49 protein-coding genes and 1 pseudogene (1 of these 50 only partly in view) are annotated in these 51,113 nt (G+C 42.7%); 42 read left to right on the plus strand and 8 right to left on the minus strand.

The genetic code is table 11. The features are described from left to right. The 4 genes from ACTWQL_RS14110 to ACTWQL_RS14125 form a co-directional block, all read left to right on the plus strand. Positions 1-865 carry the 3' portion of an exo-beta-N-acetylmuramidase NamZ family protein gene (locus ACTWQL_RS14110; protein ID WP_443143068.1) on the plus strand. The gene continues 284 nt to the left of window position 1, outside the view, so only the last 865 of its 1,149 coding nucleotides appear in the window; its start codon lies beyond the left edge, outside the window; its stop codon occupies positions 863-865. 15 nt (positions 866-880) lie between these two features. Beyond that, entirely contained in the window at positions 881-1,837 is a 957-nt protein-coding gene (locus tag ACTWQL_RS14115; protein ID WP_443143069.1) for a GNAT family N-acetyltransferase, read from the plus strand. Between the two features lie 375 nt (positions 1,838-2,212). Beyond that, a complete protein-coding gene (locus ACTWQL_RS14120) occupies positions 2,213-2,470 on the plus strand; it encodes a hypothetical protein (protein ID WP_443143070.1) in 258 nt (85 codons plus the stop codon). Positions 2,471-2,541: 71 nt separating this feature from the next. Next, on the plus strand, positions 2,542-3,768 hold the full coding sequence (locus ACTWQL_RS14125; protein ID WP_443143071.1) for an MFS transporter: 1,227 nt from the start codon (positions 2,542-2,544) through the stop codon (positions 3,766-3,768). Here ACTWQL_RS14125 and ACTWQL_RS14130 read toward each other — a convergent pair. Next, the gene (locus ACTWQL_RS14130) at positions 3,732-4,676 is read right to left on the minus strand and encodes an AEC family transporter (RefSeq protein ID WP_443143072.1); all 945 of its coding nucleotides are present in this window, start codon (positions 4,674-4,676) and stop codon (positions 3,732-3,734) included. The genes ACTWQL_RS14125 and ACTWQL_RS14130 overlap by 37 nt on opposite strands. A 378-nt stretch (positions 4,677-5,054) precedes the next feature. Here ACTWQL_RS14130 and fabI point away from each other — a divergent pair, with 378 nt between their 5' ends. Continuing rightward, positions 5,055-5,834 carry an enoyl-ACP reductase FabI gene (gene fabI, locus ACTWQL_RS14135; RefSeq protein ID WP_443143073.1) on the plus strand — a complete coding sequence of 260 codons (780 nt, stop codon included), beginning with the start codon at positions 5,055-5,057 and terminating at the stop codon, positions 5,832-5,834. Between the two features lie 331 nt (positions 5,835-6,165). Here the strand turns inward: fabI and ACTWQL_RS14140 are convergent, their stop codons facing one another. Then, the gene (locus ACTWQL_RS14140; protein ID WP_443143074.1) at positions 6,166-7,725 is read right to left on the minus strand and encodes a SpoIID/LytB domain-containing protein; all 1,560 of its coding nucleotides are present in this window, start codon (positions 7,723-7,725) and stop codon (positions 6,166-6,168) included. A gap of 239 nt (positions 7,726-7,964) precedes the next feature. Here ACTWQL_RS14140 and murQ point away from each other — a divergent pair, with 239 nt between their 5' ends. From murQ to ACTWQL_RS14260, 24 genes are all read left to right on the plus strand, one after another. Further along, a complete protein-coding gene (gene murQ, locus ACTWQL_RS14145) occupies positions 7,965-8,879 on the plus strand; it encodes an N-acetylmuramic acid 6-phosphate etherase (RefSeq protein ID WP_443143075.1) in 915 nt (304 codons plus the stop codon). A gap of 39 nt (positions 8,880-8,918) precedes the next feature. Next, on the plus strand, positions 8,919-10,235 hold the full coding sequence (locus ACTWQL_RS14150) for a sugar ABC transporter substrate-binding protein (RefSeq protein ID WP_443143076.1): 1,317 nt from the start codon (positions 8,919-8,921) through the stop codon (positions 10,233-10,235). Between the two features lie 25 nt (positions 10,236-10,260). Next, positions 10,261-11,307, plus strand: a complete 1,047-nt coding sequence (locus ACTWQL_RS14155) for a carbohydrate ABC transporter permease (RefSeq protein ID WP_443143077.1) — start codon at positions 10,261-10,263, stop codon at positions 11,305-11,307. A 14-nt stretch (positions 11,308-11,321) separates the two neighbouring features. After that, positions 11,322-12,296, plus strand: a complete 975-nt coding sequence (locus ACTWQL_RS14160; protein WP_443143078.1) for a carbohydrate ABC transporter permease — start codon at positions 11,322-11,324, stop codon at positions 12,294-12,296. Continuing rightward, on the plus strand, positions 12,296-13,879 hold the full coding sequence (gene nagZ, locus ACTWQL_RS14165; protein WP_443143079.1) for a beta-N-acetylhexosaminidase: 1,584 nt from the start codon (positions 12,296-12,298) through the stop codon (positions 13,877-13,879). The genes ACTWQL_RS14160 and nagZ (ACTWQL_RS14165) overlap by 1 nt, the downstream gene beginning before the upstream one ends. Positions 13,880-14,019: 140 nt before the next feature. After that, on the plus strand, positions 14,020-14,886 hold the full coding sequence (locus ACTWQL_RS14170) for a MurR/RpiR family transcriptional regulator (RefSeq protein WP_443143080.1): 867 nt from the start codon (positions 14,020-14,022) through the stop codon (positions 14,884-14,886). Between the two features lie 8 nt (positions 14,887-14,894). Further along, entirely contained in the window at positions 14,895-16,073 is a 1,179-nt protein-coding gene (locus ACTWQL_RS14175) for an anhydro-N-acetylmuramic acid kinase (protein ID WP_443143081.1), read from the plus strand. Positions 16,074-16,097: 24 nt separating this feature from the next. Further along, a complete protein-coding gene (gene nagZ, locus ACTWQL_RS14180; RefSeq protein WP_443143082.1) occupies positions 16,098-17,816 on the plus strand; it encodes a beta-N-acetylhexosaminidase in 1,719 nt (572 codons plus the stop codon). Between the two features lie 10 nt (positions 17,817-17,826). Beyond that, positions 17,827-18,888, plus strand: coding sequence for a serine hydrolase domain-containing protein (locus tag ACTWQL_RS14185; RefSeq protein WP_443143083.1), 1,062 nt, complete (start codon positions 17,827-17,829; stop codon positions 18,886-18,888). A 12-nt stretch (positions 18,889-18,900) separates the two neighbouring features. Beyond that, positions 18,901-20,313 (plus strand): glycolate oxidase subunit GlcD, encoded by a 1,413-nt coding sequence (glcD, locus tag ACTWQL_RS14190; RefSeq protein WP_443143084.1) that lies wholly within the window; start codon positions 18,901-18,903, stop codon positions 20,311-20,313. Then, the gene (locus ACTWQL_RS14195; protein WP_443143085.1) at positions 20,310-21,602 is read left to right on the plus strand and encodes a (Fe-S)-binding protein; all 1,293 of its coding nucleotides are present in this window, start codon (positions 20,310-20,312) and stop codon (positions 21,600-21,602) included. The genes glcD and ACTWQL_RS14195 overlap by 4 nt, the downstream gene beginning before the upstream one ends. A gap of 574 nt (positions 21,603-22,176) precedes the next feature. Further along, a complete protein-coding gene (locus ACTWQL_RS14200; RefSeq protein ID WP_443143086.1) occupies positions 22,177-23,439 on the plus strand; it encodes a Y-family DNA polymerase in 1,263 nt (420 codons plus the stop codon). Between the two features lie 17 nt (positions 23,440-23,456). Next, positions 23,457-23,789, plus strand: coding sequence for a YolD-like family protein (locus tag ACTWQL_RS14205; protein WP_443143087.1), 333 nt, complete (start codon positions 23,457-23,459; stop codon positions 23,787-23,789). A gap of 72 nt (positions 23,790-23,861) precedes the next feature. Beyond that, entirely contained in the window at positions 23,862-24,407 is a 546-nt protein-coding gene (locus ACTWQL_RS14210; protein ID WP_443143123.1) for a hypothetical protein, read from the plus strand. 383 nt (positions 24,408-24,790) lie between these two features. Next, positions 24,791-25,660, plus strand: a complete 870-nt coding sequence (locus ACTWQL_RS14215) for a cupin domain-containing protein (protein ID WP_443143088.1) — start codon at positions 24,791-24,793, stop codon at positions 25,658-25,660. 180 nt (positions 25,661-25,840) lie between these two features. Next, complete coding sequence (locus tag ACTWQL_RS14220) at positions 25,841-26,047, plus strand: hypothetical protein (RefSeq protein ID WP_443143089.1); 207 nt, start codon at positions 25,841-25,843, stop codon at positions 26,045-26,047. A 74-nt stretch (positions 26,048-26,121) separates the two neighbouring features. After that, on the plus strand, positions 26,122-26,892 hold the full coding sequence (locus tag ACTWQL_RS14225; RefSeq protein ID WP_443143090.1) for a hypothetical protein: 771 nt from the start codon (positions 26,122-26,124) through the stop codon (positions 26,890-26,892). A gap of 20 nt (positions 26,893-26,912) precedes the next feature. After that, positions 26,913-27,494: a 2'-5' RNA ligase family protein gene (locus tag ACTWQL_RS14230; protein ID WP_443143091.1), complete on the plus strand. Its 582-nt coding sequence runs from the start codon at positions 26,913-26,915 to the stop codon at positions 27,492-27,494. Positions 27,495-27,689: 195 nt separating this feature from the next. After that, positions 27,690-28,403: an MBL fold metallo-hydrolase gene (locus ACTWQL_RS14235; protein WP_443143092.1), complete on the plus strand. Its 714-nt coding sequence runs from the start codon at positions 27,690-27,692 to the stop codon at positions 28,401-28,403. 107 nt (positions 28,404-28,510) lie between these two features. After that, positions 28,511-29,008, plus strand: coding sequence for an NUDIX hydrolase (locus ACTWQL_RS14240; RefSeq protein WP_443143093.1), 498 nt, complete (start codon positions 28,511-28,513; stop codon positions 29,006-29,008). A gap of 47 nt (positions 29,009-29,055) precedes the next feature. Next, on the plus strand, positions 29,056-30,042 hold the full coding sequence (locus ACTWQL_RS14245) for a glycerophosphodiester phosphodiesterase family protein (RefSeq protein ID WP_443143094.1): 987 nt from the start codon (positions 29,056-29,058) through the stop codon (positions 30,040-30,042). 120 nt (positions 30,043-30,162) lie between these two features. After that, positions 30,163-30,615, plus strand: coding sequence for a DUF3888 domain-containing protein (locus tag ACTWQL_RS14250; protein WP_443143095.1), 453 nt, complete (start codon positions 30,163-30,165; stop codon positions 30,613-30,615). 93 nt (positions 30,616-30,708) lie between these two features. Beyond that, positions 30,709-31,626, plus strand: a complete 918-nt coding sequence (locus ACTWQL_RS14255) for a VanW family protein (RefSeq protein WP_443143096.1) — start codon at positions 30,709-30,711, stop codon at positions 31,624-31,626. A gap of 156 nt (positions 31,627-31,782) precedes the next feature. After that, positions 31,783-32,565 (plus strand): GNAT family N-acetyltransferase, encoded by a 783-nt coding sequence (locus ACTWQL_RS14260; protein ID WP_443143097.1) that lies wholly within the window; start codon positions 31,783-31,785, stop codon positions 32,563-32,565. A gap of 35 nt (positions 32,566-32,600) precedes the next feature. Here ACTWQL_RS14260 and ACTWQL_RS14265 read toward each other — a convergent pair whose 3' ends face one another. Both ACTWQL_RS14265 and ACTWQL_RS14270 read right to left on the minus strand, forming a co-directional pair. Next, complete coding sequence (locus ACTWQL_RS14265) at positions 32,601-32,777, minus strand: hypothetical protein (RefSeq protein ID WP_443143098.1); 177 nt, start codon at positions 32,775-32,777, stop codon at positions 32,601-32,603. A gap of 19 nt (positions 32,778-32,796) precedes the next feature. Continuing rightward, positions 32,797-33,672, minus strand: a complete 876-nt coding sequence (locus ACTWQL_RS14270; RefSeq protein ID WP_443143099.1) for a dimethylarginine dimethylaminohydrolase family protein — start codon at positions 33,670-33,672, stop codon at positions 32,797-32,799. A gap of 223 nt (positions 33,673-33,895) precedes the next feature. On the opposite strand from ACTWQL_RS14270, the gene ACTWQL_RS14275 reads away from it, so the two are divergent. Genes ACTWQL_RS14275 through ACTWQL_RS14290 form a run of 4 tightly spaced genes read left to right on the plus strand, consistent with a single transcriptional unit; the run spans position 33,896 to position 37,703 of the window. Further along, positions 33,896-34,294 (plus strand): GntR family transcriptional regulator, encoded by a 399-nt coding sequence (locus ACTWQL_RS14275; RefSeq protein WP_443143100.1) that lies wholly within the window; start codon positions 33,896-33,898, stop codon positions 34,292-34,294. Further along, positions 34,278-35,177 (plus strand): ABC transporter ATP-binding protein, encoded by a 900-nt coding sequence (locus ACTWQL_RS14280; RefSeq protein WP_443143101.1) that lies wholly within the window; start codon positions 34,278-34,280, stop codon positions 35,175-35,177. The genes ACTWQL_RS14275 and ACTWQL_RS14280 overlap by 17 nt, the downstream gene beginning before the upstream one ends. Further along, positions 35,152-37,140 (plus strand): DUF6449 domain-containing protein, encoded by a 1,989-nt coding sequence (locus ACTWQL_RS14285; RefSeq protein WP_443143102.1) that lies wholly within the window; start codon positions 35,152-35,154, stop codon positions 37,138-37,140. The genes ACTWQL_RS14280 and ACTWQL_RS14285 overlap by 26 nt, the downstream gene beginning before the upstream one ends. A 17-nt stretch (positions 37,141-37,157) precedes the next feature. Beyond that, positions 37,158-37,703, plus strand: coding sequence for an RNA polymerase sigma factor (locus tag ACTWQL_RS14290; RefSeq protein WP_443143103.1), 546 nt, complete (start codon positions 37,158-37,160; stop codon positions 37,701-37,703). A 514-nt stretch (positions 37,704-38,217) separates the two neighbouring features. On the opposite strand, the gene ACTWQL_RS14295 is transcribed toward ACTWQL_RS14290, so the two are convergent. Further along, complete coding sequence (locus tag ACTWQL_RS14295) at positions 38,218-38,466, minus strand: hypothetical protein (RefSeq protein ID WP_443143104.1); 249 nt, start codon at positions 38,464-38,466, stop codon at positions 38,218-38,220. A gap of 374 nt (positions 38,467-38,840) precedes the next feature. On the opposite strand from ACTWQL_RS14295, the gene ACTWQL_RS14300 reads away from it, so the two are divergent. From ACTWQL_RS14300 to ACTWQL_RS14315, 4 genes are all read left to right on the plus strand, one after another. Then, complete coding sequence (locus ACTWQL_RS14300) at positions 38,841-38,996, plus strand: hypothetical protein (RefSeq protein WP_443143105.1); 156 nt, start codon at positions 38,841-38,843, stop codon at positions 38,994-38,996. Between the two features lie 97 nt (positions 38,997-39,093). Beyond that, on the plus strand, positions 39,094-39,756 hold the full coding sequence (locus ACTWQL_RS14305) for a TVP38/TMEM64 family protein (RefSeq protein WP_443143106.1): 663 nt from the start codon (positions 39,094-39,096) through the stop codon (positions 39,754-39,756). A 22-nt stretch (positions 39,757-39,778) separates the two neighbouring features. After that, on the plus strand, positions 39,779-40,456 hold the full coding sequence (locus tag ACTWQL_RS14310) for a haloacid dehalogenase type II (RefSeq protein WP_443143107.1): 678 nt from the start codon (positions 39,779-39,781) through the stop codon (positions 40,454-40,456). After that, positions 40,449-41,534, plus strand: a complete 1,086-nt coding sequence (locus tag ACTWQL_RS14315) for an NAD(P)/FAD-dependent oxidoreductase (protein ID WP_443143108.1) — start codon at positions 40,449-40,451, stop codon at positions 41,532-41,534. The genes ACTWQL_RS14310 and ACTWQL_RS14315 overlap by 8 nt, the downstream gene beginning before the upstream one ends. Before the next feature lie 300 nt (positions 41,535-41,834). On the opposite strand, the gene ACTWQL_RS14320 is transcribed toward ACTWQL_RS14315, so the two are convergent. Continuing rightward, positions 41,835-44,972, minus strand: a complete 3,138-nt coding sequence (locus tag ACTWQL_RS14320; RefSeq protein ID WP_443143109.1) for an efflux RND transporter permease subunit — start codon at positions 44,970-44,972, stop codon at positions 41,835-41,837. A 172-nt stretch (positions 44,973-45,144) separates the two neighbouring features. On the opposite strand from ACTWQL_RS14320, the gene ACTWQL_RS14325 reads away from it, so the two are divergent. Next, a complete protein-coding gene (locus ACTWQL_RS14325) occupies positions 45,145-45,708 on the plus strand; it encodes a PadR family transcriptional regulator (RefSeq protein ID WP_443143110.1) in 564 nt (187 codons plus the stop codon). A 132-nt stretch (positions 45,709-45,840) separates the two neighbouring features. Here ACTWQL_RS14325 and ACTWQL_RS14330 read toward each other — a convergent pair whose 3' ends face one another. Beyond that, positions 45,841-46,749: a hydroxymethylglutaryl-CoA lyase gene (locus tag ACTWQL_RS14330; protein ID WP_443143111.1), complete on the minus strand. Its 909-nt coding sequence runs from the start codon at positions 46,747-46,749 to the stop codon at positions 45,841-45,843. Between the two features lie 218 nt (positions 46,750-46,967). Between ACTWQL_RS14330 and ACTWQL_RS14335 the strand changes: the two genes are divergently transcribed. The 4 genes and pseudogenes from ACTWQL_RS14335 to ACTWQL_RS14350 all read left to right on the plus strand — a co-directional run bounded on the left by ACTWQL_RS14335 (position 46,968) and on the right by ACTWQL_RS14350 (position 50,930). After that, positions 46,968-48,146 carry an acetyl-CoA C-acetyltransferase gene (locus ACTWQL_RS14335; protein ID WP_443143112.1) on the plus strand — a complete coding sequence of 393 codons (1,179 nt, stop codon included), beginning with the start codon at positions 46,968-46,970 and terminating at the stop codon, positions 48,144-48,146. 17 nt (positions 48,147-48,163) lie between these two features. Continuing rightward, complete coding sequence (locus ACTWQL_RS14340) at positions 48,164-48,853, plus strand: CoA transferase subunit A (protein WP_443143113.1); 690 nt, start codon at positions 48,164-48,166, stop codon at positions 48,851-48,853. Positions 48,854-48,873: 20 nt separating this feature from the next. Continuing rightward, positions 48,874-49,545, plus strand: a complete 672-nt coding sequence (locus ACTWQL_RS14345) for a 3-oxoacid CoA-transferase subunit B (RefSeq protein ID WP_443143114.1) — start codon at positions 48,874-48,876, stop codon at positions 49,543-49,545. Between the two features lie 72 nt (positions 49,546-49,617). Beyond that, positions 49,618-50,930: pseudogene (locus ACTWQL_RS14350) on the plus strand (short-chain fatty acid transporter). On the opposite strand, the gene ACTWQL_RS14355 reads toward ACTWQL_RS14350, so the two are convergent. Beyond that, the coding region (locus ACTWQL_RS14355; protein WP_443143115.1) for a hypothetical protein at positions 50,907-51,113 on the minus strand (207 nt) is incomplete at its 5' end. The pseudogene ACTWQL_RS14350 and the gene ACTWQL_RS14355 overlap by 24 nt on opposite strands.

Raw genomic sequence — 51,113 nt, forward strand, 5'->3', positions numbered from 1 at the left:
GGAAACGATTGACTTGTTAGTGTTCGATATCCAGGATCTCGGCGTTCGCTTTTATACATATATTTATACTCTGGCAAATACGATGAAACTTGCAGGTCAACTCGGTAAAAAGTACATCGTCTGTGATCGTCCCAATCCGATTTCAGGAAACCGTATCGAAGGGAATCGATTGGATTTGCAATATGCCTCTTTCATCGGCAATTATCAACTGCCAATCAGGCATGGAATGACAGTTGGAGAATTAGCAAAATACTTCAATAGAGAATTCGACTTCAATACAGACCTTACAGTTATTCCGATGAAAAATTGGACACGCGATATGTGGTTTGAGGACACTGGTTTGCCATGGATTCCTCCATCACCGAATGCCCCTACCGTTGAGATGGCACAAGTCTACCCTGGCACATGCTTTTTCGAAGGAACCAATGTTTCAGAAGGCAGGGGGACGACAAAACCGTTTGAATGGGTTGGTGCACCATGGATCGACTCGTATAAATGGAAGCAGCAATTAGATGCTTATGATTTAGATGGCGTACTTTTCCGAGAAGTTGTGTTCCAGCCTACGACTTCCAAATATAATGGTGAGACCTGCCAGGGCCTCCACATCCATGTGGTTGACCGTATTTGCTTCAAGCCGATTGAAACAGCATGTGCCATGATCGAATCCTTGAAGTTCACTCATCCTGATTCATTTCAATGGATTCAACTCAAGGACTCCCGATACATGATCGATTTGATTCTCGGAACAGATGAATTTCGGATCAGCTTACAGGAAAAGAAACCAATTCAAGAGTGGATACAACTTCAAGAATCTTTACTTGATGAATTCATTGAGAAACGTGAGAAGGTTTTGTTGTACCGTTGAAAAGGAGCGGATCGTATGAACTTTGTAAGATGGGATGAAGAGGCATTGCCTTTGGAGGAATTATGTGAATTGTGGAATGAAGAAATGGGAAGGGATTTCCCAATCACGGAAAGATTATTCCGAAAAAACAGTCTTGATTGCCCTTATGTGTTTTCAGAAGGATCCTGGTATGTAATGGAAGAGGAAAAACTCATCGGCTTCATTATAACCAAGTATACGAAAGATAACGAAGATCATTTGCCGCCTAACATTGGTTGGATTCAGGCATTACTTGTAAAGGGTGAATCCCGTAACAACGGTATCGGCGATCAATTATTGAGAAAAGCTGAACAAGCATTGGCAGCCGTTGGTGTTGTTAAAATCATACTCGGAAGGGATGTCCATCATTACTTCCCTGGAATTCCGTCCACCGTCCCTAACATGCCCCAATGGTTTGAAAAACGAGGGTATGTTGAGGTGAATAAGGTGAAAGACTTTTATCGTGTTGCTCCTGAATATGTTGAAGAGATTGACCCAACAGAAATTACAATGACGGAATTAAAGAAGAGCGAGGAGATGCAATTCCTGACATTCATGGAAGAGTCGTTTCCTGGACGATGGGAACACGAGGCTCAGGAGTATTTTAGCAAGGGTGGAGATGGTTCTCATTTTATCGCAGCAAAGGATCGGGATGAAATAATAGGGTTTGTTCGTGTGAATGATTTGAATAGTCCTGTCATCGGTCCCAATATATACTGGTACCGGTTGTTTGAAGAAAAGCTCGGAGGTATCGGTCCATTAGGTATCAAAAAGTCACATCGTAAAAAAGGATATGGTAAAGCAATCGTCCAACAAGCGATCAACACAGCGGTTGAACGCGGCTGCCGACACCTCGTCATCGACTGGACCGAGTTGGATGAATTTTATCAGTCCTTCGGTTTCAAGCCCTGGAAGGAATATAAACAGTATGAAAAATTCATTAGAAAAAACTAGCTCTTCTTCTAAAGTACCTTCCGTTTGATGAAGGTGCTTTGTCTTTTGATGGATCGGTTACCCAAAAAAATTTCTAAGCGATTTTAAGAGCATAAAGTCGTTAAAACTCATTCGATAATGAGTTTAGTTTTTTCCTAAGCTTCTAACAAGAAGCAGTAGTATTCAACCGAAGACCATAATAGCTGCGGAGTCTTGCTTTGCTAGATTTCCCCCATTAGTATCGCGAATTGAGCTTAGAGAATTTTTCACTAAAATTATAGAGATGAAATATTTTACCGAATGAAAATAAACTTTATATTAAATCTTTATGATTTTGGGTATTTAAAAGAGATAGGTGAACGAAAGGTATAAAGTAGTTTTATAGAGGAGGACATCATGAACATTTCAAGCCCACTCAGTTTATCAGCAATAATTCTAATAGGAATAGATTGTATTTTGATTTTAATTGCCGTATTCAGCTACGCTTTATCCAGAGAAATGATTTTACTTGTCAGTCTTATTGCTCTTCTCTTAGCACTTTTTGGAAAAGTAAGAGGGGAGAATGGCTATATAGCTATGATTGGATTTTGGGGTACAGCATCATTTTGTATTCTTGTACTCTTATATGCTTTCATTCCATTCTTGTTGATCTGAACCTTTTGTATTTACTTTTCCCTTACGAATAGTAAACTGGAAATATTAAACGATTCGTTAAGGGGAAAGTCATGAATAAAAAACCAGTCATCATCATTGCTCTGATTACGGCAGTTTGTGTCCTGGGAGATGCAATGATGTTCATCGTTTTACCGCTTTATTGGAAAGAGTTCGGATTAACTTCCCTCTGGCAAGTCGGAATTCTTCTCTCAATCAATCGTTTCATCCGCCTTCCGATCAATCCGTTGGTCGGTTGGTGTTATTTACGGATGAATAAACGAACAGGCGTCCTTCTGGCTGTCATTTTAGCCATGCTAACAACCTTCTCTTATGGATGGCTGGTAAGCTTTTGGCTATTATTCATCATGAGGGCTTTGTGGGGTGTCGCCTGGGCATTCCTACGGTTAGGAGGTTATCTTACCGTAATCGATACCTCGACAGACCGAACAAGAGGACATCTTGTCGGCTTATACAATGGGCTATGGGGATTAGGTGGTTTAGTCGGAATGCTAGCAGGAGGCATACTTGCTGATTTAGTCAGTATTCAAACCGTCACTAATACATTCGGTTTCATGGCTTTAATCGCCATTCCTCTAGTACTGAAGTACGTTCCTGCAATTCCAGCCGAGTCAGAGAATACTCCTATGAAAAAAGACAAACAATCCAGTGAAGTTACGAGTGACAAGCAAATCTTCAAAAAGCCACAGGTTTTGACTATCCTTTGTTCAGGGTTACTCATTCCGTTGATCATTTTTGGGATATTCGCTTCAACGCTAAGTGCGATGATCGATTTCCGATTATCTGAATCATTCCTATTCCTTGGGGTGACAGTCGGGGCAGCTTCTTTTGCAGGAATCATTCAAGCGATCCGCTGGGGTTGGGATCCATTTTTAGCACCATACATCGGGAAAATTTCAGATTTGAAATGGGGAAGGAAACCATTATTGATTCTAGCTTTATTCGGTGGTGCTGTGTTTTTTGCGCTAATCCCATTTGGTGTTTCTGTTTACAGCTTGTTATTCCTTTTACTCGGATTCCAGATCATGTCAACCATGATGGTAACACTGAATGATTCGATCGCTTCTGATGTAGCATCGCAAACGTCCAAGGTCAGAGTGATCACGGCATATACCGTTGCAGTGGATTTCGGATCAGCAACGGGACCATTATTGAGTTTCCTGATCATTGGATGGATGGGAATTGATGTACTGTACTGGGGAACGAGTGGATTATTATGTTTAATAGGTCTGTTTTGGCTCAATCAGTTTAAAAATGAAAGCCACTTAATAAGGCCATAGAGAACACTAATCGTCATGATCGAAAGTACGGTAGATACGGAAGAACCGACTGATGCAAAGTATGGGTCTCCACCATATTTGCGTGCATACAACGCTATCGTTGGTGCGGAAGGTGTGGCAGCGACAAGAACAGCGACGAGTAAGAGAATTTGATTGACGGGAAGAAAGATGAATGGCACAAGACAAAGTGGAATGACCAACAGTCTTGTAATGACTGCCGACCATAAGTATGTGTTACAAAGGTAATTCCGAACCTCCGAGGCATTCAAATTGGCAAGCAAGATTCCAATGATCAGCATGGAAAGTGGCACGGTTGGGAGGCCAACGGTTTTAAAAAGGTTATGGAAAGATACTGGCCATTGATAGGGCAGTAAAAACATGAAGAATCCAACGGTCGTTGCAATAACACCTGGATTAAGGAAAAGCCATCTCCAAGAAAATGAAGTATTCCTGCGGCCGACTACATATATTCCATAAGTCCAAATTAATATGATGTACAGAAAATTGAACACTGCAGTGTATAGAATTCCGATTTCTCCAAGCAGGATATAGATGATCGCATAACCGATGAATCCTTGATTCCCGAATACGATCAAACCTTCATACACACCCTTCTGATCCTCCGGAAGGGTTGCTTTTTTTCGTAATAAGATTCCAGCAGCGCATGCTATGAAAATGGCTGCAAGGGATAAGCCGATCAGCCAGCCAAACTCGTGCATGTACTTTGGGTCATATGGAAAATCCATCGAGTATAAGATGAGGGCGGGCAATGTGATGTAAAGGACAAGCTGTGTGATGACATAATCCGAAGAGTCTGGAAGGATTTTTGTTTTGCGCGCAACATAACCGACGATTGCAATCAAATAAAGCATCACCATTTCTCCGAGCAAAGAAAGCATTGCGCCCATAAAATCCCCCCAATGCAGGTTATGAGATTCATTAGGCTTTGGTGAATGGTGTGCTTTTTTAAAACCAAGTTATATAACTAAATCTTCGCTAATAAACAGAGAAGATAGAGGGGAAAATGAACAAAAACAGATAGGGCTGAGATTCATGAAAAAGTTCTTTTTGAGGGGCGGTAATGATGGTCAAAAATGCCCAGGTGCAAGTCCGACCCTTCGAAAACAGACAGGTTAGGGGTCTGCAATGTTGAAGAACCGTGTAAGCAGCTGCAATGACATTTATACTGTTTTAAAGTCGAGTTGTTGTGTTATAATCATTCTGGTAACTGGTACTATAACTAGCTGCTAAACATTACTTACTACATCGTTTCATTGGAGGACATCATGGAAGATTTACTCAAACTGAAAGATAAGAATATCGTGATCATGGGAGTTGCAAATGAGCGCAGCCTTGCATGGGGCGTTGCAAAATCTCTCTATAAAGCAGGAGCGAACCTGATTTTTACATACAGGAAAGAACGTTCTCTCGGAAAACTGAACAAAATCCTTGAAAAAGATAACCATGAAGCAAAGCTGATCGTTGAATGTGACGTGAACAATGATGAGAGCATCCAGGCAGCATTTGCAAAAATCGGAGAGGAAGTAGGTACAATTCACGGCGTGCTCCACTCGATCGCTTTTGCCCATGCAGAAGACCTGAAAGGTGAATTCATCGATACGTCGAGGGAAGGGTATGCTTTCGCTCAAGATACGAGTGCTTATTCTCTGATAGCTGTTTCAAAAGCGGCTCAGCCTCATATCACGGAGGGTGGATCGATCATCGCAATGAGCTATCTGGGCGCTGAGCGTGTCGTTGAAGGATATAACGTAATGGGTGTTGCAAAAGCGGCGCTTGAAGCTTCTGTAAGATATTTGGCATCAGATCTTGGGAAACATAACATCAGGGTCAATGCAATTTCAGCTGGAGCGGTTCGGACTCTTGCTGCTAAAGGAATCCCTTCATTCAATCAGATTCTCCACGAGATCGAGGAAAACTCTCCATTGAAAAGGAATGTGACCCAAGAAGAAGTTGGCGACATGACGCTTGCGCTGATCAGCCATCTTTCACGTGGCGTCACCGGGGAGATTGTGTACGTAGATTCAGGCTATAATATCATGGGATAGATTTTGAGCGCTGCTTCGCAACGAAGCAGTGCTTTTTTGAATTTATTAAGAAAAAACTCATTTCCGAATGAGTTTTGACCACTTTTGAGCTGGAAGTGGTTTTTTCCTTGTCGGATGTCGTGGTCTTGAATTGGAATAACGCTTGCTTCAAGACGATATGTCTAAAAGTTGATCACCTATGTCTAAAAAAATGAAGAGAAGTCTAAAAATCTTGTTGTAAGTCTAAAAAATCGCAAATAATTCTAAAAATCTTAAATTAAGTCTAAAACTTAAAATTAGAAAATAATACAGTAAAAACGACCGGCGAAACTCCGCCGGTCACCAATATTTTTTAATACTGCTTTTCTAAGGTGATGTCTTGATAGAAATGGTTGAGGATCTCTTCGTACGTTGCGCCTTTCGTTGCCATGCCGACTGCACCGGTTTGGGAAAGCCCCACTCCATGTCCCCAGCCTCCGCCATAGACTTTGAAGCTTGGTGTTTCAGCTTTCTTATCGACTGGTTCGACAAAGAACAACGTGCTGAGCAATACACTTTTTCCACCGCTTGCATTGATATACTTCATCGACCAGCGGATTTGATCTTTTTGCTCATAAAAAGTACCCCCATCAGTGACGTATTCGATCTCGAGAACACGCCCTGAGTTGGATCGCTCCAATACATTTACTGCATAAACTTCTGTAATCTCAGCAGCAAAGTATTCGCTTAAGACATCTGCCAGTTCTTCATTCGTCCATTCGAATGTCCATCGGTGATACTTCGACCAATCGGACTCATAATCTCCTGCTCTGACAGCACGAAGCGAGGTTGGATTAGCATGATTTTTGAATACCTCGAGTGTTGGAACATGTTCAATTGCTTTACCTTTATTGGAATCCGGAACGCCTCTCAAATATTCGACTGCATCTGAACTCCAGATATCCTCATTGTTTGCAGTGTAGCCGCCGGTAGTAGAGTGATAGACGGCGGTAATGAGTCTGCCATCATGCATAGCGACCATTCCTTCAGATTCCTGGACAGCTTGAGTAGAAATCGGATGTTCTGCTTCATACCCGCCATACACTTGATCGGATGGTGTCGGCAATAAATCGTAACCGTCTGAACTTCTCTTCCCAAGGTTCGCTAACGTATAGGTACGCGCTGCGACTGCCTGGGATTTTTGTGCTTCCATTTCTCCGTAAGGGACTGGTGGAAGTTCACGCGGAACTACACCATATAAATACAGTTCGATCGGCAGTTCATTGACGCCAGCTAAAGTCCCCTGGCTGTTATAAATGACTTCCCCGACACCTCTGTATTTTTTACCGCCGATTTCGACCAACCCATCTGTTGAAGTGATTTTCACAGGTTTTTCAGTTACATGCTCGTTGCCTTGATATGTAACTTTCATCGTTGAAATACCAGTTGAATACGTTACAACCTTCCAGAATGAATCACCTGCAGCTAAACCGTTTGCGATTACTTCATTTCTGAACTCATTACGGTCACCCCAGCTTGCGTCTGCTGGGAACTTCCCGATAAAAAGTCTGTACCCACCATTATAGTCCTCGACATAGGTTTCATATCCACCGATTTCAGCACGCATGAGCCAATCGTCAACATAAGTTTCACTCGTCGTCCAGGCAACTTGCAACCGGTAGGATGTGTCAACTGTTCCTGTACTTTCAAGAGCTACAGTTGCTTCGCCATTTTCCCCCTCAATTAGTGTTTCTCCACCGATCTCGGCAATCGTAAATGAATCGTCACTTCCTAAGGTAATCGTTTCAGCTGTAGGAATGACTCCGATTCGGATATCCTGGCCATCATCTGCCTTCGCAGACTGAATACCTGAAAATGAGAAAGCGCTTACACAAAAACATAACAATGCAAGAAACAAACTTCTTCTGAGCATGGTAAAACCTCCTCTAAGATTTAGATTATTTTGGGTACGAAGACAAAATTCGTCAAATGACTGAAATATCCTTTTAAAATAAATTTAAAAAACATAAAAAAAAATTTTAAAAAAGAAGGAATCTAGGCAAATAGACCGAAATATTATTTTATGAAACACTGAAATCAACTAAAACAAGTGATCAAAAAGGGGGATGGAAGGGGGATCACGTTTAAAATTTTTTACAATTGAGGTGTCCTATGGAGTTAGATTTGACGTCATTAACGACAGAACAACGCAACTTGCAAACAAACAGCATTGACACCCTCGGTACACTGGACATTTTGACGGTGATCAATCAAGAGGACCAAGGTGTATCTCTCGCAGTGAAGAAAGTTCTGCCCCAAATAGGAGTAGCTGTCGATCTCATCTCTCAAGCATTCGAAAAAGGTGGGAGATTATTTTACATAGGAGCCGGAACGAGCGGGCGATTAGGGGTGATCGATGCTGCTGAGTGTCCTCCAACATTCAGCACACCGCCGGAACAAGTACAGGCCATCATTGCCGGTGGGGCTGAGGCGATGTTTGATGCGATTGAAGGAGCTGAGGATGACAGCCGGCAAGGCAGGGTTGATCTTTCAACACGAAATTTGACTAGTGATGACGTTGTTGTAGGCATCACGGCAAGCGGGAGAACCCCATATGTCATAGGAGCACTTGAAGCGGCGAAAGAACTTGGCCTGAAAACGATCAGCCTAAGTTGTAATCCTGATTCGGTCGTCTCAAAGGTTGTTGATCAAAGTATCGAAGTGGTCGTAGGTCCGGAAATATTGACAGGATCCACAAGGATGAAAGCAGCTACCGCCCAAAAAATGGTGTTAAACATGCTGACGACAGCATCGATGATCAAAATGGGGAAGGTGTATGAAAACCTCATGGTCGATGTCAATGCAACAAATCTGAAACTGATGGAAAGAGCGAAAAACATCGTTTTGACCGTAACTGGAATTACGTATAAAGATGCTGAAGAATTACTTGAGAAGACGGGTTATGAAGTAAAAACAGCGATTGTCATGCATAAAGCTGATGTGCCGCTTGTTGTCGCAAAAGAAAGTATCCAGAAATCAAATGGGTTTGTCAAAAAGGCGATTGAAGCCGCCAAACGTTTCAACTAAAACGTGATACTATTAAAATTTGGTAAGGGGGATTCACAAATGAAGAAATGGTTGATGGGATTCTTATCGTTGATGCTGATTCTAGGGATTTTCGCAGGTTGTTCAAATGATGATGCGTCAAAGGAGACGGATTCGGAAGATTGGAAGGACTGGGAAGGAACGATCACGATGTGGGAAGGACCACGTTGGGCTGATAAAGATGATAACAAGTACCACTGGATTGAGGATAAGATTTCTGAATTCAAAAAGGAATACCCAAATGTGAAGATCAAACTCGTCAAGACACCTTGGGCTGAAATGAATGATAAACTTAGCGTCGCGATTGCTGGACGTGCTTGGCCGGACATCGCACCTGTTGATATCAGTGGTGGTTCTGTAAACCAGAACCACATCAAGCAAGGGGTTATCGCACCATTAGACGATTATTTCACAGATGAAGATAAAAGTGATTTCTACGAAAATGCATTAGAAGCTTATACAACTGATGGAAAACTTTACGGCGTTCCCACATCTATAAGTGTCCATGCAATGCTTTTGAATCTCGATATCTTTGAAGAAAAAGGCGTTGAACCTCCAAAGGATGGTAAATGGACGTATGATGAGTTCGTTGAAAAAATGAAAGCGCTGACAGGTGACGGTGTTGATGGATTCTCTACGTATATCCTTCCAGGTTACTATGAAGCATGGCCGTTCTTGCTGATGGATGGTGGTTATCCATTAAATGAAGATATTACGGAATATACGTTTGATTCAGAAGAAGCAGTAAGCGGCTTGCAAAAACTTGTCGATCTTAAGTTCAAGCATGATGTAACACCGGAAAGTATGGGTGGTCAGGATGTCGGCGGTACATGGAAAGCTTGGGCTGCATCCGATCAACGTACTGTAGCTGTAGAGCCTTGGGCAACTTGGGCGATTGCATCAGCACAAACAGAAGATTTCAAAACGAACTTCATGGTTGCTGAATATCCGACAGGTGAAACGGGTGAACCAGTCACAATCGGAGGAGTTGGCGGTTATGTCATGTTCAATTCGAAAGATGATGCGAAAAAACGTATGACTGCTGAATTCATCAAGCATATCACGAACACGGATGAGCAAGTGACGATGGCTAAGAATTACGGTACATTCCCTGCTAGGATTTCTGCAGCTGACCAAGAACCATTTGCGGATAACCCTCAAATGGCGAGAGCACAAGAGCTTTCTCAACATGCTGTACCAGTTCCTCGCCATGAAAACTGGGCACGTATCGATGAAGCGATCCAAAAAGAACTTCAGTTAGCTCTTAATGGTGAAAAAGAACCGGCAGAAGCATTGAAAGCTGCTGGCGAATCAGTAGAAAGTATCCTAAGCGAATAATTATTATCCCATGGGGTTGGCTCGTTTGACAGTTGAAACATCACCACTTGATGGAGTGGGGTACCGACTGTCGAGTCAATCCCTACAATTTTACATACACAATTATGTCCTTGGTTTAGAAGGGAAGTGGGCAACCTTGGAAACAAAACCTGTAACCACAAATAAAGTTGAACAAACACCCGTCCGTAAGACACGATCAAACTCGTTGTTGAAAAGTATGTACAAAAACAGAGTCTCATACTTTTTTTTGATGCCGAAATTATTATTTTTCTTCCTATTCATGTTGGTACCGATCGTATGGGCTTTCATTCTATCCTTTCAAGAATTCAATATCATGGGTTCAACATGGGTAGGCTTTGATAACTATATAACTGCTTTTCAAAGCAAAGTTTTCCAAATTTCCTTGTGGAACACATTCTTGTACACGATCGTCACCGTTCCGGCATTTGTGATCACTGCGTTGGTCATTGCGTCACTCGTGCAGCCTCTAGGAAAGCTCTCACAATCCTTTTTCAGGGCTGCGTTTTACTTACCGACCGTTACATCAATGGTCATCATCGCAATGGTTTGGAGATGGATGTATAACTACCGTTTCGGTATATTCAACCATATCATCGGATGGTTTGGCATTGAACCTGTCAACTGGCTTGGACAAAGTGATTCTGCGCTTCCAGCCTTGATGATCATGTCGATCCTGATTCCTCCTGGGGCAGGTATCATCATCTATTTAGCAGCAATGAACGATATTGATCAATCATTATATGAAGCTGCTAAAATTGATGGGGCGAATGCATTACAACGATGGTTGAAAATCACAATCCCGATGTTGAAGCCGACAACGTTATATTTGGTCATACTGAGTACGATCGGTTCATTCCAAGTTTTTACGCAGATCATCATGATGACCGGTGGAGGTCCTGGTAATGCGACCGAGACGATCGTCCATGTCATTTATAAAACCGCATTCCGAGACTTCAAATTCGGTCTGGCATCTGCACAATCCGTAATCTTGTTCTTCATCATCATGGTGTTTGCGATCTTCCAATATCGCTCGTTGCGAGATCATCATTAAGGTAGGAGGTAATTATGAAACCAAACCAAGTCAATCAAAAAGTCGGAAAACTATTGATCTATGTCACGCTCATTTTCATGGCGATCGTTTCATTGCTTCCTCTTTATTGGGTGTTTGCAACATCGCTGCAATTACCGAGTTATCAGAATGAAACAATGGAGCAACCGGTAAACTATGTAGAATCCACACCACCTAAATTGTATCCTGTAGGTGTGAAGGAATATTTTCAACAATGGCAAAAACGCGAAGCGGCAAAAGATGCTGGTGATGTAAGCCAAGCTGCTTACCATGATGAAAAGATGAAAGAAGTCGTTTCAAAGACGTTCGAAGGGTTCACTATCTTATTCGAACGGACGAAAATTATGAAGTGGCTGTTGAACAGTCTCTATATATCCATCATCACAACCATCGCTATCGTTTTGATTGATACGATGTCAGGCTATGTCCTGGCGAAGAAGAACTTCCCAGGAAAAATGCTCATCTTCTGGTCGATCATCGCTACGATGATGATTCCAGAGCAAGTCACGCTGGTACCGACCTTCATGATGGTCCAGAAATTGCAACTGTTCGATACGCATTGGGCTTTGATCTTTCCAAGCCTCGCACTTGCCTTCGGGGTATTTTTGATGCGTCAGTTCCTGCTTGCGATTCCTGATGAGCTGATCGAGGCAGCTAAAATCGATGGGGCCTCGGAGTGGAAAATTTTCTGGACGGTTATCATACCACTTGCGAAACCAGCGATGGCTGTACTTAGTATTTTTACGTTCGTGTTGATGTGGAATTCATTCCTCTGGCCGATCATCGTGTTGAATGATGAAAATCTCCTCACGTTGCCGGCTGGGTTGAAGACCTTGCAGGATGCGAACCTTGCGAGCTTCAAATTGCTGATGACCGGTGCAACAGTTGCAGCAATTCCGATGATTGTATTCTTCCTCTTATTCCAACGTTATTTCGTAAAAGGATTATCTATGGGCGGGGTGAAACAATAATGGACTTAAAGCAAAAAATAGGACAATTGATGGTGTTCGGCTTCAAAGCGGAACACCCATCCAAGCTATCTGATGAAATCAAGGCTTTAATCGAAAATCATCATATCGGCGGGATCATTCTATTCGGTCGAAATATTGGAACACCTGAAGAGATTCAGGAACTGACAACTACCCTGCAAACTACTGCAAAAAACGCAGGTCAGGAGCAACCATTGTTCATCTGTATCGACCAGGAGAATGGCGTCGTTCGTCGATTAGGAGAAGGGACAACTGTTTTTCCTGGAGCGATGCTGCTTGGTGCGACAGGCGAACCGGAGCTTGCTTTTGAGATCGGGAAAGCCTCAGGGCAGGAATTGCTCGATTTGGGCATCAATTGGAACCTTTCTCCTGTCGTAGATGTAAATAACAACCCTCACAATCCTGTCATCGATGTGCGTTCGTTTGGCGAAAAACCGGAAATGGTCGCTGAATTCGGAAAGCAGTTGATGAAAGGGATGCAAGCCTCAGGGATCATCACCACCTTGAAGCACTTCCCGGGTCATGGGGATACAACAGTGGACTCTCATCTTGCGCTTCCGGTCATACCGCATGAATTGGAGCGATTGCGGAAAGTCGAACTGCTGCCGTTTAAAGAAAGCATCGATAGTGGTGCGGATACTGTGATGTCTTCCCATGTCTATTTTCCGTCGATCGAGCCTGAAGAAAATCGTCCAGCAACGATGTCGAAGGCAGTCATGACTGGGCTTTTACGGGAAGAGCTCGGGTTTGATGGTGTCATTACAACCGACTGTATGGAAATGAAGGCGATTGCGGACGGTATCGGAACCGCTCAAGGAGCAGTAGAAGCAATCAAAGCTGGGGTCGATCTGATTATGATATCCCACTTGCCAACCTTGCAGCATGAAGCAATTGAACGAGTCTTTCAGGCTGTCCTCTCTGGTGAAATCGAGGAAAGGACGATTGATAAAGCTTGTGAACGTGTTATGAAGTTAAAGCAGAATTCTTTGAAGTGGAACGATACCCTGAACGAATTTATAGCTAAAGATACCCATAAAGTTATTGCTGAGGATGTTATGAAAAAAGGGATCACGTTGCAAGAAAATAAGAAAGGGCTCCTTCCCTTACCGAAAGAGAAAGACTATCGGATTCTCGTCATTTATCCAGAAAATAGTTATTTGACGCAGGTTGAAGATGAACGCTTTGCAGAACATGCGCTTGGTGAATTGGTTAAAGAATTGAATCCGGCAGCAAAAGTCGTTTCCGTTTCCCAGTTCCCGGATCAAAGCGAGATCGATTTCATGAAAGTTCTGGCAAACAGTGCAGATACGATCCTCGTCGGAACGCTTTCCGCAACACGTTCTGAAGGGCAGCAGAGGTTGATGCAGGATATGATGAACCTTCATAAACCTGTCATCCATATCGCGATGAGAAGTCCATATGATCTTGGACTTTTTCCTGAAACGGATGTATCTGTCGCAACTTATGAGTTTACTACCCCTGCATTGCGATTGGCTGTACGTGCGTTATTCGGACTCGAAAAGGTGACCGGTACATTACCCGTGACGGTCCAGAAGATGAAATGATAAATAAAGGCTGATCACTAAAAGGTGGTTGCTGATGGAAAGTTGTAAAGAAAGATGATGAAACCTATTTCCAAAAGTAAGAATCTTTGCGAAAGCAGCCTTACTAAAAGAGCCTAGAGAGAAAAGCAGGTGAACATTAGATGACGAATACAACTGGTGGTCTCGTCATGTTGAAGGAAATGCTCGAGAAACTGCCGCCCTCAGAGAAAAAGATTGCATCGTATATCTTGAACAATCCGAGAGCCTCGATTTCTTGTACAACAAGTGAGCTTGCCCAATTGAGCCAAACGAGCAGTGCGGCGGTGATCAGGCTCTGTAAATCATTGGGGCTGAAGGGATTCCAAGAGTTGAAACTGAAAGTCGTAGGTGACCTCCAAAAGAATGTAGAGGAAGGTTACCGCGATATTCAGCCTAACGAAACACATGCCTCAGTACTGGAAAAAATGACGAACAACAGCATTCAATCATTGAAGGAAACGGCTGAAGTATTGCATTTAAGTGAACTGTCCAAGTCCGTTGAGGCATTGGAAAAAGCCGAAACGATTCACTTTTTCGGAGTAGGAGCTTCAGGAATCATTGCAAAGGATGCCCAGCAAAAATTCCTTCGTATCAATAAAAAAGCAACGGCATTCTCAGACCTCCATATGGTTGCGATGCTTGTCGGGAATGTGAAGCCGGAAGACGTTGTCGTTGGGATTTCGTTCTCTGGTGAAACGATGGAAGTCGCACAAATTCTTGAACTTGCCAATAAAAGAGGCGCGACGACAATCAGTCTGACAAAATACGGATCTTCTAAAGTTTCCGATCAAGCGACGATCAAACTTTATACATCTGCATCGAAGGAAGCGACTTTCCGAAGTGGTGCGACCTCATCACGTCTGGCACAGCTCCATGTCCTAGACATCTTATTCATGTGTGTTGCATCAACGCAGTACAATGAATCGATCCAATATCTGGACGAGAGCAGGGATGCGATCCAATATATCCAGCAAAAGCAAAGGAAATAGGTGGTTCGATGTTAAAAAGATTATCCAAGGTCGTGAACGAAGAACGGAAACTTGCTGTCGGGCTGATGTCCGGAACCTCACTTGATGGAATTGATGCCGCTCTGGTTGAAATTATAGGTTTCGGTCCCGGAACTAAGGTCCGTTTATTAGACTTCGAGTCAACATCCTATTCAGTTGAAGAACGGCGACAATTGATTGCGCTTTGTGATCCTGTTTCTTCCACTGTCGAAAAAATTTGCAAGATGAACATCATCCTTGGTGACCGTTTCGCTGAAGCGGCCCTTGCAGTCATACAGAAAGCCGGATTGACCCCAGAAGCTGTCAGTTTCATCAGTTCCCACGGCCAGACGATCTATCATTGGCCGGAAGAACAAGCAACCTTACAAATTGGTGAACTAGCAAATATCGCAGCCAAAACTGGTATTCTCACTGTAGGAGATTTCCGTCCGAGTGATATGGCGTATCAGGGCCAAGGTGCACCGCTTGTTCCGTTCGTCGATGCGCTGTTATTTTCACATCCAACCGAAAACCAGGTGCTGTTGAACATCGGTGGTATCAGCAATTTGACGGTAGTACATGCAAAAAACTCATCTGCAAAGGAAATCAGCGCATTCGATGTTGGACCTGGAAACGTCCTTATCGACGGTGCCGTCCGCCATTTGACTGCAAACCAACAAACGTATGATCTAGATGGAACAATTGCCTGTAAAGGGAACGTTCATTACGATTTGCTGATGATGCTCATCCAGGAAGATGATTTTTTAGCCGTGAAGCCACCGAAAAGTACGGGAAGAGAGCTTTATTCCGAACAACGATTAGCAACTATTCTCAAGAAAGCTGAAAACCTGTCACTCTCAATTGAGGATACGGTTGCAACGATCACGGCTTATACTGTCGAGATGATTTCTCAAAGTCTAGAGTTATATGTACATAAGGAACAAAAGATCCATGAATTGATTGTTTCTGGAGGAGGCGCACATAACCAGGCGATCATGGATGGCTTACGTCAAGCCTTGCCTTACAAAGTATCAAGGATGGATGATGTTGCATTCACTGGGGACGCAAAGGAGGCTATTGCGTTCACAGTCCTTGGGAACCAGTTCCTCCATGGGGAAACAAACAATCTTCCATCTGCAACTGGGGCGTCCCGGAATGTCCTCATGGGTAAGCTCGTTTTGCCGTCTTAGTATTCAGCCTTAGGAGGTGTTGTAATGAAGCGGTCGATTCGATGGACTTTTATAGCTGTTGCATTCCTCTTACTGGCGATTCTATTAAAAATAACTTTCTTTTCAAGCGACAGCGTTTCGGAATGGGGTGATGTCCGTTCCCAAGCTGAAATCGAAGCCTACATGGATCAAATGACGATGGAAGAAAAAGTTGGCCAGTTATTGATGCCGGCGATCCGTGAGTTTGATGAAGTACCTGTGACAGAAATGAACGACGAATTAAAGGAATTGCTTGATACCTATCAACCTGGGGGGATCATCCTGTTTCGTGAGAATGTACGGTCGCGGCAACAAGTTAAACAATTAAATGGAGCACTTCAACAAGAGAGTGAAGTGCCTTTACTCATTTCAATTGATCAGGAAGGTGGTTTAGTGACACGTTTATCTTATTTCCCTGAACTCGCTGGAAACATGGCGTTAGGGGCAACGCAAAAACCTGAGCTTGCAAGGGAAACAGGGGAAGTACTGGGTGCTGAACTTAAACAACTTGGGATCCACATCGACTTTGCACCTTCTGTAGATGTGAACTCCAACCCTCATAATCCAGTCATCGGCATTAGAGCGTACGGGGATGATCCCGATCGTGTCGGGGAAATGGGGGTGTCGTTCATGAGCGGCTTACAGGATGCTGGGGTAATGGCAGTTGCTAAACATTTTCCAGGTCACGGTGGATTGGATCTGGATTCGCATTACGTCTTACCTGTCAGTGACCAATCACTTGAGGAATTGCATCAGACGGAGCTGCCCCCTTTCCAAATGTTGCTTGATGAAGGTGTAGGAGGGGTGATGACTGCTCATATTACTTTTCCGAATATTGATCAATCAGAATTCGTTTCCCTGAAAGACGGTTTTCCAATCAAGGTGCCTGCAACTACATCAAAGAAAATCGTAAAGCAATTGCTTAGGGATGAAATGAAGTTCGATGGTCTTGTCTTTACGGATTCCATGGAGATGAAGGCGATTGCTGATCACTTCGGGCCTGGAGAGGCTGCTGTTCAAGCTGTTCTCGCTGGCGTGGATGTGATTGTCATGCCTGACCATCTGAAGGTTGCATATGACGCGTTACATAACGCAGTGGAAGAAGGCAGGATATCTGAAGAGCGTCTGGATGAATCTGTCCGACGTATATTGAAAGCCAAAGTAAAATGGATTGATGAAGATACGAAAGCACTCGATTTTTCTGTCACGCAACGTGCTTTGGATCTTGAGAAGAAAGTTGCAGAACAATCGATCACGCTGGTAAATAATGCCGGGAACACAGTGCCATTATCGCCTTCTTTGGATCGCGCTATTACGATCGTATCAAGTGATGCCGGTAACCTTGAAGCGATGAAAAATGCGCTATGGAAACACCATAAGAAACTGAACCTTATTCAACTGAAAAGCAGTGCCTTGACATCAGAAGAAAAAGAAAAGCTAGAAAATGGAGACGTAACGATCATGGTCACGGAGTCGACAACTGTCCTTGGTGAGGGGCAGTCTGAATGGAAGAAAGCTGTATTGAACGAAACTATTATACATTCAAATCAGACGATCCTTGTAATGGCCAGGAATCCATATGATGCTGCAGTCCTTACAGATGCTGATGCTGTTATTGCGCAATACTCAGATCATCATGCATCCTTTCAAGCGACAGCAGATGTGATTTTTGGAGAAAAAGAAGCTAGAGGTAAGCTTCCGGTCAATTTAGAAGGTATAAAGTGAGGTGAATTCGATGGGGATGAATGAAGAATTGGATACCATTTTAGATAAAGCAAAAGAGGTACCCGGATGCGTGTTGAAGGTGGTGAAGGATGCTCAACAGGTTTATGCAAGTGCTGCCGGTTTCAGCCAGACTGTCCCCCTCCAATTGCCGATGACGATGAATACTGTTTTCGATATTGCCTCCCTCACCAAAATTGTGACATCCACGATGATTCTTCGCTTGATCAGTAATGGTGATTTTCAACTGCACACACACTTGGATGAACTTTTAGGTGAGCAAAATGCCGTTTTACAATCACATTTTAAAGAGATTTCTATTTTTCAGCTTTTGACCCATTCATCGGGTCTGCTGAATTGGCATCCTTTTTATACAGATCGACAAGATTTATTTTCACAACTGACGAAGTTCGAGTCGCAGGTGTTTTGTAAAGAGAGTGTCGGGTACAGTGATCTGAACTTCATATTGCTTGGTAAGGTGATTGAAAAAACGACGGGTGAACCATTGGAACAAGCGTTCAATCGTTTGATCAAAGAACCGCTGAATTTAAATACAATGGCCTATGGACCAGTTGATCAAGGAAATATAGCGGCGACGGAATTCGGCAACCAGATCGAAATGAACATGTGTGAGGAGCGAAGGCTTTTCTTCGATAATTGGCGGAACACCAAGGAGCCTCTTTGTGGAGAGGTCAACGATGGGAACACGCATTACTTTTTTAACGGCGTATCTGGACATGCTGGTCTCTTTGCGGATATAGAGGATGTTTGTAAAATCGGACGGATCTACACCGAGCCTGATTTAGCAGAAAAAGCAGGTATCGATGAAAAATTCATTGAAGCTGCAGGAACGAACCTGGTTGGGAACCGCGGTCTCGGCTTCGAATTCTCATCTGTCTTTCCGGAAGGATTCGGACATACAGGTTTTACAGGAACGTCGATGTTCATCCATCCTTCCACGAAGGCTGTCACCATCCTGCTTACAAACCGTTTGCATCAAACAAATCCAGGAAATATCAATACGTTGCGCACAGCTGTTCATGAAACGGTGTGCCGCTATCAAATGACAACATAGGAGGTGAAAATTATGCTGGATCCCTCTTTTGTAGAGCGATTGATCGAAATCATCGGTAAAGAATACGTTCATTCAGACCGTGTTTCGCTTTTGTCTTACTCATATGATGCAACTCCTAATTATCAATCGCTTCCAGAGCTGATCGTAGAACCAGGCTCTACTGAACAAATTAGTAAAATGGTGAAACTCTGCGCCGAGTTCAGTGTTCCAATCGTGCCACGAGGATCAGGGACCAATCTGTGTGCTGGCACCGTACCGACAAAAGGTGGTATTGTCCTGCTCTTCAACCGGATGGCATCGATTCTGGAAATCGACGATGAAAATCTGACGGCTACAGTCCAGCCAGGTGTGATCACCCAAACCCTTTCCGAGGAAGTAGAAAGGCGGAATTTGTTTTACCCGCCGGATCCCGGGAGTATGAAAATTTCAACCATCGGCGGAAACATAAGCGAGTGTTCTGGAGGATTGCGTGGTTTGAAGTATGGTGTCACAAAGGATTATGTCCTTGGATTGACTGCGGTTATGGCGAATGGAGAGATCATACAAACTGGAGGAAAGCTGGCGAAGGATGTAGCAGGCTATGATCTGACAAAGTTGCTGATCGGTTCTGAAGGTACGCTCGCTGTGATTACCGAAGCGATTTTAAAACTGGTCCCGAAGCCGGAGACGAAGAAGACGATGCTCGCTCTTTTCGAAGATATCGAGCGTGCAGCACAAACCGTCTCGGATATCATCGCTGCAAGAATCATCCCCGCAACCCTCGAATTTCTCGATCAAGGAACGCTGAGGGCTGTCGAAGATTTTACACACGTCGGCCTCCCGACGAATATGGAAGCGGTGTTGTTGATTGAACAAGATGGGCATGCGGAAAGCGTCCGTCAAGATATCAAGCGTATCCAGCAGATTTGTGAAATGAATGGTGCAAGCTCGATTCAGGTTGCTGCCACTGATCAAGAAGCAGAACAATTGATGACTGCAAGAAGGACAGCGCTCACTGCCTTATCAAGGCTGAAGCCGACGACCATCCTCGAGGATGCGACGGTTCCACGCTCACGTGTTGCAGAAATGGTACGGTTTGTCAACGAAGTAGCGAGTAAATATGACCTGATGATCTGTACGTTCGGACATGCCGGGGATGGGAACCTGCATCCGACATGTGTGACGGACATTCGTAATGAACAAGAGATGGAACGGGTTGAGCAAGCATTTGAAGAAATCTTCGGAAAAGCGATCGACCTGGGCGGAACGATCACCGGCGAACATGGGGTCGGCATGATGAAGGCGCCTTATCTTGCATGGAAAATCGGAGAAAGCGGAATCGATGTCATGAAGGGCATCAAACAGGCCCTCGACCCACATAACCTATTGAATCCAGGTAAAATGTTTACCGAGAATGCAAGGAAACGGATTGTGATCAAGTCATGACGAAAACGTCTACATTACAAAAAGAATTCCAAGACCGCATGGATTATGATGAATTGTTGAATTGCACCCGTTGCGGCTTTTGTCAGCCGACTTGTCCGACTTTCATCGAATCGAACCGGAAAGAATCTTCTTCTCCACGCGGAAGGATCGCTCTGATGAAAGCAGTCGTGGATGGTGTGATGGAACCAGATGAAGGATTCGAGCGGGAATTGAGCCTTTGTCTCGGATGCCGTGCATGTGAAACAGCTTGTCCATCTGGTGTCAAATACGGACAATTGCTGGAAGATGCGAGAGCAATCGTCGCTGAACAGAAACAGCTTCCTTTTTTCAAACGGGTGACGCAGCGTTTTCTCTTACATACGTTGATTACGAACCGATTTCTTTTGAAAGGCGGCGTCTTTTTCTTATGGCTGTATCAGAAGTCAGGGTTGCAGCGGCTGGCCCGTAAGACCAGGTTGTTGAAGCTGGTTTCTTCATCGATGTTCGAGATGGAAGGTGCATTGCCACAAGCTCCTTTTCCATTCAGGCAGCTGAAATCATCAGACCGTGATGCCGATCGGGCGGTGGCTCTTTTCCGTGGATGTATCATGGATGCGTTGTTTTTGAAGACGAATCAGCATACCGTCGATTTGCTGGAAGGCACAGGGCATTCAGTGGATATCCCGGCTAGGCAGACATGCTGTGGGGCGTTGCACGCGCATGCTGGTGATCGTGGAAAAGCTGTAGAGCTCGCGAAAGAAAACGTCCGCGCATTTGAATCAGGGGAATTCGAGCAGATTGCGACAAATGCAGGAGGCTGCGGCGCCTTTTTAGCCGAGTATCCGCATTTGTTGAAGGATGAACCGGGATGGAAGGAAAGAGCAACCGCCTTTTCCGCTAAAATCAAAGACATTTCAAGCCTCGTGGCAGCCGCGGATACCGGTAACGCCTATAAAATACCGGAGCAGAAGGTGACATATCAGGATTCCTGCCATTTGAAGCACGGCATGCAGGTACACACTAAGCCGCGTTCACTGCTCCAAAATATTGATGGAGTGGACTATGTCGAGCTTCGTAATGCTAGTATGTGCTGCGGCTCTGCTGGCATCTATAATCTGATCGAAGAGGAGATGTCCATGCAGATCCTCGACCATAAAATGGAGGACGTCCAGAAGACGGGCTCGGCTGTCATTGTTACCTCGAACCCCGGCTGCCTCATCCAGATGCGTCTCGGGATCCAGCGAGCTGGATTGGAGGACCGTCTGGAAGCCGTTCACCTCGTCGATCTTTTGCATAAGGCAAAACAATGAACAGAAGCCGTAACTGGTGAGAGTCCCAGTGCGGCTTTTCTTTATTGTAAGAAAGTATATGCTCTTTCTTAAGTTGGTAGAGCCCGTGAAAATTAGAGGACATCTGTTCCGTTATTTGTGACAAAATGGGGTGATCGGAAAAATTAGAGGACAACTGTTCCGTTATGCATGGGAAAATCGTCTCTTCGTAGATGATTTAAGGTGAATAAGGTCCCTGGTGTCCGCTAAATTTTGATAACACAGGGTTTTCGACCGAATAAGGCCTCTGGTGTCCACTAATTCAATCAGTGAAAAATCTTCTTGCTCTCAGAAGGCACATCCATCGCCAAAGGTTAAGCTTTGCCAGGTTTTCTTTAATTATTCGCAGCAAATCCAGGATAATTCACAGCAAACCAAAATTTTTCCGGTGAAACTTTCAAATATCGTTGATTTCTAGGTCTGTGACCCTACCCAACGTTGGTCATTTGCAAAAAAATAGGTCTTCGGTGAAAATTTCCAGTGGCAAGCGAACGTATATTCGCTTACAATAAGACATAAGATATAGAACAAACGTTCTTATTGGGAGTGACTGAGGATGGAGATTGATTATTCGACCTTTGAAAAACGAACGATCCTTTGTATTGATATGAAAAGCTTTTTCGCAAGCTGCAGTGCGGTAGAAATGGGACTCGACCCCCTGACATGCTACCTTGTCGTCGTAGGCGATACGGAACGGCAGGGGAGTGTCGTACTCGCAGCCTCTCCGATGATGAAGAAGGAATTCGGGATTCGTACAGGGAGCCGCTTGTTCGAGGTACCTGATGATCCGCGCATCCATGTCGTCAATGCACAGATGCGTTTATACCTAAGACGTTCGACTGATCTGACACGTTTGTTCAACCGATACGTACCGAAGGATTCCATCCATACGTACAGCGTTGACGAAAGCTTCCTTCAAGTGGATGGAACCGAACGCCTTTGGGGAGATGGGTGGGAGGTTGCGCGCCGGATCCGGGAAGAGATCTGGGAAAAATACGGCCTGCCATGTGCCATCGGAATCGGACCGAACATGCTGCTCTCGAAAATCTGCCTTGATCTTGAAGCGAAGAAAAAAGGGATTGCAGAGTGGAGGTATGACGACGTGGAACAGAAGCTGTGGAAGGTTTCTCCGCTCAGCAATATGTGGGGAATCGGTCCGCGTTTAGAGCGAACGTTGAACCGGATGGGTATCATGTCTGTCGGGCAGCTAGCGCACTATCCGTTGAAAATGCTTGAAAAGAAGTTCGGAGTTATGGGGAACCAGCTTTACTATCATGCATGGGGCGTGGATCTCTCAGAAATCGGTGCTCCCATCATGCAAGGGCAGATCAGCTATGGAAAAGGGCAGATTCTGCTCCGTGACTATAAAGACCGGAAAGAAGTACAGCACGTCATCCTCGAAATGTGTGAAGAAGTCGGCAGGCGTGCAAGGACAGCACGCAAGGCGGGCCGTACAATCAGTCTCGGTGTCGGCTACAGTAAAGATGAAGCCGGCGGAGGATTCCATCGGTCACGGACGATTGCCGAGCCGACGAACATCACGATGGACATCTATCGCGTGTGCCTTGAGTTGTTTGATGAATTTTATACAGGCGAGACCGTCCGTAAGCTTTCAATCACCCTTTCGAATGTCTGTCCGGATGATGAAATGCAGCTTTCCCTGTTCGAGCTCGACCGTCCGAAAAAGCGGACCCTCGGCTACACGATGGACCAGATCCGAGAAAAGTACGGCGGGGACTCCCTTTTACGTGCAGTATCATACACACCAGCTGGAACCGCAAGACATCGCAGCCGTCTTGTCGGTGGACATAAAGCGTAGAAAGGAGTGTCAGCTAAATGGGAATTCGTGATCGCGGCAACATCAAATGGACAGCGATGATGCTTCCGGAGCATGTGAAGCTGCTCAGGGATTGGAAGGAAGAAGATCGCGTAAAGAAGAAACCCGAGCTCGATGAACAGAAACTTGAAGAAATGAATGAAATCATCCACGAGGCGATGGCGTATAGCCAGACGTTATCCTTCGTCTATTTTGACAATTATGAATACCGTATTCTCGTCGGCAACATCCATTACGCAGACCCCGTCCGGAAAGAATTGCGGATTGTCGATGAATTCGGTGACCGGCATGACCTCAAACTGCAAGACATCCTCGATATCCGTTATTTATAAATGAAAACCGCTCTCCAAAAGAAGGAAGCGGTTTTACGGCTATCGAAGTATATCCTTCACGAGGTGATAAATGTGGAAAATCACATCCAAACACAATTCGAAAACCTACAATCAAAGGATAAACAAGTACAATACGACGCGTACCAAGAGATCCTCGAAGCGACCAAGGAGGAAGTCGACTGGGCGTATGAGGTCTGGAACGAGTTGAAAGAAGATTTAACACACCCGGACAACCATCAGCGGTCGAGAGCCGCTCAGTTTCTTGCCAATTTAGCGAAAAGCGATCCGGAGAAACGGATGCTTGATGATTTCCCGGCGCTTTGGACTGTGACTAAGGATGAAAAATTTGTCACAGCAAGACACAGCCTGCAATCCATCTGGAGAGTCGGGCTCGCGGGATCCGAACAAAAAGAGATGGTCATCCATCATTTGGTGCATCGTTTTCATAGCTGTCTGGATGAAAAGAACTATACCCTGATCCATTCGGATATCCTCCAAAACCTAAAGCATTTATATGAAGAACTTGGAGATGAGGAAATCAAACAGACAGCCATGACCTTGATTGAGACCGTTGAAGATGAAAAATATAAAAAGAAATACAGAAAAATATGGAAATAGAGCAGGAAAATTTCATGGAAAAAGAACTAAAACGAGCCATTCATTTGCGCAAAGAAAACCAGAAAGCGGAATCAAATCGCAAAGTTTTCTATTCCATGACCTTACATAACCTAATGACCTTGAAACCGCTATGGAATTGCTTCTGAAAAAGCTTACCTCGAGACCACAAGCCCATGAAATAAAGAGATATGAAAAAGCCATTCGGTTCTACGCTGATAAATTGGATCAAGTATGGAGAGAGGTAGGCGTAGAGCCTAATGAGCTGACAGGTGCTTAAGATCGTGAAGTACATTCTCTAGGCATATTGCATAGGATATTTAAAAATCTGTGAGGGAATGAGTTAAATGTACTATGCTCCCAATATGCACCCGTATCCATATTATATGAACACCCAGATGAATAACGCTTCCTTGATGCAAAGAACCCCTCAAGGGAATGGTCAACAAATTGTAGAAGCGATTCATGCTGGTATAAAAGGAAAAGCTGAAACGATTGATCTTTATAGCCGATTAGCAAATGTTGCTCCGAATCAAAATGATAAAAATGTTATTCTTCATTCTTTGGAAGATGAAAAATCTCACTTGAAACAATTCACGAATCTGTATAGCATGCTGACTGGCAAACAGCCTGACTATGAAATCGACCAAGTTCCGTTCAGCACTTATGGAGAGGGACTACAAAAGGCATACGAAGCAGAGTTTAAGAATCATGAAGAAGGACGTAAGAATTATATACTTACTCAATATTCACCCTTTCAAAATGTATTTTATAGGGTTTGTCATGACGAGATGGAACATGTGAGGCGTATTGGCTTTCTTTCAAAGAAGAAAAGCCGTATTCCGTTAAAGGATTATGGAACAAAACCGTTCGTAGTGAATATCGAGGATGCTACCCTGCAAAATAATACGTTTCGAACCGCTTTATGGACGGGGAATAATTTGCAAGTTACCTTGATGAGTATCGGTGTTGGAGAAGACATCGGTTTAGAAGTTCATCCGACGGTCGATCAATTCTTGCGTATCGAACAAGGGCAAGGATTGGTTCAAATGGGCGATAGAGAAGACCAATTGGATTTTGAAGAGAGGGTTTATGATGATTATGCCATCATGGTGCCAGCTGGTAAATGGCATAATTTAACGAATACGGGAAGAAAACCACTTAAACTGTATACGATTTATGCGCCGCCTGAGCATCCATTTGGTACGGTCCATGTAACGAAAGCAGACGCAATGGCAGCTGAAGAAAACCACTAGGTAAAACTCAATAGACAGAAATGAAGCTGGGGATCGCTCTCCAGCTTCATTCTATAGTAAAGGGCAAATAAGGTTGTAGTTGAATGAATCCAAAAAACACAGAAAAAAAGATTGAGTAAACACCATCTATTTGAAATAATTGGTATTAAAGTTCCTGTATGAATCATTAGGGGTGAGGTTATGAAAGAAAATTTAAAACTGGCATGGGTGGCGTCTTGGTGTGCACTTGTAGGGCAGTTAGCTTTTTTTATTGGAGTAGCTTTTTTTACTGGAGAATGGCGGTATATTCTTTGGAGTTTTATAGCGAGTATGATGGCAGGTGTCCCTTGTATGATTCTAACCTGGAAAGCTCAAAAGAAAGCAAACCTAAACCAGGTGAACAAATGAAAGAAATAATGCCGTAAATAATCATTGAGTTGATTTTCTTAATTAGAGAAGTTTAAAAGGAGAGGTATTTGAGTATGTTGCCACCGAAAGAGATTCTTTCTACATGGAGGAAATTCGATCGTTTTCCAATGGAAACGTTAACGAAAATATGGGTTTACAATAATGGAAGTAAAAAGAAGCAACGAGATGTTTCCCAAATGAAAGAGCATAGGGAGCAGTATGGGATCACAGGGAATTGTTTTGATCTTGCCATCTGGTTGTTAGATGAATTTAAAAAGGATGGAATTGAGTCATACCCTATTGGTCATGATCTAGGAACCGAAGATGCTCATGTTGCAGTGATGGCTTTGGATGAATTCGGCAATCGGTTTTTGTGTGATTTAGGAGACCAATGGTTGAAACCGATTTTAATTGATACTAGATCTGAGGAATTTACAGCTGAGAAGCTTAGTGGCTTTTTTCCAGCTGCGGAAATCCAGGTTAGACCGAATGGTAAGAACATAGAAATTCTGTACCATAGACCGAATGGCAAAGTTTCTAATCAAGAGTATAACATTACAACGATTGAAATGGAATATTTTATGCAAGCAGCTGAAGTCTCACAAAACGTGATAAACCCAAAACCATTATTGGAATGCAGGGTTCCCTATAAAGCTGAAACAGCCCATTGGGAATTTTACAACTGGGAGAGCTTTCTAAGTACCAGTGAAGGTTTGTTCAACGATCCAAAATTAAACACCATTGAAGAATGGGTAGCAAAGTTAAACGAAAAAACGGGTTATGACATTCGTTTTTTAGAAAACGCATTGAAGCAATATGATAGATTTCCAAAAGTTGATTCATAATCAAATGGAGAGGTGATGTAATGAAGTATGCAGTTGAATTATTTTTTGATGAAAAGACAGAAGGTTATGTGAAAAGTATTTGGGAGGGGTTAAAAAACAAAGGGATTACATCCAAAATGGCAGACATTCAAGAAATAAGACCTCATATCACCTTAGCTGTTTACCATGAAGGAATACCAATCGAACAGTACATACGAACATTTAAAAATGCAGTGGATAAGTTATCCTCCTTTCAGGTCAAGTTTGAAAGTATATCCGTGTTTCCACCGTCGGGAGATTTTCCAACATCTGTTGTATTTGCACCTCCAACGATGACCACCCAATTATTCAATTTACATCAACAATTTTATAAGGATTTTCAAGAGTATACCGCTTATGCGAATGAACTTTATCTTCCAGAGAGTTGGACGCCCCATTGCACATATGCGATCGGACTTGACGATGATGCAGTGATTAAGACGCTAAACTTTTGTCATGACCGGTTTGAACCAAAAGATTGCATGATCACAGAGATAGGACTCGTTGAAATAAGAATGGAAGACCTAATCCCTAGTAGTAAGACGATTTTTTCAAAAAAGTTGAAGAATGTATGTGAGCAATGATGTTCAATGGGATCATTTTAGCTATTCTGGTCTTTTTGTTTCCGTTATATTTCATTGCAAACTTACACGGTGACTACGCCTTATCCGCATTTTTGATTTCTTCACTATTCTTTAATATCTATTTGGTGTTTCAAATAAATAAACTTAAAAAGATGGCCGTAAATAATGACAATGATCCGATTAGGAGGAGTCCCTATGAGAATAACAAAAGTAAATGATGTTTATCAGGTTACTTTCTTTCCGAATTTTTTTCCTGTCAATTGTTATTTAGTCGAAGAAGAGAAGTATCTCACACTAGTTGACACTGCTTTGCCTTTTAGTAAAAAGGGAATTTTGAAAGCCGCAAGGGATATAGGAAAGCCGATTCGTAAAATTGTGCTCACCCATGCTCATAGTGATCATGTTGGCGCGCTCGATGGCCTTAAACAGGAACTTCCCGATGTTGAAATCCTGATTTCTGAAAGGGAATTGAAGATTCTTAAAGGAGATGTTTCTTTAGAAGAAGGGGAAGAGAATCTGCCGATCAGAGGCGGGGTACCGAAAAACATTCAAACGACACCAGATATTCTTTTACGTGATGGAGATAAAATCGGTTCTTTGACAGCTATACATTCACCAGGGCATACACCTGGGATGATGTCGTTTCTGGATGTCAGAACGAACAGCTTAATTGCTGGAGATGCCTTTCAAACGAAAGGCGGCATAGCTGTATCAGGTGATATGCGATGGCGTTTTCCTTTTCCAGCGATGGCCACATGGAATAAAGAGGCTGCGATCGTTTCGGCAGAACGTCTGTTAAGTTATAAACCTTCCGTTCTTGCAGTAGGTCATGGAAATCTACTCATTAACCCAGAAAAGGGAATGAACCAGGCGATTGCAACAGCAAAAAAATCATTAGCGGTGGTGTGAACATATGCCCAAGTCGATCTCAACGAATCTTTGAATGTGATCCTTGAAACGTATATAAAAGGAATTGGTCGATAAATTCATTTAATCTTACCAAGGGGGACAAAGTGGTGTATGTAAATGCGCGAGCTATCATAGAAAGAAAAAGGGGATCGGAAATAGAAATCTTAGTCCAAATGCGAGATAAACCGAATCAGCCAAAAGCATTAGAATTACCAGGTGGAAGGATCGAGGAATATGAATCCATTCAAGATGCGTTGCATAGAGAGGTATTCGAAGAAACGGGATTGAAAATTAAGGAGATTATACAAGGGACGAATCAAAAGGTCTATTCTAATAATGGTACGACAATTGAAGGGTTGATCCCATTTTTTGTTTATCAGACAATTCAAGGCCCTGTGGACTCAATAGGTTTTATTTTCAGATGTGAAGTGGAAGAAGGGGAATTAACTGCTAATGATGAGGCTTCAGGACATCAATGGATGTGTATTAGTGATGTTCAGCGGTTATTTGAAAACGCACCCGATTCATTCGATTTCCTCACTCACGGGCTATTAAACTATTATCTTGAATGGATTAAACTCAACTGCAACGAGATCAAGGTTTAAGGGATATTAAGGAAACAGCAAAAGTGCTTTTTATGGGGGATACATAGATGAAGTTCAAGAAAATACTGAAATGGAGCGGGATCATCATTGTTTTATTGGTGATATTCATGTACCTGAACAATACCACGCTTTTTACCAAAGAACGAAATGGTGATCCACTTCTCCTGGCACATCGGGGACTCAGTCAAACCTTCAGTATGGAAGGGATAAAGGGAGATACCTGTACGGCTGAACGGATTTATGAACCGGAGCATCCTTTTCTGGAAAATACCATTTCATCCATGGAAGCAGCGTTCGATGTCGGGGGGGATATAGTGGAATTTGATATAAGACCCACCAAGGATGACCAATTCGCAGTTTTCCATGATTGGACACTTGATTGTCGAACGAATGCAACTGGAGAGCCGAAAGCGTATACGATGGATGAATTGAAAAAGATTGATATTGGATATGGCTACACAGCAGATGATGGTAGGACTTACCCATTCCGGGGTAAAGGAGTCGGTTTGATGCCATCTTTGAGTGAGGTCCTTTCCCATTTTCCAGATGAGTCGTTGTTGATTCATATAAAGAGCAACGATCCGAAAGAAGGGGTTCAACTTGCTCATCTTCTCTCTAAACTTTCAGGAGAACAACAGAGTCAGATCGCGGTATATGGAGGGGACGAACCGATCGCTGCACTCAAGGAACAACTTCCTGACACCAGGGTCATGTCAAAAGCTACCTTGAAGAGTTGCCTTATTCCCTATATCGCTTTGGGGTGGACAGGACACGTTCCAGAAGCTTGTCATGAGACACAGATCCATATTCCGGAAAAAATCGCACCGTGGTTATGGGGATGGCCAGATAAGTTCTTAAACCGGCTTGAAGCAGTCGATACTCGAGTCATTGTGGTCGCAGGCGATGGAAGTTGGTCGGAAGGCTTTGATGCAGTGGAGGATTTGGAGCGGTTACCCAAAGACTACAGCGGCGGAATATGGACGAACAGAATCGATAAGATTGCACCGGTATTCCATCATAAAAAATCCAAGTAACTTCAATCAGGAGGCGCGTTCCAAGTGCGCGTCCTTTTTGTATTGTCGACGTGACACAAATAATTGGGAGAGAATGAGGCAACCTAGAAACATCCCTGTTCAGAAAGGTTTTCGTTCGATATGAAGAAAAAATTTATTATGGTGTTCATGTTGATCCTTGTATTGTCTTTTATTACACCTTCTTATGCAAAAAATACCGTCGAACTTCCTGAAGAAGATTCAACAGAGCTGAAGTATCAGGATATGATCATGTTGTTTCTAGGACCACACATTGATCAAGCTATTTCGGATCATTATTCATTTTATTTGAAAAAGGACCCAATCGTTTACCCATACCAGATTAAAGTTAAGAAAGTAAATCGGATCAATGAATTTCGTGAGTTTCATTTTGTCATCATATTAGAAGTCACTCCAGTGGTCGGTCCCCATATCACAGTCGGAAAAGATAAATTGATCTTTGAAGTTTCTCCCACATTACCGGAAAAAGTTAAACTTCTAAAATTCGAACATTTAGAAACACACGAACTCCCGCCAGTTTGGATGCATCTTCTCAGGAAAAAACCAAGTTTGTAAAACTCTAATAGAGATATTGACACATTCTTTTCATCATCGTTACATGAAAGGGTGCTCCCACGACCATACTAATGGCGGGAGGTAATGCTTGCTATGATACATATTTGGATGGCTGCTCTTTTGTTAGTGGCTCAACAGGGTGAACAGCTTGAAAGCTTGACGTTGACACAACAAAAAGAGACCATTACTACCGTTGAGCGTGAAGAATTTTCGATACGAATACCGGATACACGTATACTTGATGTTGAAAAATACACTAAATTCATTAAAGAGCTTGATCAAAAGGTTTATCAAGCTCCTGTCAATGCCAGGCTAGATGATTTGGGGAATATAAAACCTGGACAAGTGGGTTATAAGCTAGATCGGCAAATGTTCAAGGAGCAGTTTTTCGATTATTACTATGGAGATGGTCCTTCTAAGGTAGAAGTTCCAGAGATGGATATTTATCCGAAGGTGGATAGTGAATTGCTTGCTCATATCAAGGTACAGCAGATTGGCCAGTATGTGACGTATTTCAATTCGAACAATGAAAACCGTACACATAATATTTCTCTTGCAGCAGAAGCGATCGATAATACAGTCATTTTTCCCGGGGAGACGTTTTCATTTAACAAAGTGGTCGGCAGGAGAACAAAGAAAAAAGGATATATGCCAGCTCCTGTCATCGTAAGAGGAGAAGTGTCAGAAGGGATTGGAGGAGGGATTTGCCAGGTGTCATCAACATTGTTCAATGCTGTTGATCGAGCAGGACTCCAAATCATTGAACGATACTCTCATAGTAAGCGTGTCCCATACGTACCGCCTGGTCGTGATGCGACAGTTAGCTGGTATGGCGCTGACTTTCAATTTCTCAATAAATATAATCAGCCGATATTGATCCGGGCTAAGCGGTATGGAGGAAGCATGGTCGTAAAACTCTATTCCTCTGAGGTCATCAACTTCGAACCCCGGAAAGTTCCAAAAGCTTCATCTGATTTACCTGATGAAATTAAAATAAAAAATGAAAATTGACATTTATGATAAAACGGGACTGGATCGTTCAGTAATCCCGTTTTTCTTTTTGCAGATTTTTAAAACAACAATTATGTGTACCCTTATTTTTAGCTCTGGTTTAAAAGGATTATTTGGCAATCTAGAGAAATAATCTTTAGAAGGAGAGGGGATCAAATGGAACAATTAGAAAAGAGAGACTACATCAAGGCAGTGAAAATATTAGAAAAAGAACAGACGGATCATACATTTTCGTATTCTGTATTGGAAGGAATCGTTGATGGGCGTGTGTTTGTTGATGACCGGTCAGCTCCAAAGGCTGTGCTAATTGAAGTTCACAATGGGATCCATCATCTCGTTGGAAATTCTGAAGATGGAAAGTTCGATGAAGTTCTACATAACTGGTTCATGGAAAAGGTCATAAATAAGAATAAACCAATGGTTCTATTTGCTTCAAAAGAATGGGAGGATCAAATAGATCATTGGAATGTAGCGAGTGATAAAAAGAGTAGAATTGTTTACGCCCTAAATAAGGAAAAGTTTTATGAACAGGAAAAATTAATCCTTCCAAAAGGGTATACCGTCAAAAAAGTCGATAGTGCGATCATAGGTAGAAGTGAAGAATACACGGAGAAGTTTTATGAACTATATTGGGGGTCACTGGATAACTTCTTCTCCCATGGATTCGGTTTTTGTATTGTAAATGGACAGGCGGATATTGTTTGTGAAGCTACCACAGTAGCTGTGGGAGGGGGTTCCTTTGATTTTGATCTCTATACGAGTGAAGCTTATCGAAGGAATGGTTTCGGAGGAATAATCGGCCAGATGATGATTGATGATGGACTAAAACAACACCTCTCCCCAAGGTGGGAATGTTTTGATTCCAATATTTCTTCGATTAAGACGGCGGAAAGTTTAGGGTTTGATCAAGTCTGTACACATCCATTCTATATTTTATAAAGTATCAGAGAGGTGTCTATCCTTCCAGGACCAAGTCAAAGAGTCATTATTAAAAACTCACCTTGTGCAAGTTGATTAGAGAGCAAGGTGCGAGACTCCTCGAAAATAAAAATCGCATTTTCTACGTGCGATGTAACGCTGCCGAAGCTTTCCTTGTCCTGCGGGCTCACCGCACGCCCCGTGGAAAGCTCAACGACTTTTAAGAGCAACAAAGATTGCGAAAACAGCCTTTTATTTTTTCAGCACTCCATTTTCTCTTAGAATCGGCATTGTACAGCAGCGGAAGGAACCTCCTGATTTGATGATTTCAGAAATATCGACCTCGATTACTTCGAAACCTTTTTCCTTCAATTGTGCATTAACTTCTGTATTGATCGGCAGGCTGATAATTTTTTTGTGTCCTATTGATAAAACATTCGTCCCAAGCGTAAATTGTTCTTCTTTTGTTACTTCAATTAATTCATAACGTGAAGAAAAGAGCTCGAGTTCCTTCTTATCCAACGCAGGTGGAAAGATCAATGCGACTTCAGGAGAAACGACATTGAATACACAATCTAAATGTAAATATTTCTCATTGAAAGGGATTCCCATCACCTTGTAGGTTGTTAAAATACTTTGTAGATGATTCACAGCCTTTTGGTCGGTACGATAACTTAAGCCCACATAAATCGTATCCTGGTCGATGAGCACATCTCCGCCTTCTATTTTTTCCTCAGAAAGATTGAAATACGACATTTCTTCATCATCAAGCCACTGTTTTATAATTCCGACTTCACCTTTACGAACGTTACTCCCCATTTTAGAGATGAAAACGGTTTGGCCCAGGGTAAAGCCGATATCTCGTGTAAACACCTGTTCAGGGAATTTCGCATGATACGGAAGCAGGATCACTTCTGCCCCGTTCTCCCTGAGTATTTTGATGAAGTGGTTATGTTGTTCAACTGCCAGATCGATATTTATTCCCTCGTCTTTGAACTGCTTTTGAGTTTCATTGATGATCTCGCGGATCGTCATATAATGTGGTTCACACAATATGACTCTCTTCAATTCATCGTATTCACTGTTACAGTAAGTTTTATGGTTGTTTTGATGCAGATTCGCTTCCATATGTAAGCCTCCTAAATAGCTGATCAACTCTACAGATAGTATGGACAGATGCTTGATCAAGTATTTTGAGTTCAGTTTTCTTTTCTCTCCATTAGGCTTTGTGTAAATTTCTTCTTCCCATAATGGAAAAATTCGTATATAATAACAACTGTACTAATAATAATAATACAGTTAGTACGGTTAATACAGTTCATACAGTCCGAATCCAGATGGGAGGGTGGCCATGTTTGATCTCGATGTTCGAAGTCGTAAACCAATTTACGAGCAATTAGTCGATAAATTTAAAGTGCTTATTATCAATGGTGTCATGAAAACAGATGAACAGCTTCCGTCTGTAAGGGTGCTTGCCCAACAATTGACGATCAATCCGAACACGATTCAAAAGGCGTACCGGGAATTAGAATCACAAGGATATATCTATTCGATCAAAGGAAAAGGCAGTTTTGTCAGTGAGACTGAACATGCTGTCAACTCAGAAAAACTAGCAAAGGTAAAGACAGAATTCAAAGAACTCGTCTCAGAGGCACTTTACCTTGGTATGACAGCAAAAGAACTGCAAAATTACATTACAGAAATAGAGAAATCGATAGGGGGAGGGGAACAAGATGATTCGGGTCAATGATATAGCGAAGAAGCTAGATGACGTCGAGGCATTATCGGACGTTTCCTTTACAGTCAAGAAAGGATCCATTTATGGGTTGTTAGGTTCAAACGGAGCAGGCAAGACAACGCTGCTAAGGATCCTTGCCGGGGTATTAAGAGAGAGTTCTGGAAGTGTCACAATCAATAATGAACCTGTTTTCGAAAATACGAAAATGAAAGACAGGATGATTTTTATTCCTGATACGCTGTATTTCTTTTCGCAATACACAATTCAGCAAATGGCGAATTTTTATAAGAGCATGTATTCGAATTGGAATGAAGAACGGTATCAGCAAATGAAGGAAGTCTTTGAGATTGATGTAAATAAAAAGATCCACAAGTTTTCAAAAGGGATGCAGCGTCAGGTGGCGTTTTGGATATCGCTCTCTACAATGCCCGATGTATTGATTTTGGATGAACCGATTGATGGACTTGATCCAGTCATGAGGAAAAAAGTGAAGAACCTGATTTTACAAGATGTGGCGGAACGTGAAATGACCGTGCTCATCTCTTCTCATAACTTGAGGGAAATTGAAGACATTTGTGATCACATCGGGATATTACATAAAGGAAAGCTTTTACTGGAGAAGGAACTCGATGTATTGAAGTCGGACATTCATAAAATCCAGATTGCTTTTAAAAAGGAAGTTCCAGATGAGCTGTTCGCAGGTGTGGAGTTGTTGTACAAAGAAAAACGCGGAAGTGTCATGCTCTGTATCGTTAGAGGGCAAGCGGATGAGGTTACGAAACACTTTGAAAGATTCAGCCCGGTTGTTTATGACCTATTACCGCTCACACTAGAAGAAATCTTCATATATGAGATGGGGGATGTTGGCTATGCAATCAAAAACGTCCTGGATTAATAGAGAATTGATTATTCATAGCTTCAGGAGTGTTGGATGGGTTGCATTGATTTATCTTGTTGGACTTTTACTTGTAGTTCCAATGCAGGTGTTAATGATCTGGAGTGATGAAAACCAACGTGGTTTCTTAAGGGATAACATCTTTCATTATACATCTGTTGTACAGTTCGGATTGATATGTGCAATACCTGTATTGCTTGCCATATTTTTATTCCGATTTTTACATGTGAAGAACGCATCTGATTTTATGCATAGCCTGCCGCTTAAGAGAACACAACTATACAACTGTTATGCAGGGATGGGGGTTCTTTATCTAGTCCTTCCTGTACTCATTACAGGGCTCATCATGACGATTCTTTACGGCGTATTGGATTTAGAAGGCTATTATTCTATTAATGATGTGGGTCGTTGGATGGGCATTACTATAGTCTTTACGTTACTAGTTTATTTCGCTGGTGTATTTGTAGGAACAGTGACGGGATTATCGGCTGTACAAGGGGTCTTAGCTTACATCTTTCTGTTATTCCCACTCGGCATCACTGGGTTATTCTTCATGAACGCGAGCTACTATTTGCATGGATTTTCAATGGCTTACTATTTGGACAGCCAGATTATTAGATTTTCACCGCTCAGTGCATTTGTAGATTCTATGCAAAGTAATGAAAATTACATGCTCAATAGCCTAGAAATAGTTATCTATCTGATTTGTTCTCTCGCTTTATATGGAGTAGGAATGCAAATCTATAAACGAAGGAACCTTGAAGCCGTATCCCAGCCATTCGTCTTCCGTCCATTGAAACCCATTTTCAAATATGGGGTAGTATTTTGTGTCATGTTGTTGGGCGGTGTGTATTTCAGTGAAACACAACGATCGTTCAACTGGTTGATCGTTGGCTATGTACTCGGGGCTGTTTTCGGTTATTTTGTTGCTGAAATGCTTTTACAAAAGACATGGCGCGTTTTCAACCGATTAAAAGGCCTTGTTATTTTCGGAGTTGTTATAACTGTGGTTATTGTAGGTCTACAGTTTGATATCACGGGGTATGAAAGCAGGATTCCTGATACAGAAGATATAGAACAAGTCTTCATCAGCCAAGGATCATGGGCTTATGATAACCCTGATTGGAATCCTTCTAATTCCCCTGAATACTATCAACCATATTTGACTAGTAAACAGAATATCGAAGCAGTTAAAAAACTGCATGAGTATCTCATTCATCATAAAGAAATGTTTGTGAATTACAACGATTCACTTATCGAAGTATTCATGGCTTATGAGTTAGAGAATGGCGATCGAGTGATCCGACAATACCGTATGGAGGAAACAGATAAACTGATTCAACTTTTAAAACCGGTCTATGAAGCCGCTGAATACAAAGAAAAGACGAATAAAATATTCAATGTGGGCAGTGACGATGTAACAAGAATAACCGTTTCACCAGATAAAGGACAAATGCAGGAAGTCATCATCCATGAGCCTGAAAAAATCAAAGCAGCATTAGAAGCGTTAAAGACGGATGTCAAAAATGAGCCCTATACAGGTAAGAATAACGATGGCACTTTTGCATCAACAATTCGAATAGCGTTATCTAACGGTTCAAATGAAGAATTTTTCCTGCAATTCAAATGGTCCTACACACAATTTGAAGAATGGTTGAAAGATGAAGGAGAGCTTGGGAAGGCACGAATTACTCCTGAAGAAGTCGAATTCGTAATGATCGCTCCAGTAGACAGCGTACCATACAGTGATTTCGATGAAGAGATGATTGAGCAAGTGCTTGAGAGTCCGAAAACATTAAAGGTTACGACAAATCAAGAAATTCAGGAGAGCTTGGAAGCTGCTACGTGGGGTTATCACGGAAATGAATATGTTGCAATTTTTCAATTCAAGAATTCACATGAACAATTGCTAGGTTTTGAGGGAAATGACATCCCTGATTTTGTTATAGAACATTTTGAATAAAGATGAGGTGATAAAAGATGGAGGCAACACACCTTCAACAACAGAAACAAGAAATCGATTTAAATCTTATATATGAAACATTCCGGCATAAAGTATTCAAGGTTGCTGTGATGATCACCCATGACAGATATCTTGCAGAAGATATCGTTCAAGAGACCTTCATCAAGGCATTCAAGAAAATCGACTCTATATTGGATATCGATAAAATCGGTTCGTGGCTTTCGACCATCGCCTCACGGACAGCGATTGATCTCATCCGTAAAGAAAAGAGATCCGGCGCAATCCTAGTAGAGGATGTCATTTATACAGCGAACGAATACAACCAGGAAAAGAATGATGTTGAACAAATCGTCGAGGGTTTATGGATGGAAAAAGAAATCGAATACGAAGTAAGTGGACTAAAACCGGTTTTGCGTGAAGCCTTTTTACTTAAATATGATGATGGATTGAAAGAAGAAGAGATAGCTGATCGGTTACAGCTCCCGTTAGGAACTGTGAAATCACGATTATACCGGGCAAGGCAGCAAATCAAATGTGGAATTAATAAGCAAATTAGTACCTAATAAAGAGAACGCTCCTTTTTGCAGGGGGCGTTTTTCTATTGCACTTAAAGAAAGCATAAAATACGTTCTTCATATCAGCGCAATGAAGGCTCAGCCTGCGCTAAGGCTTAAAATGAGTAGATAAAGAGGGGTATGTCTGTAGGCGAGGTCATGAGACACTGAGAGCCAAAACTGAATGAAAATGCTTCATGGAAGCTTCATAAGACACAACTGGAGTTAAATACCGCAAGTAAGTGCTTCATGGTTATTAATCTCCGACAGTGCCAACCTAAGTTTTAGATATCTAAAGAGATGCTAGGATCGTTTTTGCAAAACGCAAAACGAGCCAATCAAAAGAACTTGGCTCCTGAACTTTTTATCTGCGGAAACAAAAAGGACACATTAGAATGCAGGGGATGCTACATTCTAAGTGTCCTTTCATGATAACTTTTAAGGGGGTTGTGCTAATAGGTTTCGGGTTTTCAGATTTTCATGTGGGGGTCTTCTAAAAAAACATTCTTTTTTTAGAATGTAATTAGCTCAAATTGACGATGAGGAAAATGATGGAATCGTGGTATAATAGTAAGAGTGCAATAGAGGATACTCGAGGGTGGAAGGCTGGTCCCCGTCTCAAGCAGTCAAGGAAGGGGGTGCAGCCATTGACAGCGTTCGAAGCGATCAGTCTGATGATCACATTTGGATTGTTAATCGTGACGTTGTTGTCTTTTCCTGATAAAAGGAAATAACCACCCTTGAGCTTTGCGGCATTAGGGTGGTCATCCATCTGAATAGCCTTCCCCCTTTGAGGGAAATCTATTGTGCTATCTCTCCGCAGGTGTTGCAGCACCTGCGGTTTTTATTAGTATATGTTGTCCTATCATTAGAATACCACAGTTTTACATAATCGTAACCTAATATACGCTTCTTTCAGAGTATATGGTAACTCCTCCGGATTGTGTACGACTTTTTCTGTTTTTTTATAGGCTGTTTTCGCAAACGTTGTTGCAGTCGTTGATTTCCGCTCCAGGATGCTCGCTTTCCGCGGGGCGTGCGGTGAGCCCACTCGTCGCCTTGCGACCTCAGGAGTCTCCTTTTCAAGGAAGCATTTGTGCTCTTGCGTCTACAAGAAAGTCCTTTCGAAGCGAGCTTCCTCGTCGCATGCCTTGCGAGGAGATTATTCAGGTAGTAGGCACGCTGATCCCGCAGGAGTCTCGCACCTTGCTCTCCAATCAACTTGCACAAGGTGAGTTTTTAAAAATGACTCAAAAGCAACAATCTTTTAGAAAAGCCCCGTTTTTGTGTTTGAAGGTATGAAAAGATATACGTTTCATTGGACATAATTTAAGGGAAACGTTTTTATTAAGACGAAGTGGATCTGTTAAGGTAAGATCCTTACAAAAGAGGGCGGAACATGGACAAACAGAAATGGATACGTAAGATTGTGATGATCGTTATCATAGTAGGGTTATTTATCTGGTTGAATCAGGCTTTCTTAGAAATTCCCCCAAGGGAAATTCGGGATTTGGTGATGGCGTTTGGCTGGATCGCACCGGGGATATACCTGATCATGTTTACAGTACGTCCCCTCGTTTTGTTTCCAGCTTCTTTATTAGCGATTGTGGGAGGTCTTGCGTTCGGTTTCTGGTTTGGAGTGCTTCTAACCATCATCGGAGCGTGTTTAGGAGCGATCCTATCGTTCCTGGCGATACGGAAGTTAGGGATTACATTCGGGAAGATACCTGATTCTGCAAAATACGAAACCTTGCGACAACAAATAGACAAGAAAGGTTTCATCATCTTATTGATTCTACGTCTGTTACCATTTTTACATTTCGAATTGGTTACATATCTAAGTGCAGTATCGACTATTCGTTTTTCACATTATTTTTTTGCGACATTATTGGGACTGGTCCCCGGAGCTCTGATTTATTGCGGTATCGGAAGCAGTACGTATTCTGGGGGGAACGAATTGATCATTATGTCGATTGCTTCCCTGGTGGTCCTCACAGCTTTGCCAATTCTGTTCAGGAAAAAGCTTTCACGAATGTTAGCCGTCCGGCTTGATCAGGAATAAAAATGTACACGAGGTGAGTTTGGTGAACCGTAAGACAAAAACGATCGTGTTTGATGTATATGGAACCCTGTTTGATGTGCATTCAGTGATAGAAGAGTGTGAAACCTACTTTCCACAAAAAGGAGAAGTAATCAGCAAGGTGTGGAGACAAAAACAGCTTGAATATTCTTTCCTTCGAGGATTGATGGGAAATTACCATTCCTTTTGGTCAATAACAAAAGATGCGTTAAGATATGCTTGTAAGAGTGAAGGTGTGGAACTGAGCGGATCAATTGAAAAATCATTATTATCAGCATATCTGCAATTGAAACCGTATCCGGAAGTGGAAGAGGTTCTTGAAAGGTTGAGAGGATTTCAATTAGCTGTTTTTTCGAATGGTTCAGAGGATATGCTTCATCCTCTGATTGAACATAATCGTCTGCAGTCCCATTTTTCCAATTTGATTTCAGTGAATGGAATAAAGCGGTTCAAACCACATCCGGATTCATATCTGTACGCATTGGATCAGCTAGGTGTGGAGCGGCACGAAGTCTTGTTTTTATCATCGAACACATGGGACATAGCAGGGGCAAAGACATTCGGCTTTCAAGTCGCCTGGGTCAATCGCACTGGAGGTGCAATGGATGAACTTGGTGTTGAGCCGCATCATGTCTTACAGAACCTTACTGAATTAATGGATTTAAGGAGAAATTATGTGTAAAAAACTGTTATTAATTGGAGGTGGCCGTGCCCACCTTTCTTTATTGAAAAAATTGAAAAAGGAAACATTAATGGGTTGTGAAATCACGTTACTCAGCCCAGCTTCAACAACCTATCATGCGGATATGTTTCCTGGGTTAGTTGAGGAGATCTATCAGCTGGAAGATCTTGAAATCGATTTTGCTGATTTAACTGAAAAAGCCGGAATTCGGTTTGTTCAAGGAACGGCGTTATCTATTGATGTGAAGCAGAGAATGGTGCTCACGGAAAATGGGGATATCTTATCCTTCGATGTCTTATCTATAGATACAGATAGGAGACGGAAGGGGACTGAAATCCTGCCAGACCGAGAAAATATTTTTGACCTTACTCAAAGAGCCCACCTTGAACGTCTCCAGGAGTATGATCATAAAAAAGGTTCAGTCGTCATCGTTGGAGACGGAGCAGAAGCCATTGAAATGAGTTTTTCAATGAAAGCTTGGAAACAGACATATCAAGATCATGCAAATGTGATTTTGATCCAGCCGCCTGGTATGTTTAGAAAGCCTCGAGATTTCACTTTACAAAGCTTGAAAAGTGAACTTGCGAATCAGGGAATAGAGGTGTATAGGAATAAAAGCATGGTCGAGATTCACGAAAACTTGATCAAGATTGGAAATGAATCGGTTTCATTTGATTCTTTACTATGGATGACAGTGTTAAAGCCACCTGGAGTATATAAGAGCTCAAAGCTCCCTACAGATGAAGAAGGACGTTTGTTGGTGGAAGATACATTGCAAGTGAAAAAGTATCCATTCATCTTTGGAGCTGGAAATGGAGTGACGATCCGAAACCATCCGAACCTTTCTGTTAGTGGGTCCATAGCAGATAAACAAGGAGAAGTGCTGTTTGAAAACCTTAAAGGGTATCTTGAATCGGGGGAGGGGTACCATTTCCGTCCGCCGAAACGACAGTTATCGGGTATCTCGGTTGGCCATAAACAGGCTTATCTAAAATATGGAGCCTTTTCTAGAAAAGGAAAACTTGCATGGAAATTAAAAGATAAATTAGATCGTGGTTACGTCTCTTCATTCAGATAGTGTATAGGAGATAAATTTTTAAAAAAAGGCTCTTATATTTGCTTTTGATTGATTTTTTAAAAAACACCATGTGCAAGTTGATTGGAGAGCAAGGTGCGAGACTCCTGCGGGATCAGCGGGACAGGTGAGACCATTCAATGTCGCAAGGCGACGAGTGGGCTCACCGCACGCCCCGCGGAAAGCGAGCATCCTGGGAGCGGAAATCAACGACTTTCAAGAGCAACAATGTTTGCGAAAACAGCCTTAAAAAAGGACTGCCCTGGAAATCTCAGGAACAGTCCTTTTTCATCTTTAATTAGTTTAATCTGTCACTTCAGCTTTACGTTCTTTCCTTGCTTGCCTGAAGAAGAATAACTCGTAGATGACTGGTACGATGATGAGTGTCAGGAAGGTTGATGTGGTCAATCCTCCGATGACGACGATCGCCAAACCTTTGGAAATCAACGTACCACTAGATGTTGTAAAGGCTAGTGGTAGAAGGGCAGCAATCGTTGCGAAAGCGGTCATCAAAATCGGGCGCAAACGGGTTTTTCCCGCCTCCAATAACGCTTCACGTATTGTCATCCCTTTTTCAAAGCGATTCTGGCCAATTCGGTCGACCAATACAATGGCATTTGTTGTAACGATTCCTATCAGCATCAAGACACCGATCATCGCACTGATGGACAACGGTTCATTCATCAGCCATAACCCCCCGATGGAACCGATGGGAACAAATAACAAGGAAGATAAGATGATGAACGGGATACGTGCTTTGCCGAATGTAATCAGCATCGTTAGATAGACAAGTCCGATTGCGACCAACATTGCCAATCCAAGCTGCTGGAAAGTTTCCTGTGTTTCATCGCTTCCGCTGCCGCCTTCGAGTGAGACCCCTTCAGGCAATTCAACATCAGCTTTTACACCATTTATGACATCACTAGATACCTTCTGGATGTTTTGTCCCTGGATCTTTGCGGATACACGTGCAAAGACTTTACCATCAAGCTTTTGGATTGAAGACACATCCTCAATCCGTTTCACTTCAGCGATATCGGATAAGTTAACAAGACCCTTTCCTGTAGGGATCTGTAATTCCTCTAACTCTTCAAGTGAACTCAGCTTTTCATCATATTGCAACGTCACAGACTGATCCTCTTCATCGATTGGCAATGTTCCTGCATCGACCGGCTTCGTCTGATCATTGATCATCCCAAGGACCATGAAACCAGAAACGCCATACTCAGAAGCGGTTTCAGGATCAATATTGACTGTCCACTGCGGCTGGGTTTCTGAAAAATTATTGCTTATATATTCAAGTTTATCCTGTTCTTTCATATAAGCTTCAACATCTGCCGAAGCTTCCTGGAGTTTTTCCAGGTCATTGCTATACAGGTCGATATTCACTTCATTGTTCGTAGGAGGCCCACCGGCTTCCAGTTCTTGAACACTGACAGCAGCATTTTCACTTTCTGTTTTCAAAATTTCTTTCAAGTCAGTTTCTAATGTGGAAATGACTTTAGAAACATTGGCAGATTCTTTTAAATTGATGAAATAATTGGCGACGTTCTCGCGTTTAAGTCCGCTTTGGAAATCACGGCTGCCGACTGCTGCAGTCACATCTTTTATGCCATCCACGTCACTTAAGTATTCTTCGACTTTCAAGGAAACATCATTGGTACTTTCTAACGTAGTCGATGCTGGCATTTCAACTGATGCAGACAACGTTTTCTGTTCTTCGTTAGGTAAAAACACAAAACCTAACTTGGATGTCAGGAAGAAAGACCCTCCTAACAATGCTAGCGAGACAAGGATAACTGGCAATTTATGATTCAATGAACCTTTTATCAGCTTCACATAAAGTCGCTGCAGCCACGTCGTTTTCTCTTCGTGTTTGACCTTCTTGAAGGATATCTTTGCAAGAATGGGCACGAGCGTCACCGCAACAACTAATGAAGCGAGTAATGCAAATACAATCGTCAAGGCGAAAGGTAAGAAGAACTCTCCTGTTATCCCCCCGACAAAACCTAAAGGTAAGAAGACGACAACGGTCGTCAGGGTCGAGGAGACAATTGCTTTCAAGATCTCTTTTGTCGATTGTAAAATTAATTCATCCCTGTCTTCAGATCCAACACTTTTACGTGTTCTCCGGAATATATTTTCGATGACGACGATGCTATCATCGACTACGCGTCCTACCGCGACGGCCATACCCCCAAGTGTCATGACATTCAATGTGATTCCTAAGCGCGACATAAAGATGGCGCTGATCAGGAGTGACAGTGGGATCGAAATGATCGCGATGATTGTAGCTCTGATATTACGTAGAAACAGCAATACGGCTAATGATGCGAACAGAGCTCCGTAAAGACCTTCTTTCACAAGTTTTTCAACAGATTGCTTGATCCCGGAAGCTTGATCAAATCCGATTGCGTAATCGACTCTGTCATCATATTTTTCAAGAGTCGAGATGACTCGTTCGGATACTTCCACCGTATTTGCACCTTGTTTTTTCGTAATAGCAGCGGACAGGGCACTTTGAAGATTGTACCGCGTAATCTCATCACTCTCACTTGCTTCTTCGACTTTAGCGATGTCTCCTAAAGTAACGATTTGTGAAGCATCATTACCTTCAGTTGGCGGCTGTTGGTCTGTCCCTTGGGGAGGACCTTCTGGATTTCCGCTCGGAGGACCTTGCTCACCGCCCTGACCGAGAGCTGTATTTCCTGCGTTCAATTGAAGGGATTCTAGTTGTTTGATCGTTTCGATCTTCTCCTCTACACGGACAGGGATCGATAATGTATCATTTTCTACAGATCCGGCAGGGAAAGACAAGTAATGTTGATTGATGGATTCTTTGATTTGATTCAGTGATAGCCCGTTCTGTCGAGCTTTTTCTTTATCAACAGTAATGATCAAGGATTCATCTTCCAGCCCGCCGACTGAGATGTTATTGACCCCGGGAATTTTCTTTACCTCTGGAATCAGTTCGTCTTCAACGAATGCCTTGAAGTTTTCTGAATCATCATTTGGGAACAATGAGATATTATAGATTGGAATCGTCCCAAACGAGAACCGGTTGATTTCGGTTTTCGCATTGTCTGGAAGATCTGCATCATCTATAAGACTTTCAATCTCTTGTTCCACGTCTTCAAGATTCGTTGAGAATGGAAATTCCAAATTGATGACGGATAGGCTTTCGAATGATTGGCTTTGCATTTTTTTAACATCATTGAGCGCTTTCAATCTTTCCTCTACTTTTTCTGTTACCTTTTCATTGACATCCTGGGTAGATGCACCTGGATAGACAATTTGAACCGACATTTGCGGAAATTCGATATCTGGAAGGAGATCGACTTTCAGATTACTGAAAGAGTATAAACCTCCTAACACAAGCAATAAGCTTATGATTATGACAGCGATCGGGTTTTTCAAACTAAAGCGTGTCAACCAACTCATGTTTTGCCCCCCTCTTGGATATGGATGTAATTTTAAATTCATATGTGAAAGTTCACATAGGTGATAATTACAAGTATAATGGAAAAAAAGAGGAGCGCAACAATTTTACATCTGATTTATTTGTAAATTTTGTGATAAGATGAATAGAGTTTTAATTGAAGGATTGATGAAAATGGCATTAAGATATGCTTTATTAGGATTATTGACGAAAGAGCCTGCAACTGGTTATGAATTGACACAACAATTCAAGGAGACCATGATTCATTATTGGTCGGCCCATCATACACAAATTTATCGTGAATTGATCAAACTTGAAGAAGAAGGATTGGTCATTTCCGTCTTATATCCTCAGGAGGATGCCCCGGATAAAAAAGTTTATACAATAGAGGAAAGTGGACGGGAAGCACTGTTTAAATGGCTCCTCGACTATAAAGTCGAACCGCCAAAATTAAAGGACCAGCAGCTGTTGCGAGTTTCAATGTTCCATTTGATCGATCCAGATGACGCTATCCGTTTTCTTGAACAAAGTAAAGAGCATCATCAATTCGGATTACAGCATATGAAAATCTGGCAGGAGAACCAATACAAAACTGAGCAGGATAAAAGAGCTGCATTGGGTGAATATTTTACATCTGAATTCGGAAAAAGATACATGGCAAGCTGGATTGAATGGTGTGATTGGGCGATAGAGATCCTCGAAGAAATGAAAGAAAATGATTCATTTAGTCAAAAGTAATGTTCTTCGGAAATCCAAATAATGAAAAGGGACTGTCGCAAAAATGTCAGAGTCCTGACTTCACAACTTTTGATACAAAATGTTGTGTTGGAGGTGCCTGAAAAATTTTTTTTAGGACAGTCCCTTTTGAAATTAGGTACTTAAAGTCGTTTGTTCTGTAAGGTTATAATACTTGCTTTCAATCTTTCTGGATACGTGCGGTGCAATGTTCCGGACAGCTTTAGTCAGGTGTTCAAGGTTGATTCCTGTATCAAGCCCCATCTGATGAAGCATATAGACGACGTCCTCAGTTGCGACGTTCCCCGTTGCCCCAGGAGCGAACGGACATCCACCTAAGCCACCAGCTGAAGTATCGAATCTCGTTATTCCAGCTTGAAGGCACGCATAAACATTTGCTAAAGCCATGCCGCGTGTGTCGTGGAAGTGTGCTGTCAACAACAGTCGATCTCCTAATTTTGTATTCAATTCATTGAATAATTGATAGCTTTCGAGAGGGTTCGCCATCCCGATTGTATCCGCAACGCTTAGTTCATCTACGCCATAATCCGCAAATTGTGTACATAACGCGACCACATCCTCCGGTTCGACTTTCCCATCATAAGGACAATAGAAGGAAGTGGAAATGCAAGCTCGGATGAAGTAGCCTTTCTGCTTCAGCTCTGTAAGGATTGGTTTCAATTCAGCCATGCTTTCCTCAGTCGTCTTGTTGATGTTCTTTTTATTGAATGTTGAACTGACACCCACGAAGACAGCGACATCCTTTCCATCCGTCTCATAAAGCCGTTCGATTCCTTTCCGATTCGGTGTGAGTACGAAGTTACGCTGATCATCGAGACAAGCGTCGATCACATCCTTTGCATCACTCATCTGGGGAACCCATTTAGGGGAGACGAACGACGTCAATTCCATTTCTTTGATTCCAGCATTTTTTAATTCTTTTATAAAGGTAATTTTCGCATCGGTAGGAACCTGACTTTTTTCATTTTGTAATCCATCCCTGGGTCCTACTTCGATGATTGTCACTTTTTCAGGTAAGTTCATAATGACCTCCAGTTTTTCGACAGTTTTAACACAAAGTTACAACATATGTAAGCGCTTTTATATACTTTATCTTTCATTGTAACGTGAAGAAATTTTAAAGGGCAAGTATTTTCATTCTTTCAAAGAAATATCGTCGGAGAAGAAGGAGAATTCAGAAATGACTGAGAAATAGACAAGGTGAGACAGATAACAACAAATATCAAGGAGGCAACACAGAGATGGAGAGAGAAGCTGTCATAGTCAGTGCAGTCAGGACCCCGATCGGTGGTTTTGGCGGAAGTCTGAAATCAATATCAGCTACAGAACTGGGTGGTATCGCAATTAAAGAAGCTTTGAAACGTGCAGGCATTTCAGAAGTCGAGGAAGTGATCATGGGGAATGTCCTGCAGGCTGGACTCGGTCAGAACCCTGCAAGACAAGCCGCAATGAAAGCAGGGCTTGCTGATACGACTTCTTCAATGACGATCAACAAGGTCTGTGGGTCCGGTTTGAAAACGGTCCATCTTGCTGCACAGTCGATCCTGTTGGGAGATGCAGATGTGGTTGTTGCAGGTGGAATGGAAAATATGAGCCAAGCCCCTTATCTATTAAAAGGAGCACGTGATGGCTATAAAATGGGGGATCAGAAAGTTGTCGACTCGATGATCCAGGATGGACTATGGTGTGCGTTCAATGACTACCATATGGGCATCACTGCTGAGAACCTATGTGAAACGCATGGATTGAAGCGTGAAGAATTAGATGAATTCGCAGCTTGGAGTCAGGAAAAAGCTGCAAGTGCGATAGAGAATGGTCGTTTTGAAGATGAAATCGTTCCTGTTGAAATCCCACAACGTAAAGGGGAACCTCTCGTCTTTAATACGGATGAACACCCGAAAAAATCAACTGCGGAAGAATTAGCGAAACTGCGTTCTGCATTCAAAAAAGATGGCATGGTTACTGCGGGTAACGCTTCAGGAATCAATGATGGTGCCGCTGCAGTCATCGTCATGAGCCGTCAAAAGGCAGAAGAGCTAGGATTGAAGCCACTCGCTGTCATTCGTTCGAATGCTTCAGCTGGTGTCGACCCTAGTATCATGGGGATCGGACCAGTGCCAGCAACGAGAAAGGCATTAGAAAAAGCGAATCTCACAATTGATGCAATGAATCTGATAGAAGCCAATGAAGCTTTTGCTGCCCAATCTTTAGCTGTTGGGAAGGATCTCAACTTCAACAAAGAGATTCTCAATGTGAATGGTGGTGCGATTGCACTTGGCCATCCGATCGGAGCTAGCGGTACTCGTATTCTCGTAACCTTGATCCATGAATTGAAACGCAGAAATGAACAATACGGCCTCGCCACATTATGTATTGGCGGCGGGCAAGGTGTGGCGACAATCATAGAAAATGAAGCATAAAAAAGGAGATGAAAAACATGAAACCAATTGAAACATCATTCTTAGAAGCAGTAAAAGATATTAAAGATGGAGCTACGATCATGGTCGGTGGTTTCGGTCTTGTCGGTATTCCGGAAAATCTGATTCTAGCTTTAGTCGATAGCGGTGTCAAAGATCTTACGGTAATCTCAAATAACTGTGGTGTAGACGATTGGGGACTTGGCCTCCTTCTAAAAAATAAACAGATCAAGAAAATGGTCGGTTCTTATGTCGGTGAAAACAAAGAGTTCGAACGCCAAGTTTTGTCTGGAGAAATTGAAGTAGAATTGATTCCACAAGGGACACTTGCTGAGAGAATCCGCGCTGGAGGCGCAGGAATCCCTGCATTCTATACACCAGCTGGAGTCGGTACACCGTTAGCTGAAGGAAGAGAGGTTCGGAATATTGACGGGAAGGATTACCTGTTGGAGTATGGGATGACCGCCGATGTCAGTCTTGTCCGGGCACAGAAAGCAGACAAAATGGGGAACCTCATTTATAACAAGACAGCTCGTAACTTCAACCCTATGATTGCAGCAGCGGGGAAAATCACGATTGCAGAGGTGGAGGAGCTATACGAAGCTGGTGAATTGGATCCGGATCACATCCATACACCAAGTATCTATGTTCAAAAAATGATCGTCGGTGAACAGCAGAAAAAAATCGAACGATTGACCGTTACGAAATAACAGCAGAGGAGGAAGTAATAATGACAAAAGTAGATAAAGCACTCGTACGCGAACGTATTGCTAGAAGAGCGGAAAAGGAAATTGAAGATGGGTTCTATGTAAACCTGGGAATCGGTATGCCGACATTAGTCGCGAACTATATTTCAGATAACAAACAAGTCGTCCTTCAATCAGAAAACGGTTTGCTCGGAATCGGGCGTTATCCGACAGAAGATGAAGTCGATCCTGACTTGATCAATGCTGGAAAAGAAACCGTTACTGCTACGAAAGGCGCATCTTATTTTGACAGCTCGGAATCATTTGGGATGATTCGTGGCGGACATATCGATATTGCGATTTTAGGCGGTATGGAGGTTTCAGGGAACGGGGATCTTGCAAACTGGATGATTCCTGGAAAGATGATCAAGGGCATGGGCGGTGCGATGGACCTTGTACATGGCGCAAAGCGGATCATCGTCATCATGGATCATGTCAATAAAAAAGGGGATCCCAAAATTCTCAACGAATGTTCTTTGCCACTGACAGGTAGCGGAGTGGTGGATCGAATCATCACCGATCGAGCGGTAATCGATGTAACTCCTGAAGGCTTGAAGCTTGTTGAGGTGGCAGAAGGATTTACACCAGAAGACATTCAAGAAACGACTCAACCGAGATTGATCATAGGAGACGATGTAAAGGTGAATGCATTTTAAATATAGGCAGTTGATCGAAAACAATAACTTTTAAGTAAAATGCCTGACAGAACGATTAGGGGGAGGTAATTGGTGAAAAGGATAACAGCACTTTCAAATCGGATCATGCAACGCTATCTTCCGGATCCATTCTTATTCGTGGTCATCCTTACGCTAGTCGTATTCGTGATGGGTATGCTCGTCACAAGAAGTACACCGGTTGAGATGGTGACTTTCTGGGGTGAAGGATTCTGGAGTCTGTTGACGTTCGCGATGCAGATGGTCCTCTTGTAACAGGATACGTTTTGGCGAGCAGCCCGTTATTCAAAAAAGGTTTAAGAAAACTTGCCTCTTTTGCTCACACTCCGGGGAAGGCGATCGTATTCGTCACACTGGTATCCCTTGCTGCGAGTTGGATCAACTGGGGTTTCGGACTCGTCATCGGTGCATTGTTTGCCAAAGAACTGGCTAGACAGGTCGAAAAGGTTGATTATCGGCTTTTGATCGCAAGTGCTTACAGCGGATTCCTTGTTTGGCATGGGGGTTTTTCAGGATCCATTCCATTAACGATCGCGACGCCTGAGCACTTTTCCAGTGACATCATCGGTGTCATCCCGACGTCTGAAACGATTTTTGCACCGTTCAACATCTTCATCGTGCTAGCTTTGTTTATCACTTTACCTATTGTCAATAGGTTGATGATGAACCAGAAAGACAACCAGTTTTACATTGATCCCTCAATTCTAGAGGAAAAGAATGTCGAGGCCGCTGCGGTTGAATCGAATACGCCGGCAGAAAAGCTTGAAAACAGCTGGATTATATCAATGGTCATTGGCTTATTGGGAGTTGCGTTCCTCGTCTATTATTTTGCGACAAGTGGATTCAGTCTCAATCTGGATATTGTCAATTTCCTATTCTTATTCCTGGGAATCTTGCTGCATGGAACTCCGCGACGCTTCATCAACAGTGTGTCTGATGCGGTTAAGGGTGCTGGAGGGATCATCATCCAGTTCCCGTTCTATGCAGGTATCATGGGGATGATGGTAGCGAGTGGGTTAGCTGCTGAAGTGTCTCAATGGTTCGTCAGCATCTCCAATGAATTGACGTATCCGTTCTTTGCATTTTTAAGCGCAGGAATCGTCAACTTCTTCGTTCCATCCGGCGGAGGCCAGTGGGCTGTACAAGCACCTATTATGCTGATGGCTGGTGAAGATCTTGGAATCAGTGCTGCAAAAACAGCAATGGCAGTAGCTTGGGGTGACGCCTGGACGAACATGATCCAACCATTCTGGGCACTTCCGGCACTCGCTATCGCTGGATTATCTGCAAAAGATATCATGGGCTTTTGTGTAATTGCCATGTTAGTCAGCGGTCTTTTTATATCAATCGGATTGGTGTTCATTTAGAGTGATTTTTATAGGCTCTTTTCTAAAAGATTGTTGCTTTTGAGTCATTTTTAAAAAACCACCTTGTGCAAGTTGATTGGAGAGCAAGGTGCGAGACTCCTCGAAAATGAAAATCGCATTTTCTTCGTGCGATGTAACGCTGCCGAAGCTTTCCTTGTCCTGCGGGATCAGCGTGCCTACTAC

This window comes from Pseudalkalibacillus sp. R45, assembly GCF_052246725.1.
Lineage (GTDB): Bacteria > Bacillota > Bacilli > Bacillales > Fictibacillaceae > Pseudalkalibacillus.

Coding starts and splice junctions, on each gene's coding strand:
- ACTWQL_RS14115 (WP_443143069.1), top strand. CDS start 881: ATGAACTTTGTAAGATGGGATGAAGAGGCATTGCCTTTGGAGGAATTA.
- ACTWQL_RS14120 (WP_443143070.1), top strand. CDS start 2,213: ATGAACATTTCAAGCCCACTCAGTTTATCAGCAATAATTCTAATAGGA.
- ACTWQL_RS14125 (WP_443143071.1), top strand. CDS start 2,542: ATGAATAAAAAACCAGTCATCATCATTGCTCTGATTACGGCAGTTTGT.
- ACTWQL_RS14130 (WP_443143072.1), bottom strand. CDS start 4,676: ATGGGCGCAATGCTTTCTTTGCTCGGAGAAATGGTGATGCTTTATTTG.
- fabI (WP_443143073.1), top strand. CDS start 5,055: ATGGAAGATTTACTCAAACTGAAAGATAAGAATATCGTGATCATGGGA.
- ACTWQL_RS14140 (WP_443143074.1), bottom strand. CDS start 7,725: ATGCTCAGAAGAAGTTTGTTTCTTGCATTGTTATGTTTTTGTGTAAGC.
- murQ (WP_443143075.1), top strand. CDS start 7,965: ATGGAGTTAGATTTGACGTCATTAACGACAGAACAACGCAACTTGCAA.
- ACTWQL_RS14150 (WP_443143076.1), top strand. CDS start 8,919: ATGAAGAAATGGTTGATGGGATTCTTATCGTTGATGCTGATTCTAGGG.
- ACTWQL_RS14160 (WP_443143078.1), top strand. CDS start 11,322: ATGAAACCAAACCAAGTCAATCAAAAAGTCGGAAAACTATTGATCTAT.
- nagZ (WP_443143079.1), top strand. CDS start 12,296: ATGGACTTAAAGCAAAAAATAGGACAATTGATGGTGTTCGGCTTCAAA.
- ACTWQL_RS14170 (WP_443143080.1), top strand. CDS start 14,020: ATGACGAATACAACTGGTGGTCTCGTCATGTTGAAGGAAATGCTCGAG.
- ACTWQL_RS14175 (WP_443143081.1), top strand. CDS start 14,895: ATGTTAAAAAGATTATCCAAGGTCGTGAACGAAGAACGGAAACTTGCT.
- nagZ (WP_443143082.1), top strand. CDS start 16,098: ATGAAGCGGTCGATTCGATGGACTTTTATAGCTGTTGCATTCCTCTTA.
- ACTWQL_RS14185 (WP_443143083.1), top strand. CDS start 17,827: ATGGGGATGAATGAAGAATTGGATACCATTTTAGATAAAGCAAAAGAG.
- glcD (WP_443143084.1), top strand. CDS start 18,901: ATGCTGGATCCCTCTTTTGTAGAGCGATTGATCGAAATCATCGGTAAA.
- ACTWQL_RS14195 (WP_443143085.1), top strand. CDS start 20,310: ATGACGAAAACGTCTACATTACAAAAAGAATTCCAAGACCGCATGGAT.
- ACTWQL_RS14200 (WP_443143086.1), top strand. CDS start 22,177: ATGGAGATTGATTATTCGACCTTTGAAAAACGAACGATCCTTTGTATT.
- ACTWQL_RS14205 (WP_443143087.1), top strand. CDS start 23,457: ATGGGAATTCGTGATCGCGGCAACATCAAATGGACAGCGATGATGCTT.
- ACTWQL_RS14215 (WP_443143088.1), top strand. CDS start 24,791: ATGAACACCCAGATGAATAACGCTTCCTTGATGCAAAGAACCCCTCAA.
- ACTWQL_RS14220 (WP_443143089.1), top strand. CDS start 25,841: ATGAAAGAAAATTTAAAACTGGCATGGGTGGCGTCTTGGTGTGCACTT.
- ACTWQL_RS14225 (WP_443143090.1), top strand. CDS start 26,122: ATGTTGCCACCGAAAGAGATTCTTTCTACATGGAGGAAATTCGATCGT.
- ACTWQL_RS14230 (WP_443143091.1), top strand. CDS start 26,913: ATGAAGTATGCAGTTGAATTATTTTTTGATGAAAAGACAGAAGGTTAT.
- ACTWQL_RS14235 (WP_443143092.1), top strand. CDS start 27,690: ATGAGAATAACAAAAGTAAATGATGTTTATCAGGTTACTTTCTTTCCG.
- ACTWQL_RS14245 (WP_443143094.1), top strand. CDS start 29,056: ATGAAGTTCAAGAAAATACTGAAATGGAGCGGGATCATCATTGTTTTA.
- ACTWQL_RS14250 (WP_443143095.1), top strand. CDS start 30,163: ATGAAGAAAAAATTTATTATGGTGTTCATGTTGATCCTTGTATTGTCT.
- ACTWQL_RS14255 (WP_443143096.1), top strand. CDS start 30,709: ATGATACATATTTGGATGGCTGCTCTTTTGTTAGTGGCTCAACAGGGT.
- ACTWQL_RS14260 (WP_443143097.1), top strand. CDS start 31,783: ATGGAACAATTAGAAAAGAGAGACTACATCAAGGCAGTGAAAATATTA.
- ACTWQL_RS14270 (WP_443143099.1), bottom strand. CDS start 33,672: ATGGAAGCGAATCTGCATCAAAACAACCATAAAACTTACTGTAACAGT.
- ACTWQL_RS14275 (WP_443143100.1), top strand. CDS start 33,896: ATGTTTGATCTCGATGTTCGAAGTCGTAAACCAATTTACGAGCAATTA.
- ACTWQL_RS14280 (WP_443143101.1), top strand. CDS start 34,278: ATGATTCGGGTCAATGATATAGCGAAGAAGCTAGATGACGTCGAGGCA.
- ACTWQL_RS14285 (WP_443143102.1), top strand. CDS start 35,152: ATGCAATCAAAAACGTCCTGGATTAATAGAGAATTGATTATTCATAGC.
- ACTWQL_RS14290 (WP_443143103.1), top strand. CDS start 37,158: ATGGAGGCAACACACCTTCAACAACAGAAACAAGAAATCGATTTAAAT.
- ACTWQL_RS14295 (WP_443143104.1), bottom strand. CDS start 38,466: ATGGATGACCACCCTAATGCCGCAAAGCTCAAGGGTGGTTATTTCCTT.
- ACTWQL_RS14300 (WP_443143105.1), top strand. CDS start 38,841: ATGCCTTGCGAGGAGATTATTCAGGTAGTAGGCACGCTGATCCCGCAG.
- ACTWQL_RS14305 (WP_443143106.1), top strand. CDS start 39,094: ATGGACAAACAGAAATGGATACGTAAGATTGTGATGATCGTTATCATA.
- ACTWQL_RS14315 (WP_443143108.1), top strand. CDS start 40,449: ATGTGTAAAAAACTGTTATTAATTGGAGGTGGCCGTGCCCACCTTTCT.
- ACTWQL_RS14320 (WP_443143109.1), bottom strand. CDS start 44,972: ATGAGTTGGTTGACACGCTTTAGTTTGAAAAACCCGATCGCTGTCATA.
- ACTWQL_RS14325 (WP_443143110.1), top strand. CDS start 45,145: ATGGCATTAAGATATGCTTTATTAGGATTATTGACGAAAGAGCCTGCA.
- ACTWQL_RS14330 (WP_443143111.1), bottom strand. CDS start 46,749: ATGAACTTACCTGAAAAAGTGACAATCATCGAAGTAGGACCCAGGGAT.
- ACTWQL_RS14335 (WP_443143112.1), top strand. CDS start 46,968: ATGGAGAGAGAAGCTGTCATAGTCAGTGCAGTCAGGACCCCGATCGGT.
- ACTWQL_RS14340 (WP_443143113.1), top strand. CDS start 48,164: ATGAAACCAATTGAAACATCATTCTTAGAAGCAGTAAAAGATATTAAA.
- ACTWQL_RS14345 (WP_443143114.1), top strand. CDS start 48,874: ATGACAAAAGTAGATAAAGCACTCGTACGCGAACGTATTGCTAGAAGA.